Annotated in this window: 55 protein-coding genes and 1 pseudogene (1 of these 56 only partly in view); 20 read left to right on the top strand and 36 right to left on the bottom strand. The window is 55.8% G+C overall.

Annotation, left to right across the window (positions count from 1 at the left end):
• The 3 genes from VVR27_RS09800 to VVR27_RS09790 form a co-directional block, all read right to left on the bottom strand.
• A protein-coding gene (locus tag VVR27_RS09800) for an amino acid permease (protein WP_368548168.1) crosses the window boundary here: on the bottom strand, positions 1-1,438 show its 5' portion. Its footprint begins 47 nt before the window's first position; 1,438 of the gene's 1,485 nt are visible here — the first part of the coding sequence; the start codon lies at positions 1,436-1,438; its stop codon lies off the left edge, out of view.
• Positions 1,439-1,697: 259 nt separating this feature from the next.
• The gene (locus tag VVR27_RS09795) at positions 1,698-2,141 is read right to left on the bottom strand and encodes an OsmC family protein (protein ID WP_368548167.1); all 444 of its coding nucleotides are present in this window, start codon (positions 2,139-2,141) and stop codon (positions 1,698-1,700) included.
• 92 nt (positions 2,142-2,233) lie between these two features.
• On the bottom strand, positions 2,234-2,671 hold the full coding sequence (locus tag VVR27_RS09790) for an Lrp/AsnC family transcriptional regulator (RefSeq protein WP_251379148.1): 438 nt from the start codon (positions 2,669-2,671) through the stop codon (positions 2,234-2,236).
• Between the two features lie 81 nt (positions 2,672-2,752).
• Between VVR27_RS09790 and VVR27_RS09785 the strand changes: the two genes are divergently transcribed.
• Both VVR27_RS09785 and VVR27_RS09780 read left to right on the top strand, forming a co-directional pair.
• Positions 2,753-3,586 carry an AzlC family ABC transporter permease gene (locus tag VVR27_RS09785; protein WP_368548166.1) on the top strand — a complete coding sequence of 278 codons (834 nt, stop codon included), beginning with the start codon at positions 2,753-2,755 and terminating at the stop codon, positions 3,584-3,586.
• Positions 3,579-3,905: a branched-chain amino acid transporter permease gene (locus VVR27_RS09780; RefSeq protein ID WP_368548165.1), complete on the top strand. Its 327-nt coding sequence runs from the start codon at positions 3,579-3,581 to the stop codon at positions 3,903-3,905. The genes VVR27_RS09785 and VVR27_RS09780 overlap by 8 nt, the downstream gene beginning before the upstream one ends.
• Positions 3,906-3,967: 62 nt before the next feature.
• Here the strand turns inward: VVR27_RS09780 and tpx are convergent, their stop codons facing one another.
• On the bottom strand, positions 3,968-4,462 hold the full coding sequence (tpx, locus tag VVR27_RS09775; RefSeq protein WP_368548164.1) for a thiol peroxidase: 495 nt from the start codon (positions 4,460-4,462) through the stop codon (positions 3,968-3,970).
• A gap of 146 nt (positions 4,463-4,608) precedes the next feature.
• Here tpx and VVR27_RS09770 point away from each other — a divergent pair, with 146 nt between their 5' ends.
• Positions 4,609-5,682, top strand: coding sequence for a biotin/lipoate A/B protein ligase family protein (locus VVR27_RS09770; protein WP_368548163.1), 1,074 nt, complete (start codon positions 4,609-4,611; stop codon positions 5,680-5,682).
• A gap of 77 nt (positions 5,683-5,759) precedes the next feature.
• Here VVR27_RS09770 and VVR27_RS09765 read toward each other — a convergent pair whose 3' ends face one another.
• Both VVR27_RS09765 and VVR27_RS09760 read right to left on the bottom strand, forming a co-directional pair.
• Positions 5,760-6,707: a DMT family transporter gene (locus VVR27_RS09765; RefSeq protein ID WP_368548162.1), complete on the bottom strand. Its 948-nt coding sequence runs from the start codon at positions 6,705-6,707 to the stop codon at positions 5,760-5,762.
• A gap of 216 nt (positions 6,708-6,923) precedes the next feature.
• Entirely contained in the window at positions 6,924-7,064 is a 141-nt protein-coding gene (locus tag VVR27_RS09760) for a hypothetical protein (RefSeq protein ID WP_368548218.1), read from the bottom strand.
• A gap of 76 nt (positions 7,065-7,140) precedes the next feature.
• On the opposite strand from VVR27_RS09760, the gene VVR27_RS09755 reads away from it, so the two are divergent.
• The gene (locus VVR27_RS09755; protein ID WP_368548161.1) at positions 7,141-7,737 is read left to right on the top strand and encodes a TetR family transcriptional regulator C-terminal domain-containing protein; all 597 of its coding nucleotides are present in this window, start codon (positions 7,141-7,143) and stop codon (positions 7,735-7,737) included.
• 17 nt (positions 7,738-7,754) lie between these two features.
• Positions 7,755-8,435, top strand: a complete 681-nt coding sequence (locus VVR27_RS09750) for a TetR/AcrR family transcriptional regulator (protein WP_368548160.1) — start codon at positions 7,755-7,757, stop codon at positions 8,433-8,435.
• Positions 8,436-8,615: 180 nt separating this feature from the next.
• On the opposite strand, the gene VVR27_RS09745 is transcribed toward VVR27_RS09750, so the two are convergent.
• The 5 genes from VVR27_RS09745 to VVR27_RS09725 form a co-directional block, all read right to left on the bottom strand.
• Complete coding sequence (locus VVR27_RS09745) at positions 8,616-9,017, bottom strand: hypothetical protein (protein ID WP_368548159.1); 402 nt, start codon at positions 9,015-9,017, stop codon at positions 8,616-8,618.
• Positions 9,018-9,067: 50 nt separating this feature from the next.
• On the bottom strand, positions 9,068-9,598 hold the full coding sequence (locus tag VVR27_RS09740; RefSeq protein ID WP_368548158.1) for a hypothetical protein: 531 nt from the start codon (positions 9,596-9,598) through the stop codon (positions 9,068-9,070).
• Between the two features lie 5 nt (positions 9,599-9,603).
• Positions 9,604-11,142 carry a sodium/proline symporter gene (locus VVR27_RS09735; protein WP_368548157.1) on the bottom strand — a complete coding sequence of 513 codons (1,539 nt, stop codon included), beginning with the start codon at positions 11,140-11,142 and terminating at the stop codon, positions 9,604-9,606.
• A 457-nt stretch (positions 11,143-11,599) separates the two neighbouring features.
• Positions 11,600-12,904: an aspartate aminotransferase family protein gene (locus VVR27_RS09730; protein WP_368548156.1), complete on the bottom strand. Its 1,305-nt coding sequence runs from the start codon at positions 12,902-12,904 to the stop codon at positions 11,600-11,602.
• Between the two features lie 34 nt (positions 12,905-12,938).
• Positions 12,939-14,429 carry a CoA-acylating methylmalonate-semialdehyde dehydrogenase gene (locus VVR27_RS09725; RefSeq protein WP_368548155.1) on the bottom strand — a complete coding sequence of 497 codons (1,491 nt, stop codon included), beginning with the start codon at positions 14,427-14,429 and terminating at the stop codon, positions 12,939-12,941.
• A 260-nt stretch (positions 14,430-14,689) separates the two neighbouring features.
• On the opposite strand from VVR27_RS09725, the gene VVR27_RS09720 reads away from it, so the two are divergent.
• Positions 14,690-16,306: a PucR family transcriptional regulator gene (locus VVR27_RS09720; RefSeq protein WP_368548154.1), complete on the top strand. Its 1,617-nt coding sequence runs from the start codon at positions 14,690-14,692 to the stop codon at positions 16,304-16,306.
• 100 nt (positions 16,307-16,406) lie between these two features.
• On the opposite strand, the gene VVR27_RS09715 is transcribed toward VVR27_RS09720, so the two are convergent.
• The 5 genes from VVR27_RS09715 to VVR27_RS09695 form a co-directional block, all read right to left on the bottom strand.
• The gene (locus VVR27_RS09715; protein ID WP_368548153.1) at positions 16,407-16,844 is read right to left on the bottom strand and encodes a hypothetical protein; all 438 of its coding nucleotides are present in this window, start codon (positions 16,842-16,844) and stop codon (positions 16,407-16,409) included.
• Between the two features lie 54 nt (positions 16,845-16,898).
• The gene (locus VVR27_RS09710) at positions 16,899-18,011 is read right to left on the bottom strand and encodes a hypothetical protein (RefSeq protein WP_237202173.1); all 1,113 of its coding nucleotides are present in this window, start codon (positions 18,009-18,011) and stop codon (positions 16,899-16,901) included.
• Positions 18,008-18,835: a TIGR02391 family protein gene (locus VVR27_RS09705; RefSeq protein ID WP_237202174.1), complete on the bottom strand. Its 828-nt coding sequence runs from the start codon at positions 18,833-18,835 to the stop codon at positions 18,008-18,010. The genes VVR27_RS09710 and VVR27_RS09705 overlap by 4 nt, the downstream gene beginning before the upstream one ends.
• Positions 18,836-18,995: 160 nt before the next feature.
• Positions 18,996-19,544, bottom strand: coding sequence for a hypothetical protein (locus VVR27_RS09700; RefSeq protein ID WP_217497266.1), 549 nt, complete (start codon positions 19,542-19,544; stop codon positions 18,996-18,998).
• Positions 19,541-19,792, bottom strand: coding sequence for a hypothetical protein (locus VVR27_RS09695; protein WP_175294436.1), 252 nt, complete (start codon positions 19,790-19,792; stop codon positions 19,541-19,543). Before VVR27_RS09695 ends, VVR27_RS09700 begins: the two co-directional genes overlap by 4 nt.
• A 405-nt stretch (positions 19,793-20,197) precedes the next feature.
• On the opposite strand from VVR27_RS09695, the gene VVR27_RS09690 reads away from it, so the two are divergent.
• Positions 20,198-20,410, top strand: a complete 213-nt coding sequence (locus VVR27_RS09690) for a VOC family protein (protein ID WP_409349953.1) — start codon at positions 20,198-20,200, stop codon at positions 20,408-20,410.
• Between the two features lie 36 nt (positions 20,411-20,446).
• Here VVR27_RS09690 and VVR27_RS09685 read toward each other — a convergent pair.
• From VVR27_RS09685 to ychF, 3 genes and pseudogenes are all read right to left on the bottom strand, one after another.
• A pseudogene (locus VVR27_RS09685) lies at positions 20,447-20,698 on the bottom strand (DUF933 domain-containing protein); the annotation flags it as partial.
• A gap of 104 nt (positions 20,699-20,802) precedes the next feature.
• Positions 20,803-21,345 (bottom strand): hypothetical protein, encoded by a 543-nt coding sequence (locus VVR27_RS09680; RefSeq protein ID WP_368548151.1) that lies wholly within the window; start codon positions 21,343-21,345, stop codon positions 20,803-20,805.
• A gap of 2 nt (positions 21,346-21,347) precedes the next feature.
• Positions 21,348-22,451, bottom strand: a complete 1,104-nt coding sequence (gene ychF / locus VVR27_RS09675; RefSeq protein ID WP_368548150.1) for a redox-regulated ATPase YchF — start codon at positions 22,449-22,451, stop codon at positions 21,348-21,350.
• A 212-nt stretch (positions 22,452-22,663) separates the two neighbouring features.
• Between ychF and VVR27_RS09670 the strand changes: the two genes are divergently transcribed.
• The 4 genes from VVR27_RS09670 to VVR27_RS09655 are packed head-to-tail and all read left to right on the top strand — an operon-like array spanning position 22,664 to position 26,121.
• Positions 22,664-23,581, top strand: coding sequence for an ABC transporter ATP-binding protein (locus tag VVR27_RS09670; RefSeq protein ID WP_368548149.1), 918 nt, complete (start codon positions 22,664-22,666; stop codon positions 23,579-23,581).
• Positions 23,582-23,583: 2 nt separating this feature from the next.
• Entirely contained in the window at positions 23,584-24,348 is a 765-nt protein-coding gene (locus tag VVR27_RS09665; RefSeq protein WP_368548148.1) for an ABC transporter permease, read from the top strand.
• A gap of 45 nt (positions 24,349-24,393) precedes the next feature.
• Entirely contained in the window at positions 24,394-25,506 is a 1,113-nt protein-coding gene (locus VVR27_RS09660) for a sensor histidine kinase (RefSeq protein WP_368548147.1), read from the top strand.
• 3 nt (positions 25,507-25,509) lie between these two features.
• Positions 25,510-26,121 carry a response regulator transcription factor gene (locus VVR27_RS09655; RefSeq protein ID WP_346872083.1) on the top strand — a complete coding sequence of 204 codons (612 nt, stop codon included), beginning with the start codon at positions 25,510-25,512 and terminating at the stop codon, positions 26,119-26,121.
• An 18-nt stretch (positions 26,122-26,139) separates the two neighbouring features.
• Here VVR27_RS09655 and VVR27_RS09650 read toward each other — a convergent pair whose 3' ends face one another.
• Positions 26,140-26,466, bottom strand: a complete 327-nt coding sequence (locus tag VVR27_RS09650; RefSeq protein ID WP_368548146.1) for a multidrug efflux SMR transporter — start codon at positions 26,464-26,466, stop codon at positions 26,140-26,142.
• Positions 26,467-26,572: 106 nt separating this feature from the next.
• Between VVR27_RS09650 and VVR27_RS09645 the strand changes: the two genes are divergently transcribed.
• A complete protein-coding gene (locus tag VVR27_RS09645; RefSeq protein ID WP_368548145.1) occupies positions 26,573-27,940 on the top strand; it encodes a DNA recombination protein RmuC in 1,368 nt (455 codons plus the stop codon).
• 54 nt (positions 27,941-27,994) lie between these two features.
• On the opposite strand, the gene VVR27_RS09640 is transcribed toward VVR27_RS09645, so the two are convergent.
• Together VVR27_RS09640 and VVR27_RS09635 are read right to left on the bottom strand one after the other, a co-directional pair.
• Positions 27,995-29,086 (bottom strand): 4-hydroxy-3-methylbut-2-enyl diphosphate reductase, encoded by a 1,092-nt coding sequence (locus tag VVR27_RS09640; RefSeq protein WP_368548144.1) that lies wholly within the window; start codon positions 29,084-29,086, stop codon positions 27,995-27,997.
• Between the two features lie 20 nt (positions 29,087-29,106).
• The gene (locus VVR27_RS09635) at positions 29,107-30,321 is read right to left on the bottom strand and encodes a hypothetical protein (RefSeq protein ID WP_368548143.1); all 1,215 of its coding nucleotides are present in this window, start codon (positions 30,319-30,321) and stop codon (positions 29,107-29,109) included.
• A 127-nt stretch (positions 30,322-30,448) separates the two neighbouring features.
• Here VVR27_RS09635 and xseA point away from each other — a divergent pair, with 127 nt between their 5' ends.
• Both xseA and VVR27_RS09625 read left to right on the top strand, forming a co-directional pair.
• Positions 30,449-31,750, top strand: a complete 1,302-nt coding sequence (gene xseA / locus VVR27_RS09630) for an exodeoxyribonuclease VII large subunit (RefSeq protein WP_368548142.1) — start codon at positions 30,449-30,451, stop codon at positions 31,748-31,750.
• A 27-nt stretch (positions 31,751-31,777) separates the two neighbouring features.
• On the top strand, positions 31,778-32,017 hold the full coding sequence (locus tag VVR27_RS09625) for an exodeoxyribonuclease VII small subunit (RefSeq protein WP_251379685.1): 240 nt from the start codon (positions 31,778-31,780) through the stop codon (positions 32,015-32,017).
• 233 nt (positions 32,018-32,250) lie between these two features.
• On the opposite strand, the gene VVR27_RS09620 is transcribed toward VVR27_RS09625, so the two are convergent.
• The 3 genes from VVR27_RS09620 to VVR27_RS09610 are packed head-to-tail and all read right to left on the bottom strand — an operon-like array spanning position 32,251 to position 35,117.
• Positions 32,251-33,468: a pyridoxal phosphate-dependent aminotransferase gene (locus tag VVR27_RS09620; protein ID WP_368548141.1), complete on the bottom strand. Its 1,218-nt coding sequence runs from the start codon at positions 33,466-33,468 to the stop codon at positions 32,251-32,253.
• 10 nt (positions 33,469-33,478) lie between these two features.
• On the bottom strand, positions 33,479-34,615 hold the full coding sequence (locus VVR27_RS09615) for a glycine betaine ABC transporter substrate-binding protein (RefSeq protein ID WP_368548140.1): 1,137 nt from the start codon (positions 34,613-34,615) through the stop codon (positions 33,479-33,481).
• A gap of 25 nt (positions 34,616-34,640) precedes the next feature.
• Positions 34,641-35,117: an NUDIX hydrolase gene (locus VVR27_RS09610; RefSeq protein WP_368548139.1), complete on the bottom strand. Its 477-nt coding sequence runs from the start codon at positions 35,115-35,117 to the stop codon at positions 34,641-34,643.
• A gap of 92 nt (positions 35,118-35,209) precedes the next feature.
• On the opposite strand from VVR27_RS09610, the gene VVR27_RS09605 reads away from it, so the two are divergent.
• The gene (locus VVR27_RS09605; RefSeq protein WP_368548138.1) at positions 35,210-36,229 is read left to right on the top strand and encodes a mechanosensitive ion channel family protein; all 1,020 of its coding nucleotides are present in this window, start codon (positions 35,210-35,212) and stop codon (positions 36,227-36,229) included.
• 78 nt (positions 36,230-36,307) lie between these two features.
• On the opposite strand, the gene VVR27_RS09600 is transcribed toward VVR27_RS09605, so the two are convergent.
• From VVR27_RS09600 to galU, 5 genes are all read right to left on the bottom strand, one after another.
• Positions 36,308-37,207 carry a LysR substrate-binding domain-containing protein gene (locus VVR27_RS09600; protein ID WP_368548137.1) on the bottom strand — a complete coding sequence of 300 codons (900 nt, stop codon included), beginning with the start codon at positions 37,205-37,207 and terminating at the stop codon, positions 36,308-36,310.
• Positions 37,204-37,689, bottom strand: coding sequence for a hypothetical protein (locus VVR27_RS09595; protein WP_346872094.1), 486 nt, complete (start codon positions 37,687-37,689; stop codon positions 37,204-37,206). The genes VVR27_RS09600 and VVR27_RS09595 overlap by 4 nt, the downstream gene beginning before the upstream one ends.
• Positions 37,690-37,997: 308 nt before the next feature.
• Positions 37,998-39,602: a CHAD domain-containing protein gene (locus VVR27_RS09590; protein ID WP_368548136.1), complete on the bottom strand. Its 1,605-nt coding sequence runs from the start codon at positions 39,600-39,602 to the stop codon at positions 37,998-38,000.
• A 131-nt stretch (positions 39,603-39,733) separates the two neighbouring features.
• Entirely contained in the window at positions 39,734-40,603 is an 870-nt protein-coding gene (locus tag VVR27_RS09585; protein ID WP_368548135.1) for a hypothetical protein, read from the bottom strand.
• Positions 40,604-40,750: 147 nt separating this feature from the next.
• A complete protein-coding gene (gene galU / locus VVR27_RS09580) occupies positions 40,751-41,656 on the bottom strand; it encodes a UTP--glucose-1-phosphate uridylyltransferase GalU (protein WP_368548134.1) in 906 nt (301 codons plus the stop codon).
• A gap of 106 nt (positions 41,657-41,762) precedes the next feature.
• On the opposite strand from galU, the gene VVR27_RS09575 reads away from it, so the two are divergent.
• Together VVR27_RS09575 and VVR27_RS09570 are read left to right on the top strand one after the other, a co-directional pair.
• Positions 41,763-42,401, top strand: a complete 639-nt coding sequence (locus VVR27_RS09575; protein WP_368548133.1) for a 5-formyltetrahydrofolate cyclo-ligase — start codon at positions 41,763-41,765, stop codon at positions 42,399-42,401.
• Between the two features lie 41 nt (positions 42,402-42,442).
• Positions 42,443-42,625, top strand: a complete 183-nt coding sequence (locus VVR27_RS09570) for an FmdB family zinc ribbon protein (protein ID WP_251379189.1) — start codon at positions 42,443-42,445, stop codon at positions 42,623-42,625.
• A 39-nt stretch (positions 42,626-42,664) separates the two neighbouring features.
• On the opposite strand, the gene VVR27_RS09565 is transcribed toward VVR27_RS09570, so the two are convergent.
• From VVR27_RS09565 to VVR27_RS09545, 5 genes are all read right to left on the bottom strand, one after another.
• A complete protein-coding gene (locus tag VVR27_RS09565) occupies positions 42,665-42,892 on the bottom strand; it encodes a hypothetical protein (protein WP_251379190.1) in 228 nt (75 codons plus the stop codon).
• A complete protein-coding gene (locus tag VVR27_RS09560; protein WP_368548132.1) occupies positions 42,893-46,816 on the bottom strand; it encodes a DEAD/DEAH box helicase in 3,924 nt (1,307 codons plus the stop codon).
• 102 nt (positions 46,817-46,918) lie between these two features.
• A complete protein-coding gene (locus VVR27_RS09555) occupies positions 46,919-47,377 on the bottom strand; it encodes a cell shape determination protein CcmA (RefSeq protein WP_251379192.1) in 459 nt (152 codons plus the stop codon).
• Between the two features lie 4 nt (positions 47,378-47,381).
• Positions 47,382-48,137 (bottom strand): MurR/RpiR family transcriptional regulator, encoded by a 756-nt coding sequence (locus VVR27_RS09550; protein WP_368548131.1) that lies wholly within the window; start codon positions 48,135-48,137, stop codon positions 47,382-47,384.
• Between the two features lie 103 nt (positions 48,138-48,240).
• The gene (locus VVR27_RS09545) at positions 48,241-49,878 is read right to left on the bottom strand and encodes an alpha-glucoside-specific PTS transporter subunit IIBC (protein ID WP_368548130.1); all 1,638 of its coding nucleotides are present in this window, start codon (positions 49,876-49,878) and stop codon (positions 48,241-48,243) included.
• 282 nt (positions 49,879-50,160) lie between these two features.
• On the opposite strand from VVR27_RS09545, the gene VVR27_RS09540 reads away from it, so the two are divergent.
• Genes VVR27_RS09540 through VVR27_RS09530 form a run of 3 tightly spaced genes read left to right on the top strand, consistent with a single transcriptional unit; the run spans position 50,161 to position 54,494 of the window.
• Positions 50,161-51,000: an endonuclease/exonuclease/phosphatase family protein gene (locus VVR27_RS09540; protein ID WP_368548129.1), complete on the top strand. Its 840-nt coding sequence runs from the start codon at positions 50,161-50,163 to the stop codon at positions 50,998-51,000.
• A gap of 27 nt (positions 51,001-51,027) precedes the next feature.
• Positions 51,028-52,773 (top strand): alpha-glucosidase, encoded by a 1,746-nt coding sequence (locus VVR27_RS09535; protein WP_368548128.1) that lies wholly within the window; start codon positions 51,028-51,030, stop codon positions 52,771-52,773.
• Complete coding sequence (locus VVR27_RS09530; RefSeq protein WP_368548127.1) at positions 52,773-54,494, top strand: alpha-glucosidase; 1,722 nt, start codon at positions 52,773-52,775, stop codon at positions 54,492-54,494. Before VVR27_RS09535 ends, VVR27_RS09530 begins: the two co-directional genes overlap by 1 nt.
• 131 nt (positions 54,495-54,625) lie before the next feature.
• Here VVR27_RS09530 and VVR27_RS09525 read toward each other — a convergent pair whose 3' ends face one another.
• Positions 54,626-56,119 carry a GH25 family lysozyme gene (locus VVR27_RS09525; RefSeq protein WP_368548126.1) on the bottom strand — a complete coding sequence of 498 codons (1,494 nt, stop codon included), beginning with the start codon at positions 56,117-56,119 and terminating at the stop codon, positions 54,626-54,628.
• Between the last annotated feature and the right edge of the window lie 257 nt (positions 56,120-56,376).

The following is a 56,376-nucleotide window of genomic DNA, read 5'->3' as shown; positions in this document are numbered from 1 at the left end:
TGAGGGGGATGGTCTTTGAGCCGCTGACCATCTTGTGGACCAGGTAGACGCCAATGATGATGGGCACACCAATGTAGGCTGAGACAACCTCAAACCAGTGGCCCTCAAAGATGGCGTTGTAGTTCTGGCCGCCAATGACCAAGAGGCACATGAGCAGCGCAACGATGGGCCCAATGGGGAAGAGCGGTGCCTTGTAAGGTAGGTCTTTCACATCGAAGCCCTGGGCGACGTAGGCGCGTCGGAAGCGGTAGTGGCAGATAGCGATGCCCACCCAGGTAATGAACCCGGAGAGGCCTGAGATGTTAATCAGCCAGGTGTAAGCGGCACCCTGGCCTACGAGTGCGGTGACGAAGCCGAAGAGACCGATAGCTGCGGTCATGAGCAGGGCGGGCATGGGGATGCCGCGCTTGTTGACGCGCATGAAGATTTTGGGTGCTTTGCCCTCGACGGCCAGAGAGTAGAGCATACGCGATGAGACGTAGAGGCCTGAGTTACCGGCAGAGAGGATAGCGGTCAGAATGACCGCGTTCATGACGGAAGCTGCGAGCGCGATACCCAGGTTATCGAAGACCATGGTGAAGGGCGAGTAGGCGATGTCGGTTTCATCAGCGCGCAGGAGGTTGGGGCTGGTGTAAGGAATCAGGGTACCGATCACCGCGATAGCACCAATGTAGAAGAGCATGATGCGCCAGAAGACGCTCTTGAGGGCACGGGGGACGTCGCGGCGGGGGTTCTCTGACTCACCGGCAGCAACACCAATCATTTCGGTGCCTTGGAAGGAGAAGCCAGCGACCATGAAGATGGCCAGGATGGAGATGAAACCGCCCTTGAAGGGTGCTTCGCCGTCGGTCCAGTTACCAAAGCCCGCCTCGTGGTTGCCCAGGATTCCAAAAATCATGAGGATACCTGCAATGAGGAAGACGATGACGGTGAGCACCTTGATGGCAGCCAACCAGTATTCTGATTCGCCGTAAGCACGCGCTGAAAGAATGTTGATGCCCAAGATGATGAAGAGGAAGAGACCCGCCCAGATCCAGCCGGGGACGCCGGGGAGCCAGTAGGACATAATGACGCCGGCAGCGACCAGTTCTGCGGCAACGGTAATGGCCCAGTTGAACCAGTAGTTCCACCCCATAGCGAAGCCAAAGGACTCTGAGACGTAGCGGGAAGCGAAGGTCTGGAAGGAGCCTGCTACGGGCAGGTTGGCTGCCATTTCGCCCAGGGACTGCATGAGGAGCAGCACCATGATGCCGATGAGCGAGTAGGCGAGCAGAGCACCGCCGGGGCCAGCGGTTGCGATGGTGGAACCTGAAGCGACAAAGAGGCCGGTGCCAATAGCGCCGCCAATAGCAATCATGGAGAGGTGACGGCTGCGCAGGCCCCGCTTCAGCTCTTCTTTATTCTCACCAACCGGGGTGGGAACTGCATCAGTAGACATAAGGTGCGTGCTGCTTTCGGTAGTTAGGAGGCTGGAGGATTACATCCAGGACCCAAGAACTTACCCCAACAGTTTTGCTAATGGGGCATAAGACAAACTTTAGATTACCACCATAGCGTCCATTTGAACCCTAAACACCGCGTGATATCCAGCCTAGAGCGCAGAAAAGAGCCGCCCTGCACTCCAGCGAACATGGGGGCTGGAGCGCAGGGCGGCGCGGTTGAGACGAAGAGCGGGCTAGAAATGTACCCGGGTTGACCTAGGCGTTCTCGTTGATAAAAGTAACCTTGGTGGCGTGCTCGACAGTGCGGCTGACGGTGCAGTCCTTCTCGGCCGAGAGTTTAATCAGGCGATCCACCATCTTCTGCGCCTTCTCGCCCTCAGCACCGGCGGGGAAGGTTACATTGAAGCTCACCTGAATATCATCAAGCCGAACAGCGCCGTCCTCATTTTGCTTGATGGCAGAGGACAGCACCTCAAAAGTCTCGGGCTCCACCTTTCGGGAAGTCACCACATCGACGTCCACGGCGGAGCAACCAGCGATCGCGGCAAGCAGTAGCTCGACCGGGGTCAGCATCCCCTCCCCCTGGCCAAAATCCAAGGTAGCCCCGTTAGCGCCGGTGGCTCGGTAGTGCTTTTTACCGATGCGCTCAACGGGCACAGCGCGGTAGTTAGGGTCTTCAGTGCGGGCATTTTCTGCCATGGTGTTCTCCTTATACGAATGGAGTAAGAGGTCTTTTTATCAAAACGTGCGGCGCTAGCTACTTATTCCGTGCGCTGTCACAGCTAGGGCGGTTAGGGCGCTTTGAGTAGCTTCATAGTGATCCGCGAATCGATGCGGGAGATGTACTCGTGCTGAGAGGCGAGCGCACTGTACCAGCGCTCATAGGCTTCTGAGTCTTTCACGCGTACCTTGATGTAGTAGTCGGGCAGACCGAACATGCGGCGGAATTCGATGACAGCTGGATCGGCAAGGACGGTGCTCTCAAAGGCTTCTACGCTGGGCAGGTCGTTGCGTGAAAGATCTACGAAGACCAGCACCTCAAAGCCTTCATCGAGCAGGGCATGGTTGATGCGGGCAGTGTAGCCAGCAATAATTCCAGCTTCTTCTAGCCGACGCACCCGGCGCAGACAGGGGGCAGCTGTTAGCCCTACCCGAGCAGCAAGTTCCTGGTTGGTGAGCCGACCATTAGCGGTAAGCTCTTCAATAATTGCGCTATCAAGGTTATCCATGTGCTTAATATTGCTATGAGAGCTGTTTTTTAGCAATAAAAAGCAAACACTTTGCGGGGCTTTTTATCTAGACTTGTTCTTATGCACCAGGAAAGAACCACAACTACTTCACTGTCTCTTGTGACGACCAGCGAGGTCACCAGCCCTGCTACAGCGACCGGGGCGCTGCCCGTAATTTCTGGCGAGCATGTGCATACTTTGCCCGGTGAGAGCGGATTCCGCGAGGGCTTGCGCGTTGCCGGTTTCATGTGCCTTGGCTTTGTGGTGATGGGTATGGGTCTGGGTGTGCTGGTGTCATCCTACGGGTTAGCCTGGTGGGTTGCCCCCGTGCTGTCTGCCGTGGTTTTCGCCGGATCTGTTGAGTTCTTGCTGGTAGGTATGATCGCGGCCGCCGCTCCCCTATCGCTCATTGCATCCACCACCCTGATTATGAACGCCCGGCACCTGGTCTACGGCATCAGCTACCCGCTACAAAATGTGCGGGGCGGCTTCGCCAAGGCGCTAGCTGTTTACATGCTCTGCGATGAGGCCTACGCAGTGAACACGGGGCCGGGCTCTGAGAATTACCGCCAGGGTAGAATCCTGACCGTTTCGCTGCTCCTCTGGGTCAGCTGGTGGGGTGGCTCCACCCTGGGCTACTTCATAGGCGCAGCTTTCTTGAGCAACCTTGCAGGCGTGGACTTCGTTATGACTGGCATGTTCATCATTCTTTCCATCGACGCTTACCGCGCTGTCAAGGATCATGTCACCGCTTCGCTGGCTGCCGCGGCGTCCATCACCGCTATCATTCTCTACCCGCAGTCCATGCTGCTGATTGCCCTGCTAGCCCTGGTGTGCTTCTTGATTCTGCGCCATCTTGTGCAAGGCCGTCAGGACGCCTGCAAGAACTCTACCCAGGAGAGTCAGTATGCCTAATACCAGCTATATTCTGACGGCAATTTTTCTGGCTGCCGGCATCACCTTTACCCTGCGCCTAATTCCCTTCGGTATCAAGAGCGCGCTGAAAGGCAACGCACTGGTAGAGAATCTCTCGCAGTGGGTGCCTATGGGTGCAATTATTTGTCTGGGTTTTTACGTACTGGTTAGCATCGACTACTCCTCAGCCCACACCGCTATCCCCTATCTGGCCGGTTCAGTGGTCACTGCCGGTCTGCACCTGTGGCGCGGAAACCTGGCCCTGAGCCTGGTGGCTGGCACCGCGGTCTGCGTAATCCTTTCTAACTGGGTTTTCTAACAGCCTGCTTAAAGACATCTGGCCCCCGCTTGCTGTAGCGAGGGCCAGTTTTTTATGGAGCATTAGAGGACTGCGAGTGCTGCTTCGTAGTCAGGTTCGGTGGTGATTTCATCGACCAGCTGGGTGTAGATAACTTCACCAGCGGGGTTGAGGACGACCACGGAGCGTGCCAGGAGACCTGCTAGAGGGCCATCGGTCATGGTCACGCCGAAGTCTTCGCCGAAGCTATCGCGGAAAGCGGACGCTGAAACGACGTTCTCGATGCCTTCAGCGCCGCAGAAACGATCCAGTGCGAAGGGTAAGTCTTTGGACACGCAGAGCACGGCGGTGTTCTCAAGCTTGGCAGCTTTTTCATTGAACTTGCGCACTGATGCGGCGCACACACCGGTGTCAATCGAGGGGAAGATGTTGAGAACAAGGTTCTTGCCCTCAAAGTCTGCGCCGGTGGTGTTTTCGAGACCTGTGGTGACCAGGGTGAAGTTGGGGGCCTGTGAGCCGACGGCAGGCAGTTCGCCTACGGTCTGGACGTCGGTGCCTTGAAATTTAGTTGTAGCCATAGGTTTATTGTGTCTCTGATTACCTGCTTCTGGCAAGGTATTTGGCTCTACGCTTACTCTCACTGCTACCTGAGCCTCGCCCCTTGTAGGCGCTCATTGCTGGAGAATAAAATATGACTCACGCCAGAAGAAAGGGCAGAGTCATTATGTCAGAAAAGCAGAGCTACCACGGCGAGCGCAAGGTGGTGAACGGTAAGTTGGTGGTGGTCGATTTTGAGACCGATGGGGAGGTTCTCACCAGCGCTAAGGTTTCAGGTGATTTCTTTATTGAGCCGGAGGAGGCTTTCTTTGAACTTGCACCTGCCTTGGTAGGAGCGTCGGTGCATGAGGACACCGATGCCCTGGTCACCCGCATTAACTCAGCTCTTGCACAGTTTGGCGATGATTTATCTTTGCACGGCTTTACGGTAGAAGACATCGCTTTTATTGTGCGCCGTACTCTGGCTGGTGCCAAGGAATTTACAGACTACGACTGGACCATTCTGCGCCCCGGCGTTCTGCCCACTGCGATGAACGTTGCCCTGGATGAGTATCTACTTGAAGAGGTACTGTCTGGGCGGCGCGGTCCTATTGTGCGGTTCTGGGATTGGGAGGACCGTGCCACGGTGATTGGCTCCTTCCAGTCCTACACCAATGAGCTGTGGCCTGAAGGTGTGGCTGAGCACGATGTGCAGGTGGTACGCCGTATTTCTGGTGGCGGTGCCATGTTTATGGAGGGCGGCAACTGCGTCACCTATTCCATCTACGCACCCAAGGAGCTGGTGGCAGGGCTGTCCTATGAGAAGTCCTATGAGTTCTTGGATCAGTGGGTGCTGGCTGCACTGGCAGAGCTGGGTGTGAAAGCGTGGTACAAGCCCATTAACGACATCACCTCTGAAGCAGGCAAGATTGGCGGGGCTGCACAGAAACGCAACGCCCGCGGCCTGCTACACCATGTCACCATGAGCTATGACATTGACGCAGATAAGATGCTGGAAGTCCTGCGCATCGGGCAGGCAAAGATTGTGGATAAGGGCATCCGTTCCGCCAAGAAGCGAGTTGATCCCTTGCGCCGTCAGACAGGCGCCAGCCGTGAAGAAATCGTGCAGACCATGATTAATACTTTCACCGGCAGGTACGGTGCTAGCCTGGGTGAGCTCACCGACGCCGATATGGCTGCTGCTCAGAAACTGGTCGATGAAAAGTTCGCCACCGAAGAATGGACTCACCGCGTGCCCTAGTAGACCTTCAGCGTTTATCTCTGAGGAAGGGCTGCGGCGGCGTCCTTCAACCTGCTAGGAACTTCACCCACAGTAGGTTAGGTGAGGCGAATGAGTGCAACACCTGCCAGCATAACCGCGATACCGGCAGCCTGCAGCACGGTCACCGGGCGACGGGGAGCTTCGAAGATTCCGAACTTATCAACGATGAGTGAGGCAGTCACCATGCCGGTCAATGCGGCCATAATGGTAGAGCCTGCACCGAGAATGGGCACAAAAAGGGCGTTAAAGGTGACGAAGATGGCGCCTAGCGGGCCGCCTACCCACATCCAGAGCGGGTTGGCAGTTTTACCGTCTGGCACCCTCACCCTAAATTTGAGGCGGAGCGCTAAGGCAAGGAGCAGTAATACCAAGGTGCCTACGGTAAAAGACACGAGGGCAGCCTTCAGCCCGGAATCGATGAGGGTGCCCAGACGCGCGTTGATGGGTGACTGCATGGCCATGAGAAAACCCGAGAAAATAGCCAAAGCCTGCCACCCCAGCTGACTGCTAGGTGAGGTCACTCCCTGTTGTTGCGTACCACTAGCCGGTGCCTTGGCGCGGCGTCCTAGCAAAATAGCAGCGAACACACCGGTCAGAACCAGAGCGGCCCCGATACTTCTGAAGGGGGTCAGGGAAGTCTGAGGTGCGTAAAAGAGCCCGAACTGGTCAATGATAAGGCCCATGAGGATTTGCCCGGTGATGGGCAGGATGACGGATTGCACCCCGCCCAATTTGGGAAAGATAAAGATATTGGTGGTAAGACCGATGACGCCCAGCAGGCCACCAATCCAAATCCAAAAGGGTTGCCCACTCACGTCCTCCGGGGAAAACCAGAAGTAGCCCTCAACAACCGTGGAGAGAAAGAGCAGGAAGAGCGTACCACCGACGAAGGACGCCAAAGATGAGAGGAAAGGGGACCCTACAGACTCCCGCAACCTGGAATTAAAGGTGGTTTGAATGGGAAGCAGAGCCCCACCCAGAATCATGAGGGGCAGAGCAAACATGCGGTAGTCAACTTTCTAGGTCTAGAGGACGCTTAGCATTTTACTCTTCTTCGCTGAGCTTGATTTTCATTAGACTCACACCTCCCTAGGAGGGCTTCATGCCCCACCAGCACCGCCCCGATGTTGACTCTGCCGAGGGCCTAACCAGCGCCATCCTTGTGGACGAGGAGCGCCTGGTCGCCAACTGATCTGCACCTGGATAATATCGAGCAGTTCTTAGGTCTGCTGGTAGACGGTGGAACAACCGTTATCTGCATGGAGCATCACCGGGCTGTGGTAGCTCACTCCGATTATGTAATTGATAGTGACCCCGGTGCCAGGCATGACGGCAAAATCTTCCTGCCTTTTATAGCACACCAACGCTCTTATATTCACAGGAAAAAGAGAATTTTTATTAACACACAAAATGAAGTTTTTAGCGCATCATTAAGATGTGCCAAAACTCATTAACCATCAAGAACGTAAACAGCACATAGCTCAGGCGGTATGGGCTGTTCTGGCGCGCGAGGGCGTTCGTGGCGTTTCTGTCCGGACTGTGGCAGCAGAAGCCGGTATCTCAACAGGTTCCCTGCGCCATGTTTTTCCCATCCTGAACGATATGATGCTCTACTCCCTTGATTACAGCGGTCAAAAATTTTTGGCATCGCTCACCAGCCGGAAGGTCACCGGCCCCCTCATCGATCACCTTGAGGATTTGCTGTTCGGCTTTTTACCCACGAGCAACGAAAGCCGCATGTACTCTGAGGTGGTAGTTGGCATGCTGGCAGAAACATCTAACATCCCGGGTGCTGCGCGCATGCTTCAGCAGCAGGAAACCGAGCTGTCCTACACTTACAGTTTTATTCTGAGCCAGCTGAAAGCTCACGGGCGCATCAGATCAGATATCGACGTTCAGTACGAAACTGATACCCTTGTCTCGCTTTTGTTCGGGGTACATGTCTCCTACATGCTCTCTGACCAAACAGCCTCTGACCAGGAGCTGCAGACGCCACTTAAGATGCACCTCGCGTCCTTAAAGAACACTGACTAGAACCCAAGGAACCTCTCGTGCCTAAACTTATCGATCACACAGAACGTAAAGAGTTTCTCTCGGCAGCAGTGTGGAAGCTCCTTGATGAGCATGGAGTCAGTGCCATTTCAATCAGAAACGTAGCTGCTGAAGCGGGTATTTCGGCGGGTTCTTTGCGGCACTCTTTTAAAAGTCGGCTGGATTTACTCGAGTACGCGCTGCAACTTTTGACGGATCGTATTCAAGAGAACGTGAGAGCCCGGGCTAGAGACGGTCTCACTGTTGATGGTGCCGTGAGGATTCTAGAGTTTCAGATTCCTCTTATTCCTGCCACTGAAACCTACGCACGGGTGATGATGGTTATGATCGCCGAGATGAGATCCACCCCTGAGCTACGGAAAATCGCCCACCGCAGTCTTCAGCAGCTTCGCGTCACCTATCATGACATGTTCGCCTGGCTAGAACGCGCTGGGGAGCTCACACCGGGCACGGACGCTGCAGCGCAGGCTGATCAATTGCTGATTTTAGGCCAAGGTATCACCGCTAAAACAATTTTAGATGGGCGACGCTCTGAGCCGGTAGATTTGAGCCGGGCCTTTAGAACCCACCTTAATAAGGTTCTGGTTCATCCGGTGCCCTATCTAACCGAGGAAGAAATCACTGAGCTGACTAAAGAACTCGCCAGGTATCGCAGCACTTCTTCCTCGTCGGCCCATTGACGCGGAACGTAGCCGCAGATATAAAAACGCTGTCTTGGGCCTGATTGGGTCTGGGAGCGGAGTTTATTGTTCTGCCGGCATGTTCGCTTCTACTATGGCAGAAATACACAAATGAAAAACCGCCCCTACCAACGCTTAGCAGCGCGGGTAGGGGCGGGTTATTAAACCTCACACAAGGGCTTAGGAGAGGGCAGGACCTTCGTCCTCAGGTGCAGTTGCAGGGTCTGAAATGACGTCAGCGGGAGCGTCCTTGACTGCCTTCTCAGCAGCTTTTTCAGCCTTGTGCTCTGCTCGAGTTTCTTTGACCTCTTCGACCTTAGCCTTGGTCTTGTCAGCTGCAGTGGCAGCTGCTCCCTTGGTCTTGTCAGCTGCAGTGGCAGCTGCTTCCTTAGCCTTTTCAGCTACAACAGGAGCCTTTTCCTTGATGGTCTCTTCGGTAGCCTTGATGCCTTCTTGCACCTTGGGGTCATGCCAGACGTTGGTGGCCTGGGTCTTAATCTTTTCGTAGCTTTCGCGGCCTGCGCGAGCGCCTAGAACGTATCCGATGCCGATGCCAGCTACTAGTGCGATACGTGCTCTCATGATGTCCACCTTTACGGTTGCTGATAGTGCTGACTACATAATACGCCTACTTAGGGCACTGAGATAGGTGACACACCGGCCGTTGGTTTTGTGGCGGTTGCATAGCGCCCGGTAATCCCGTCAATCAGGAGGCGGTGACTTCGGGTTTCGGCATACCAGTTGGGCTTCCATACAGCCTCTTGAACGTGCTCAAGTAAAAACTCGAAGCTTGCAGCAAGCCTGTAGTGCTTAAGAAATTGTATATAGGCTGCCTCTTGCGCAATTTTCACCAGCTGCTGACGCTCTAAATCGTCCAGGGGTTCTTCTCGCACCAGGTCAGAATCTACTGGTTCGCTCGAGAGATTCCAATCATCCGAAGTCCAAGCTCTGCGGGTGCGGGGGTCTACCAGCACACGAATAAGCTGGCCATTGAGCCGGCGTGAAGGCCCTTTGGGTGACGATACCCTGAACACCACACCTGTAAGCCGGTAATAGCTGGGCTCAAGTGTTCGCGTCCAATCCTTTTCAGGGAAGACCTTTTGAGCTAGCTCAAGAGCTTCGTGGTAGGTCACCGACGCTTTAATAGCCTTCTGCTGTGTCACGGTCTTTACCTACCTTCCGGCATCTGGGTCGACAGGTCAATGTCTTCCTTGACATCCCGAGTTGAGCGGGTGCTAGTGACGCTAGCAGCGCTATCAATGGCGTCCAAAATATGCGCTGAGACTGGGTGTGATTTTTGGGTGAGAAGCGATCCAACAATCATTGCCACCGTTGAACAGACGATACCTATCAGCATGGGGTCCAGCCCAGTTACCGCCCCCAAGTCTCCAAGCTTCCACACAACAGAGACCGAGCTACCTACCAGCATGCTAGCAAGGGCACCCACCTTATTAGCTTTCCTCCACCAGACTGCGCATATATAAGCAGGGGCAAAGGCTGCACCGAGCACAGTTGCCGCGAAAGTAGCGAGGAAGAGGACGGACGGGGGCTGAAGCAACGCCATCGTCAGACCTCCCAGTGCCATCACTAATACGGTGATTCGCGAAACCTTCACCAGGGTATTTTCAGAGACCTCTTTGAGGAAGAAGCGCCCAACAAGGTCACGAGAAGCGATGGTTGAAGCCTGGAGTAGCAGGGCATCAGCGGTAGACATAATTGCGGCCATCACCGCAGCCATAACAATACCTACAGCGAAGCTCGGCAATACAGTTTTTGCAACCTCAAAAATAGCTTGTTCAGGGGCTGCCAGGTTAGGCACCACGATGAGGGCAAGAAGACCGACCAGGTAGGGAGCGGGGATAAAGAGTAAGTTGAAGGCGGTTGAATAAACGCCGGCCATGCGCGATACCGAAGGCTTTTTCATTGCCATATGGGATACAACAACATGGGGCCAGCCCATGTAACCAACCGAGAAGATCAGAAGGGCACCAATAATCAATCCCCACTGATTCTGATATTCAAGGTCAGCACCAAACATGGTGAGCAGGTTGGGGTTGATGGCTTCAATCTGCTGGTGGCCGGCGGTCAGGCCCCCTACTGCCTGCAAGGTGGCGATAAGAATCCAGACCATGCCAATCAACATGATGATGGCCTGGACGAAGTCGGTGTAGGCGACAGCAAGGTAGCCACCGAGGAAGGTGTAGGAGACAATCACCGCTACCGCGATGACAAGGGCAATATCGAAGCTTACACCGGTCACAGAGGCTAACCCGGCACCACCTGCGATGAACTGGCTCATCAGGTAGAGAAAGAGACCGCCCAGAGCCAAGATGGATGCAACCATTCTCACGGCTGAAGACTGGTAGCGATTTTCAAGGTACTCAATGGAGGAAATTGATCCCAGAATCTTGGTGAGCTTACGCATGCGTCGGCCGATAATAGAGAGGTTGAGGACGCCGCCGCCCAAATCACCCAGGGCGTACCACATACCAAAGTAACCCGATGAGTACCCGAGAGAGCCAGCTCCAGCGAACATATAGCCCGACATCGAGGAGGACTGCAAACGCAAGGCTGTCACTGCTGGGCCCAAGGAGCGTCCGGCAAGGAGGAAATCTTCTGAGTCATTACTAGACTTTTTCATCGCCCAGATTCCGATCAGAATCATAGCGAGAAAGTAGATGATGAGGAATGCTATTGCAATGTTCACAGCCTAATCCTCCTCATCTGCATTGGCCCAGTCTCGGGTCATAAAGTAGAACCCTGCGGTGTATATAATCCAGAACAGTGGAATAACGGTCATCACTAGGACGGTAAACCCTGGTAATCCAAACATTTCAAACCCTTTCCGTCTGAGCCTGTAGGCCACTTACGAAACAACCTCATATTTTTGAGGCATGGAACACATTGCTTTACTTACTAGTGTGGTGGACAAAACCTCATTGCTCAATTATCAAAACGTTCTCTTTAGACAGTAATAGATAACAGAGTGTTGCCGGCAGGAATCCTACCTCCGGAACGCTACTGAATTGAATCTACTTTAATAAAAATAAACACCCTAATCCCCCCTGCCCCGTTCTTCTCAAGAATGGGACAGGGGCAGAGTACGGTGGTAGATATTCAATACTCTATAGATGAGAATGGGGCTTTATTCCTTTGCTAAGGTATTAGTTTTTCTCGTCGAGTTCGGCAAGAGCGGCGTCATAAACATCCAAGCCCCGCACCAGTTCCTCCTCCGAAATCACCAGCGGTGGAGCAACGTGCACCCTGTTAAAGTGCACGAAGGGCCACACGCCGTTCTGCTTGCAGTAACCCGCAAAATCATTCATCGGAGCAGCATCGGCACCAGAGGCATTGAAGGGCACGAGAGGTTCCCTCGTTTCCCTATCTTTGACCAGTTCGATAGCCCAGAAGAGCCCCAGCCCACGAACCTCACCTACAATGTTGTATTTCTCTTTCATCGCCTCGAGCCGGGGACGCACCACCCTCTCGCCCAGGTCACGCACCCGATCAAGGATCTTGTCCTCATCAAAAATTTTGAGAGTCTCTAAACCTGGAGCACAAGCCAAAGGATGACCTGAATAGGTCAGCCCACCTGGGTAAGCTGTCGTAGACCAGGTCTTCTGAATTGCCTTGGAGATAATGACCCCACCCAGAGGAACGTAACCAGAGTTCACTCCCTTAGCGAAGGTGATCAGATCAGGCACAACCCCAAAGTTTTCAACCGCAAAAAGAGTGCCTGTGCGCCCGAAACCTGCCATGACCTCATCGGCAATATAGACGATGCCGTACTTGTCACACAGCGCGCGAACCCCTGGCAGGTAACCCTCAGGTGGTACCAGAATTCCATTGGTGCCTACCACGGTTTCCAAGATAATGGCTGCAATGGTCTGAGATCCCTCAAGGATAATCTGCTGCTCCAGATGAGCCAAAGCACGCTCACATTCCTGCCCCTCATCCTCGGACCAGAAAGCTGAACGGTAAGTGTAGGGACCAAAGAAATGCACCACCGAGGAATCCGAAGGTTCATTTGCCCAACGTCGCGGATCGCCTGTCAAAGAAATCGCGGTAGAGGTCGCTCCATGATAGGAGCGGTAGGCTGACATAACCTTTCGCCGCCCAGTGTAGCCCCGCGCCATGCGCACGGCGTTCTCGTTAGCTTCTGCTCCACCATTGGTGAAAAATACTGAACCGAAGCTCTCCCCCGCCCGCTCCACTAGCTCTTGAGCAAGTTGACTACGGGTGTCATTTTTGAAGGAAGGCTGGATGGTCACCAGTCGATCTGCCTGATCTTTGATTGATTGAATCAACCGCTGGTTGCCATGCCCTAGAGCTAGATTAACCAGTTGGGATGAAAAATCAAGGTAGTCTCGGCCCTGGTCATCGGTGAAGGTAGAGCCCTGACCAGAAACCACGTTGACAGGGTCAATGAGGTCCTGAGCTGACCAAGAGTGAAAGACGTTGCCGTCCATAAGTGTTACTCCTTATCTGTGCTAATGAGCAAAGTTAGTTGGTTGGGAAGCCCAGATTAATTTGGGACTCACTCGCCAGCGGCCACCTCTGCGTGACGACCTTACGGCGGGTATAGAAATTGAAAGCTTCTGGGCCGTAAATGTGGGTGTCACCAAACAAGGAGTCCTTCCACCCACCAAAGGAGAAGGCCCCGATAGGTACAGGGATGGGGACGTTAATGCCCACCATGCCAACCTCGATGTTGAACTCAAACTCTCTGGCGGTACGGCCATCACGAGTGAAGACAGCGGTACCGTTAGCGTACCGGTTAGAGTTGATCAGACTGACCGCCTCTTCAAACGAATCGGCACGCGAAACGACCAGCACAGGGCCAAAAATTTCTTCATCATAAACCGGCATCCCCGGCTTCACATGATCTATGAGGGTAGGCCCAACAAAGTAGCCCTCCGCCGGTAGGTCAGCCTCACGGCCATCAACCAGCACCGTGGCACCCGAATCATTAGCTCCAGCGATGAGCCCTTCGATACGTTCCTTGGCTTGGGCGGTAATCACAGGGCCCATCTCATTCTCAGGGTTGGTGCCTGGCCCAACCTTTAGTTCGCCCATGCGATCCTGGATTTTCTGCACCAGCTCATCAGCGATATCACCCACAGGAACGACCACAGAAATTGCCATACAGCGCTCCCCTGCTGAGCCAAACCCAGCCGAGATAGCGGCGTCCGCTGCCGCATCAAGATCAGCATCAGGCATAACCACCATATGGTTTTTAGCGCCGCCCAGCGCCTGGCAGCGCTTTCCCTGGGACGTGGCACGTTGGTAGATCGATTGAGCAATAGGGGTTGATCCAACGAAGCTAACAGCCTTAACTGCGGGGGCATCGATAATAGCTTCAACAGTGTCCTTGTCGCCGTGCACTACATTGAGCACCCCATCAGGCAGACCGGCCTCGTGGAAAGCCTTAACAATCCAGTTAGCAGATGAAGGGTCGCGTTCTGACGGTTTCAAAATCACGGTGTTACCAGCAGCAATTGCAGCGGTTACCATCCACAGAGGCACCATTGCAGGGAAATTAAAGGGGGTAATACAGGCAACCACTCCAACCGGCTGGCGTGTTTGATGCACGTTAATACCGCTTGCCGCCTGCTCTAAGAACTCGCCCTTCATGTGGTGCAAGAGGCCCGCACAAAATTCGACGTTCTCAAGCCCGCGCGCGATTTCACCCGCTGCGTCCGAAGGTACCTTACCGTGCTCCAAAGAAATTACTTCTGCCAATTCTTCCTGACGCGAAGTTATGATTTCACGGAGCTTGAAGAAAATAGCTGTACGCTTGGCTAGCCCTGTAGCCCTCCATCCGGGGAGGGCTGCTTCGGCGGTGGACACCGCTCTTTCTACAGTGCTGGCATCGGCGAGCGCGACTTCGCCAGTTTGCTCGCCCGTTGCGGGATTGAAAACGGGGCCAAAACGGTCGCTGCCGGAAGCTTCTTTGCCTCCGATGATGTGAGGAATTCTGGTGAGCGTGGTCATACCTTTTTCCTTGGGTATCTGGTTCAGTTGACGGTTAGCCAGTGGGGCTAGTTTCCATCGTTTCATTTCACCTGTACCGCAACTAGAGCTAAGTTGTTCAGTTTTCGCCCCGAAATTAAACAAACTGTCAACGCTGACTATGCCGAGTCATGCGCGTCCTTCAGAGGTTGCATACATAAAATTTCAACATGTACACCTTTTTTGATAACTGAACTAGTTCCCCCATGATGTAAACGCTCGGATACCTAAGGACGCAGCCTATGACCCTCAGCTCAGCTGAAGCAATCACTCTCAAAGACATACTGGCTCTGCCGGTACTAGTAGCTGCGGGTACCAGACTATTAAGCGAAGCAAGCCATCTCGATCAGCCAATACGGTGGGTCCACGTGGTTGACACCCCTCGCGGGGGTGAACTGATCGACGGCGGTGAACTTTTGCTCACCACCGGAGCTAGCCTAGGAAAAACCGCTCCAGAACGCTACAGAACCATTGATAAATGGGTGGACGCAGGAGCGGCCGCCCTGCTTATCGAAATAGGTGTTGTACTTGATGAATTACCGCAAGACATTCTTGAGCATTGTGCAGAGCGGGAGTTACCTCTGATTGTTACCGCGGGTGAGGTTCGTTTCTTAGAGGTCACCGAGGCAGTGCACTCTGCGGTTCTTTCGCGCCAGTTTCAGCAGGTTGAACAGCTACAACGTATTAATGAGTCCTTCTGGAGTCTCATGTATAACAGGGCTCAGGCCGAGCAACTGATTCTACATACGTCCCGTGAGCTTGCACTGCCAGTGGTCCTTGAGGACCTGGCCCACCGCGTCATTCTATACGCTGAGGGCCATGAGTTGCCCTCGCAGTTGTTGCAAGGGTGGGAGGGTAAATCACGACGCTGGGCATCTGATCACAGCGCAGCCGGTCTGATTGCTAACCCTGTTACCGTTCAAGACCCTGAAAATTCTGAGGTGAGCTGGAGTTTTATAGATATTCAAGGGCAGGGTATTCACTGGGGCAGGTTGTTTGTGCGGGGTGCAGTTTTGGACGATACCTTAACCTTGCACACGATGAGGCACGCGGCAATGGCGCTCACCATCGAAAGGCTGGGCGCTTCGAACCCTCATGCGTGGACTGACTTACGGGAACGTATGGGGCTAAAACGGGTGCTGAAAAACCGCTTTACAACCGTCGAGGGCCAAAAGGTTGTGTTGGAATCCAACGGTTTTCATACCGATGGGCGGGCCCTGTTAGCTTCTGAGCTTCGATCCGCCGAACGACTATCGCTAACATCCGTTCGTGACGTCCTGTTATCGATTAGTCCCGATGTTGAAGTGATGGTAGCTCACCACGAAAATAATAGTCACCGAGTGGTTTGCATTATTTCAGCAAACTCCCAAAAGTGGGAGGCTGCTGAGCTGGCAGAAGTTGCGAGGCAAGCTCTGGCAGGGCTTGGAACAGCTATCGAATTTCTGGTGGCTACCGGCCCTAGGGGGCCCATTGACTTAAGTTCTGCCCTGCACAGAATGAGCGCTCTGAACGCTCAGATTCCTGAGACCGGGGTTGCTTTGCGACGGGCTGACCGAAACCAGTTCGATGGTCTAGTGAACTACTTACATCAGGACGTGAGGGTGCAGGAGTTTGGCGAAACCACCCTGCAGCCTGTGCTGCTGCACGATGCTCGCAACGATTCTGATCTTATGGTGACGCTGAGTACCCTGCTCGAACACCCGACGTCCCGGTCAGCAGCGGCCCAGGAGCTTCACCTTTCACGCACAGCCCTCTATTCCCGGATAGCGACCATTGAGAGGCTTTTAGCGGTTGATCTCAACAAGGGCGAGGATTTCTTTGGGCTGAGTCTTGCGGTGCGCAGCTACTACGGAGCCTAGCAACAGTTTTGGGCGGGGATCGTTCCATGGGGTGTGTATTAGTTCTGCGCCGGTGGAACCAACGGCGCCCATCGTGAAGGGGGTTCTCGAGCAGACTAACCTAGCTGGCTGCACTCCGGGCAAGCACAATCATGAGAGGTTGGTTTGCGCCGCCCACAAACTCATCCCGACTCCAAGAGCTATATACCTTATCGATATAGAGACCCGCATTCTCTAGGTCTTGCCTGATCACTTCAAGCGAGCGGAATTGCAGGTGAGATTCAAGCTCTAAAATATCACCCGTATCTTCACATCTATTGACCTCCACCATGGTTACTATGCCATTACTATCCGGCTCACTCACGGTCGTCGTTTCATGAAGCACACCGGCAGAGGTCATGCGTTTCCTACCGGTCTTGTTCCACTTTTCCCAGGCTCTGGCCTCTGGGTTGCGGGTTTCAAAGGCGAGCACTCCCCCGAGGTTGAGGCCTTGGGCAATATCGCTCAGTGTTTGCTTCCAAGCTTGCCCGAGAATGTGCATGGCGACATTGCCGGTCATGAGGACTAGGTCTGCAGAGTTTGGCTTTATCTGGGAGGAGTAGCCCTATCTGACTTATGCGTTCACCTGGTCGATATAACCGATGAGGCTCGTTATCAGCATGAGAACCTGGATGCAGTTACGCTTGTTGAATTGGCGAGGGGAGACAGCATGGACACTGGCGTGGCGCGAGTAGTAGTGCGGCACCTTGTCACCTTTGTCCTTCCAGAACGCCTCGTGCGCGTTCCAAATCGGTAGCCACACGAACGCTTCGTGTACCCTCATATTATCGATTTCACCTGGGATATCATCGCCTCTCTTACGATTCGTGATGGCGCTACGTATTTCCCTGTCGGGGTAATAACGGTAGATAAGCGTGTCCAGCGTAACCGTGAACATAGCCTGAGCAGAACGAAAATGCCCAGCCCGCATCGCGCCGAGTCCGTCGAGGGCAAAGGTAAGCTCATCGCCGACCACCTGGTGGTCTGCCCCTTCCAACACCACAGCACAGTCCTCGATAATTGACTCGTAACATTCACCGAGCACCTGGCGTCGCCCTGCGCTGTCCTTCGCTCGCAACAGTCGAAGAGCCGTCCGTCCACGAGGCACGAGATAGAGAGGGATACCTTCCTTCTCGACGAGCTCGCGGACCTGGTTCACATGAATCTCGCCCACATGTTCTTTGAGGTTGGGAGGCAGAAGGGCACGGTTCAGGCCGTGGGATGCCTGCGAGTCGAAGAGTGACCCTAGAGACCTCCTCAGCCCTTCCAATATGCCTGTCTGATGCTCGGAGATTCGCTTGAGTATCTCCTGAGTTACGGGGCTGATAACCGGGGTATGTAGCGCTGGCAAGTCAAACAGCGGCATCGGGAAAGTAGGGATACTAGCGATAATTGGCGCAATCTGCTCCCGAAAAGGCTCATTGATCGGCGCAAGAACCTCGTAGATCATGGCACTGTAGTCGGGTATCGTCGATTGGATTTGATCCTGCAGGGGCACGAGGGCACTAGAAAGGCTATTGCCCATACTTGTTTGTAGAGACCGTGAGAACTCCGCTGGTATCTGGAAGCCGACAGTTTGTTTCTTCTGGTCGCTCGTGGCCAGCTCTGCAGGCTCCCGAGTTACTCCCTCGGATTTTGATACGTCGCCGTCATCAGGCTCGACCTCGCAGTCGTTTTCATCTTTCACGACGAACCTCCGCTGGACCTCGACACGCAATCGAGTCTTCGATGGATCATCGAGACCATTGTCAATACTTCGAGCAACTCCTCATCAGTAATCCTGCGGTTTATCCTCGGGTCATGCGCCATCGGATTCCGGTAAAGGCCGTTCAAGCCTTTTATGAGATTAGCGAACCCGGTCTGTTCATCCTTATCAGTTTGCGTCCGCAGAAAGTTGATTGCGAGCATCGGTATACCCGACTGGCCGAGCGCCAAAGCAGTATCGACAAGCGCAGCTCCGTCGCCCGAAGCACCGCTTAGGTCCCGGATTCGATCAAAGATGCTCTTGGTTGCCTCAAAACAGGCATGGAAGTGCGACTTCTTTAGCACCTCTAGCGAACAGTATCGGAGTACCTCAGAATGGCATTTACGGCGGTGAAGTTCATCGCGAATCGATGATGCGATGCGAGATGCCTCATCTAACGTCTGGGCAATTGGACCCTTAGCGACCCTGCCCTCATCATTGACTCGCATCCCGACAAATGCAAGGTGTTCGTTGAGCCTATCTTGTCGAAGAGTGAAGAGCTCCGGCTGCCTGCGATACCGTACCGGCTCCATTGCCGTGACGATAAAAGTAATTATGCGTTTCGAGCTTAGGTCCTTTTTCTGACGAGCAACGAAAGCTTCGGTTAGACGGTCACACTTGGTCGCAGTTGGATTCGGGTCCTCCATCCTCAAGTAAACGAGTAAATCGCCAATCTCGCGACCAGTCAACCCGTCGGAGGTGTCGGCAAGAACTTCGGCGATAGCCTTTAGTAACGGATAAGACCACATGGGCTCTAACTGCGCCACACTATCTCACCACCCACAGGTTGATGAGTAAGACCCCGCGAGACATCCGCTGACTTCCCACTTCTTATCTCTAGACTTTAAACGTTGAAACGGAACACTACCGCATTCCGTAGCTGAATATCGTCTGGCTTGATGTTCCGGGGCGGACAGATCGGCGCACTCAGCCGCTGTTCAGAGTCGGCTCCGTCACCGCCGACACACCGGTATCGCGCTTGAGGAGGACGTAGGGGAACGAGCGGCCCACTACCACCCATCCGTCATCCATCAGTGCCGAGGCCTTCCGTGTTCCGAGAACCAGACGATGCTCCCACTGCTTGTCCGAGTGCACGACATGGTGGTGCGCCACGCCGAATCCGACACTATGCCAGCCGTATCGCCCGGCGAGATTGAGCTCGTCAATCGCATCAAAGATGCCCACGGGCCCGATCAGGCGCTCACCCGGATCAAGGCTTCGCGCCGAAAGCTTCACTGGGGCGGCGAACCGCTTTTGCGCAGCCTGCTTGGAGATCCCCAGAGACTTGCCAATATCGACCCACGTCGCTCCCGACTCGCGTGCGGCGAGCACGCTCGACTGGAGGAGTTCGCGTGACTGCTCCTCGATCGCGTGAGCCACCGCAATCGCGGCGATGAAATCCTCCGGCTCCCGGGGCTCCGACACCGGAACAAGTGCCGCCATGACATCTTGCAGCCTCTCGGAGACGTTGTTCACCGTGGCTCGTCTTCCGGGAGGGTCTCCGAAGGTGTCCATTCGCCGCGGGCCACCCGGGGGCGCTTCCCCCACCATGCGAGGTACGAACCCACGCCGACACATCCGACGATGATGACGACCACCGCGACCTGCAGCCACCACACACCAGGAAGAAGATCGAACACCAGGAGGAGCCCGATGACGCTCGGGAGGAACAGGAGCGCGATGCCCCACGAGTAAGAGGGCGGATTTTTCTTGATCTCTGACATGTGTCAACCATAGGTTGACCCGCATAGATTGTCAACGACTAGTTGACGGCCTATTACGCCGAGAGTGTGGCCCTCAAGCCAGCTTCTACGTTGAAGTGGAACTCCACCGGCTTCTGAAACCGAATAGCCCTCGACTGCATAAGCACGCTCAGTCAGGTGTAAAAAGTAGGTCAGCAGAACAAGTCCAGGAGCCAACACAGCACCGCGTTGCTCGCTAAGGACCGGGGAGCAGTTTCACTCGAGTCTTCCGCGGATACGAGGCTCATAATCTGGTCACGCGACCGGCGCGTCCCTGTCAGCAGCCCTATCCCGATATGTGGCCGTCGCGCGGCATTCGTGGGAATATCGCGGACCTCGGCTTCCATAGACCGACCGTGCTCCGGGCCCAACGTATCGCTCGACGTGATGCCGAGCGAGCGGATTCTCCCGCCGCGCATACATCTCGACCTCTATGCCGCGGATCAAACTGCGGAGATCGCACGTCTGTCCCGTCTCGGTGCATGTGAGGTGCCTTGGGATGGCAGGACCGCCGATGCAGGTTACGTGATCATGGAGGATACGGAGGGTAACCGCTTCTGCGTCATCGATGCCTCGGGGTGGAGCGGATTCATGCGCTGACGACGAAGCGACGACCCTGTTTGTAGGCTGCTCACCTCACACATTAAAGCGGAACACTACCACATCGCCGTCCTGCATGACGTAGTCCTTACCTTCGATGCGGACCTTGGCCTTGGCCTTCACCTCAGCCTTGACGAAGCCGCGCTCGAAGTCAGTGTGGATAACACCGGCAGCCTGGGGCGCAGTGTCGCCCTTAGAGATAGTCCAAGCGCGGGTTTCCCTGGGGCCGGCGGTCAGGTAGGTCTGCAGACCCAGGGTGGAGAAGCCCACACGAGCCAGCTTGTCCAAACAGATAAGCGAATCCAGGCAGGCAAGAACGTGATTCAGCCGTTCCGGGGGTCGCTGGGGTCGACGCGCTCAGGACCCAGTGGTCGCCCAGGTGCGGCTGCGCGTCACCAAGGGGTACCCGTCCGAACCACGAACAGCAGGGCAGAGACACCGGCGAAGACCAGCAAGGTAATGCCCATCCAGGGCCCCACCAGACGGCTGGAGTCGGCCTCGCCCCCAACCCGAGGAACCAGCGCAGCGAGCCCAGCCGCCTCAATAATCCCCAGGCCAGCCAAGGACAGGTCATCGAGGAAGAATGCCAGGGGCACGAAGTGCAGAGCCACGACGAGAGCCACCCACCAGGCCATCCAGCGGCCCTTACCCCTGCGGTTCAGGAACAGGCAGCCGACCCCCGCCAGCAGCACCTCCAGGCCGACGACCAGCCCGAACCACGGGTACCTCCCCTCCAGCGCACTGCCTTCACCCCACCGGGCGAACACCCCGTAACCGAACAATCCTGCCAGCAGGAGGCCCATCACCGATCCGGCGCCGAGCCATGGTCGCCACGCCGGCGGCGGGTCCTCCTGACCCCAGCCGAACCAGACGAACGCCATCAGACCGAACCATGCGATGGTGAAGGCGTGGTCGCGAACGAAATCGGTGAACACGTCTACTTCTTCTTGCCAGAGGCGAGACCGCTGCGGAACTCGACCACGTCGCCATCCTGCATGACGTAATCCTTACCTTCGATGCGTACCTTGCCCTTAGCCTTCGCCTCAGCCATGGAGCCGGTGGCGTCCAGGTCGTCGAAGGAAACTACTTCTGCCTTAATAAAGCCACGCTCGAAGTCAGTGTGGATAACACCGGCAGCCTGGGGCGCAGTGTCGCCCTTAGAGATAGTCCAAGCGCGGGTTTCCTTAGGGCCGGCGGTCAGGTAGGTCTGCAGACCCAGGGTGGAGAAGCCCACACGAGCCAGCTTGTCCAGACCAGACTCGTCCTGACCGCTCATTTCCAGCATTTCGCGTGCTTCTTCTTCGTCCAGCTCCACCATGTCAGCCTCAAGCTTGGCATCCAGGAACACAGCCTCAGCAGGTGCAACCATGTCGCGCAGAGCCTGCTGCTTCTCTTCAGAAGCCAGCACCCCATCGTCCGCGTTGAAAACAAAGATGAAGGGCTTGGCGGTCAGCAGGTTCAGCTCCTTGAGCAGAGCCATATCGATTTTCGCCTCTTCTGCTTTGGAAATCAGAGTGTCACCCTGCTCCAAGACAGCCTGAGCCTTCTTGTATTCCTCAAGCTGGGTAGCATCGCCCTTCTTGATTTTCACTGCCTTCTCCAGGCGGGGAATAGCGTTTTCCAGGGTCTGCAGGTCAGCCAGCACCAGCTCGGTGTTAATGGTTTCCATGTCAGAAGCGGGGTCAACCTTGCCGTCCACGTGAATGACGTCCGGGTCATCGAAAGCACGCACTACCTGGGCGATAGCGTGAGCCTCGCGAATGTTTGCCAGGAACTGATTGCCCAGGCCTTCACCCTCGGATGCACCGCGCACGATACCCGCGATATCAACGAAGGAGACGGTTGCGGGCAGGATGCGCTCGGAGCCAAAAATCTCCGCCAGGCGAGCCAGGCGCTCATCGGGCAGGCTGACGACGCCCACGTTGGGCTCGATGGTAGCGAAGGGGTAGTTGGCTGCCAGAATGTTGTTCTTGGTCAGTGCGTTGAAGAGGGTCGACTTGCCGACGTTGGGTAGACCCACGATGCCAATTGTTAGAGCCACGGAAAAATAAACCTTTGTTTGGGGTGTTCTTAGTGCCCAGTTTACTAGGCATGGCGGTTTGCCTGTCCCTTTAGCAGGACGGTCGCGGGTGAGTTTGCTTGTACTTTAGAGCCCGCGCTGGTTTAACTCGGGCGGAGACCGTGACAAATGTCAGGGGCAGGTCGTGACATTTAGCCTGAGCCAAGGGCCTTATCAGGCGGGAAACTTGAGATATGAACACAGCAATTGAAATCCTCAGCGTGAACAAGACCTTCCGCACCCGCACCGCCACGGTGGAGGCCGTCAAAGATGTCAGTTTCTCGGTGCAAACCGGTGAGATTGTTGCCCTGCTGGGCGAGAACGGGGCGGGTAAGAGCACCCTCCTCGACATGCTGCTGGGGCTGACCGAGCCCACCAGCGGTACGGTCAAGCTGTGGGGCTCCTCCCCTAGTCAGGCTGTTGCAGACGGCCGGGTAAGCGCCGTCCTGCAAACAGGTGGCCTACTCACCGACCTCTCAGTCCGCGACCAGGTTGCCATGGTTGCAGCCACCTACCCCAGCCGTCCCGATGTAGATGCCGCGCTAGAAGCAGCTGGTATCAGCCACATTGCTCGCAGAAAAATCAGCAAGTGCTCCGGCGGCCAGCAGCAGAAGGTCAAGTTCGCCATCGCTCTGCTGGGCAACCCTGACCTGCTCTTCCTCGACGAGCCAACAGCCGGCATGGACGTTAACGCCCGCGAACAATTCTGGGAGTCCATGCGGGTTCAGGCTACGGCTGGCAAAACCATTCTCTTTGCCACCCACTACCTTGAAGAAGCCCAAGAGTTCGCCCAGCGCATCGTGGTGCTGGCAGGCGGGCAGCTCATTATGGACGGCACCCCGCAGACCATTCGGGATCACGCTGGCACCCGCGCTATCAGCTTCACCCTGGACGCCCCAACCCTGCATCTCCCCCAAGAACAAGCCCGTGACTGGGGAGTCAGCAACCACACGGTCAACCAAACGACGCACTCCCTGCACTGCCACAACGCCGAGGCTTTCACCCTGCACCTGCTGCAGAACCACAGCGTCACCAATCTGGAAATCATTGCACCCAGCCTTGCTGAAGCCTTCACCCAGCTCACCACCCACACCACCGGAGAAAAGATCTAACCATGCAGAGCCTCAGCTTTCTCTTCTACGACCTCAAGCACTCCCTCTTCAATATTTCCACCCTCTTCTACCTGATCATCATGCCTGCCGGGTTCTACCTGCTCTTTGGGGTGATGCAGGACTACGGTTCAGCCCCCTTCCGAGATGGCAACGCTACCGCCTACGTCATGATCGGCATGGCAGTCTACGGGGCTGTCACCGGTGCGGTGTCCTCATCAGGCACGGCGGTTATCGAAATAGAGTCCGGTTGGGGCCGCCAGCTGGCACTGACCCCCATGAGCCGCAGTGCTCTGCTGGCTAGCAAGGTGCTCAACGCTCTCGTCACCACTGCCCTGCCGGTTATCGCCGTCAATATCATTGCGCTGTTTACCACCGCAGAAATTCCGCCCGCTCAGCAGATGCTCAGCGCCCTAATAGCCATTGCGGCCTCATCTATCTTTGTCTTCTACGGTATAGCGGTGGCACGCCTGGTGAAGTCAGCCCGCGCTGTATCAGTAGCTAGTGGGTTGGTCGTATTCCTCGCGTTCTTTGGCACCACCTTTAGCCCCCTGCCGCTATCACTGATAGACTACGCCCGCTTCACCCCCATGTACGGCGTCACCCAGCTAGCCCGCTACCCCTTTACCGCCGGGGACACCATCACCACCGACACAGTTCAGTGGATGGTGACCGAACCGCTGCACTATGCACTGATCAATGTGGCGGCCTGGGGCATAATCTTTATCGGAGCCAGCATACTACTGCGCAAGCGGTCACTCGCCCGCTAGGCCAGCAAGTTTGAGGCTCACCGCAGCAAGCAGGAAGTAGATATTATGAGCACACAACCCACCATACTGCGGCACTTTGACTGGCTGGCCGCCGGGTTCGCCGGAATTTGGCTAGTATTTCTGCTCTTTCCAATCCAAAAGTTGCTGACTAACAACCAACTGAGCAACACAGAAAAAACGCTGGGCCTAGTTGCTGTGGTTATTTTTGCCCTGATCTACCTGGCCTCTTACGGCGCCCCCTGGGTTTTACCGGGCAAGAAAACCTGGCACCGGACGCTGCAATGGAGCCTGCTCCTGCTCATCCCGACTGCGGCGCTCACCTACGCATTGGGGCCCTGGTGGCTCTATTTCTTCACCTACTTTGTTGCCATGTGGGCCTTTCAAACCCCGCCGCGCATCGGGCTCACCGTCGGCACCCTCGTCACCGTCTTATCCACTCTTGTCATGGTGGTCGACTACCCACACATCTTCCAGCAAGGCGGGTACGGGTTTATTACCGGCGCTTTCTTCGTACTCGTCACGGCGGCGCTCTCAGCCGGCGGGGATGCCCGCGTCCAGCGCCGTGAGCAGCAGCAGCGCACCGAGCAAACCGAGCGTATCGCCAGCGATGTGCACGACATCTTGGGCCGCTCATTGACAGTTATTAACCTCAAAGCAGAGTTAGCTTCGGCACTGGTAGAAGCTGACCCCGCCAGAGCGCAGCGAGAAATCCAGGAAGTCTCAGAGCTGTCCCGCACAGCCCTGGCCGAGGTGCGGGCAACCGTCACCCGCTTGAAAATGCCCACCTTCGCTGGTGAGATTCTCGCATCAGCTCGTGCCCTTGAAACGGCAGGAGTTAAGGCTCACCTGCCCCGCGAACAGGAGGCCCAGGTGCCCGGCACCAACTCGGTGCTGTTTAGCTGGGCTCTGCGTGAAGGGGTCACCAACGTCATTCGCCACTCAGGGGCAGAAAACTGCTGGGTCAAGGTTGAAGCCGACCGGTTAGAAATTCTAGATGACGGTGATACGCCCCAGGGTCATGGGCTGGTTAAGGGTAACGGCTTAACTGGCCTGGAGCAAAGGGTCAAAGATTCTGGTGGTGACCTGCTGTTTGAAACCGGGGGTGCTACCCGTCTGCTTGTTACGATGAACGGAGATACTTCCCCTCTAGGAGCCTGACGCGTGAGCCCCATCAAGATTCTGCTAGCCGATGACCAGCAACTGGTCCGGGACGCCCTAGGGGCCCTGCTTTCCCTGCAGGCAGATATTGAGGTGGCAGGCTCCTGCGGACGCGGGGACCAAGTGCTAGACCTGGCCCGCCAAACCCAGCCGGACGTCGTCTTGCTCGATATCGATATGCCGGGCATGGACGGTATCAGTGTAGCTCAGCAGCTGAAGGAGCAGCGTTTTCCCTGCCGTAGCCTCATCGTTACCACCTTTGGCAGGCCGGGCTACCTGGCAAGGGCGCTTGAAGCGGGTGCCAGCGGTTTCGTGGTTAAAGATACCCCGGCGAGCCAGCTGGCAGAAGGCATCCGCAAGATTCATGCGGGGCTGCGGGTCGTTGACCCGCAGCTAGCAGCCGAGAGCTTCGCGGTAGGCCCCAGCCCGCTCACCGACCGCGAGAAGCAGGTTCTACAGGCAGCCAAGGACGGCGCGTCAATCGTGACTCTGGCGGCACAACTGCATCTATCCCAAGGCACAGTGCGCAACCATCTTTCCAGTTCCATAGCCAAGCTGAACGCCGAAAACCGCTACGATGCAGCCCATCGGGCTGAAGAAAACGGCTGGCTCTAAACAGGTGAGGGCTTAGCCCTAGTGGGCAGAGGCCCCACCCAAATTAAGCACCAGCACTCCAGCCACGATCAGCGAGATGCCCAGAACCTTAACCAGGGTGATGGGTTCGCCCAGGAAGACAGCCCCAACCGCCACGATGGCCGCTGTGCCCAACCCGCTCCAGAGAGCATAAGCCACGCCCACCGGGATATTCCGTACCGCTAGCGAAAGCATAAAGAAAGCAACACCGTACATCGCCAGGCAGCCTAGGGTGGCCCAGAGACGGGTGAACCCCTCAGTGAACTTGAGCAAAGAGGTCGCCGCAATCTCAGAAGCAATGGCGATCGACAGGAAAATATAGGCCATAGTCACCAGTGTAAGGCTGATTGGTTACGTACAGGTGACCACGTTTGAGGTGCAGCGCTACTAGATTCAGAGAGCCGCCATAGGTGGTGCAGAGTAAAGTTGAGGCATGGCTACATCAACGGTTCTTCTTGCAGTTCTTCTTGCCCTGGTGCTCGGTGCCCTTGCAGGGTTTCTCTGGGGACGCGCGGGCTCGGGCAGCGCGGATGCTCTGAAGGAAAAGAATGCCCAGCTGACCGCTGATCTAGCAGCGTCCTTGCAAGCCGAAAAGCACCTGAACGCCCGAGTGCAGAGCCTGGAAACCAAGGCTGAGGCTGATGCCGATGTTCTGCTAGCGCTTGCCCCGCTCAAAACCCAGCTGGCCACCATGGAACGGTCAGTGCGCACCATGGAGTCAGAGCGCGCTCACCAGTATGGGGGGCTGGCTCAGGCAATTGCGGAGTCCAACAGAACTCAGGCCCAGCTACGGGATCTAACCGGGACGCTCTCGACCGCCCTGAGATCTACCAGTGCTCGGGGCACCTGGGGTGAAGCCCAACTCAAACGCGTGGTCGAGGCTGCCGGCATGGCACCTCACGTCACCTACAGTGAGCAAACCAGCGCCAGTTTTGAAGATGCCCACGGGGCGGTGCGTGGCGTCCGCCCCGATATGGTCATCAACTTACCCGGCGGCAAGACCATCATTCTGGATGCCAAGGCGCCGCTGGGTGCCTACCTGGACGCTCAGGAGTCTGAGGGCCCTGCCCAAAAGGCTGACCTGGACCGGCACGCCAAAGCGGTACGCGCCCACGTAGATGCGTTGGCCTCCAAACAGTACTGGGCTGCTTTCGACGCTACACCTGAGCTGGTGCTCTGCTTTATTCCTGCCGAGTCTGCCCTGGCTGCGGCGCTAGCCCACGATGGGCAGCTGCTGGACTATGCCGCAACTAAAAATATTGCCCTGGTGGCGCCGGTTTCCTTGCTGGCAGCTCTCAAGGCTATTGCCTTCTCGTGGCGCCAGGAATCCCTCACCGATAATGCCCGGGAGCTCTTCGTGCTCTCTCAGCAGCTCTATGAGCGGCTGGGCACCGCCGGTTCTCATCTGGGGGCTATGGGGCGCTCGCTGACCCGCGCCGTGGATTCCTACAACGGTCTAGTGGGTTCCCTAGAAACCAGGGTCTTCGTGACAGCCCGTAAGATTGCAGAGCTTAACAAGGCTCCGGTACAGGAGAGCCTCTTCCCCTCCCCCAACGAATCAGCGGTCAAGCCGCTGACCTCCCCAGAGTTTTTAGGTACGGCCTCTGAGACGGGTACAACAGCAGATAGCGGCTCTCGCTCTGACCATCCCGCATCTGAGACCACAGCGGACAACACAGGGCATGACCCCAGCACACCTGGCCTCGATACACCTGCTCCTGAATCCTATGACTCCTGGCTGGATGACTTTCTGACGGTACAAGAGCCAGAACCGAATGAAGATGCCGACTGGAGCCGATAAAAAAATGACCCTTCAACTATTCACGGTTGAAGGGTCACTTTTGATGCTCAGACTTTAGCGGTTGGGCTTTTCGCCGCGTCCGCCCAGGCGCATGGCGGGGGCGCCAGTGTCGTTCTTAAGAGCTGAGCGCAGTTCCTTGGGCAGGGAGAAGAGGATGTCTTCCTTAGCGGTCTCGATAGATTCCACGTCCTCATAGCCGTAGTCAGCCAGTAGGCGCAGCACGTCCTGCACCAGAACCTCGGGGACTGATGCACCGGAGGTAACACCCACGGTGGTGACGCCCTCAAACCAGGTTTCATCAACCTCATTGGCGTAATCCACCAGGTAAGAGGCTTTAGCGCCGTATTCTAGGGCAACCTCCATAAGACGTACCGAGTTCGATGAGTTGGTTGAACCAACTACAATGACCAGCTCAGCCTGTGGTGCGATTTCTTTGATGGCGCCCTGGCGGTTAGAAGTTGCGTAGCAGATGTCGTCGCTGGGCGGATCCTGCAGGGTGGGGAAACGTTCCTTGAGACGCGCAACGGTCTCCAGGGTTTCGTCCACGGACAGGGTGGTCTGTGAAATCCAGACGATCTTTTCGGGGTCGCGTACGGTTACCTTGTCCACTTCATCCGGTGAGTTGACGATCTGAACGTGATCGGGGGCCTCACCCGCGGTGCCCTCAACCTCTTCGTGGCCTTCGTGACCGATAAGAAGGATGTCATAGTCCTGCTTGGCAAAGCGCACGGCCTCACGGTGCACCTTGGAGACCAGCGGGCAGGTGGCATCGATGGTGTTGAGCTGGCGGTCTTCTGACTCGGCGATAACAGCCGGTGAGACGCCGTGGGCTGAGAAGACGGTGACCGAGCCTTCGGGAACTTCATCTACCTCATCCACAAAGATAGCCCCCTGAGCTTCGAGGGTCTCTACCACGTGGCGGTTGTGCACAATTTGCTTGCGCACATAGACCGGGGCACCGTAGTGGTCCAGGGCTTTTTCGACGGCGATGACGGCACGGTCAACACCGGCGCAGTAGCCGCGGGGGGCTGCCAGCAGTACTTTTTTGGTGCCGGTAGGTGCGGCGGCTTCAATTACTTCGCGGGGCTTGCGCATACGGGGCACGGTGGGCAGGCCGAGTTCAATGGTCTTCTCTGCTGTGGACATGCTCTCTATCCTACGTGGTCTTAGCGGGTGTGTGCTGTGGTGGCTCTCGCAGTGGCGCGCAGTATCGCTGAGAGAATAGCCATCAGGGTAAGGGCTAGGGTCGCGATGAGGGCGTATCCGGCCAGGCGGTAATGCAGGTCTGCGTAGGACGCCGTGAGTTTTTCAGCGATGCTTTGCAGGAAGAGTACTGCGGTGGGGCTGGCCGGCAGGCTAATGCCTGAGGTGAGGGAAAGCCCGCCACCCACAAGACCTGCCAGCCAGAGCAGCGCTGCGGCCGAGAGACTGGCAAAAGCCAGGTGTGAAAAGCGGTTACCGGGCCAGAGCAAAAAGCTGAGTGCCGCTATCACCGCAGCTGCTGCGAGCAGGAGCTGCCACGAATCAGAAAACCTGATGAGGGTGTTGATAGCACTATTGATGGGGTAGCTGCCCTGTCCGTTATCTAGGGGAACGGTGCGTCCGGGTAGGGTGCTGGTATCGAGGGTGAACCCCAGCGAATTATTCACTGCATCATCAGCCTGATCATAAATTGCTGAAAGATCAAGCACCGCTGGGCGGCTTTCACCTGAGAAGTTATAGGCGTGAGTGTCACTGATGACTTCTAGCCAGAGGGTTTGAAAGTTCTCTGAGGTGATTGCCCCGGTCGTTGCATCGCTGACGATGGTGTGGGTGCGATCGAAGAGCCAATTCTGCACGTCCCCGTACCAGGTGGTGCTATTGCCGTCGCCCAGATAGGTGGCGATGGCGTCGGAGCTCATAATATCGTCGGTCACTGAGGTTCCCAGCGCCTGCTGAAAATCGGGGTCAGTGGCCAGGGAACTGGTCAGTTCGATGAAGTTTTGGGTGTCTACGAGCGTGGTATCAGCCCAGTAGGCCAGGGCTGAGGTGAGCCCTGTCAGCAGTGCCAGGGGCATGAGCAGAATGCAGATAAAGCGCCGGGTCAGATTTAGCGCCGGCTTGCGGGCAGGCAGAGCGCGGTAGGACGCTGGAAAGGAGCGTCGCTGGGCCGGCTGGTAGGCGGGCTGCCGGTAACTGCCACCGGGTGCAGGCTGATTGTGCTGATAAGGGTGAGGCTGCGGCGGCTGATAGGACGGTACAGGGTAGAGCGCTGCTTGCTGCGCTTCTTGATCCGCGAGGTAGCGCCTATTATCGGCGGCAATCTGGGGGTTCGTCCAGCTCCCGTCCCCGTAATCGGGGAGTTTCTGCGTGGGGTCTGCGCCCCGGTTCTCTGTGCCCATGCTGAGCATACTAGCGTCTTCAGCTGGGTTTTACCTCAGGGTACCGACGTGAGCTTACCAGCACTTTTTACCCCGGCAGGCTCTAAGGGCACCTAAAATGTCAGCGAGGGGTGCTAGAAATAGAAGCATGAATGATTTTGCTGAACCCACCCTAGCGCAGCTTCAGGCTTTGCAGGAACAGCCCCAGCAACCGAGGCAGTTGGCCCCCACGGCCGGGCAGACTAGCCCTGAAAACCCCTGGCCGCTGCATCTGCTGTCCAACAAAATGCACGACTATATCGCCCGCTGCGTGCCCACCTGGGTGGAGGGGCAAGTCATTGAGCTTAACAACCGCGGGCGGGTTTCTTATGTAACCTTGCGCGATGTTGATCAGGAAGTTTCGGTCTCGGTCACCGTGTGGGGTTCTGAGATGGCTAAGGTTGCCGGCCACATTGATCGCGGCTCCCGGGTGGTGCTGCAGCTCAAACCCGACTACTGGGTAAAAACCGGGCGGCTGTCAATGCAGGGTTCCAACATCAAGCCGGTAGGTGTTGGGTCCATGCTGGAACGCATAGAGCAGTTGCGTGCCAAGCTCCAAGCTGAAGGGCTCTTCGATGCCCGCCGTAAAAAGCCTCTGCCGCTGCTCCCCCACCGTATCGGTTTGATTACGGGTAGAGATTCGGACGCTCTCAAGGATGTTGTGCGCAACACCAGTCTGCGCTGGCCCGCCGTCCAGTTTGAGATTCGTGAGGTTGCGGTGCAGGGGGTCAATGCGGTCTCTCAGGTTACCGCTGCCCTGGCTGAACTCGATGCCCTCCCGCAGGTCGATATCATTGTGATTGCTCGCGGCGGAGGCTCTTTCGAAGATCTTTTGCCCTTCTCTGAAGAGGCTATGGTACGGGCTGTTGCTGCGGCGCAGACCCCAGTGGTCTCAGCGATCGGGCACGAGGCTGACTCACCGCTCATGGACCATGTAGCTGACCTGCGTGCGTCTACCCCAACGGACGCTGGCAAACGCATCGTGCCCGATGTTGCTGAGGAGCGTCTGATGTTCACCCAAATCCGCGCCCAGTTAGAGCGGTCAGTCACCCAGTGGGTGGAACGTGAGCGCTTTGGGTTAGCCCAGCTCCGCAGCCGCCCGGTATTGGTTGACCCTGCTTCTGCCCTGCTGGCAAGAGCTGAAGACTTAGAAAGGCTGCGTACCCGCGCCCGGGCTGCGGTAAGCCAGCGGGTGGTGCGTTCCCGCGATGAGGTAGCCCAGCTGCGCGCTCGCGTCACCGCTCTTTCACCTCAGCAAACTTTAGAGCGAGGGTATGTGCTCATGCAGACCGAAACCGGGCAATTAGTGCGGGACGCTACTTTGCTTTCCCCCGGCGATACCGTAAAGGTGCGCGCGGCAACCGGATCCCTGGATGCCACTATCACCCACATTCACCCTAACCACCACTAATATTTCCCAGAACGAGAGAAGAAGATGATGAGCAAAGATATCGAATTCACCACCAGCCTCAACGCGACCCCCGTAGATCAGCTGACCTACGAGCAGGCACGCGAAGAACTATTGCAGACGGTGAGCCGTATGGAATCTGGCGCCACCAACCTGGAAGAGAGCATCGCCCTGTGGGAACGCGGGGAGAAGCTGGCGCAACGTTGCGAGGCTTGGCTGGACGGCGCCCAGGCAAAATTGGATGCTGCTCGCAAGGACGCCGCCCAGTAGACCTATCGGGTGCAGAACTGGAAAGAAGTTCTGTGGAATGAGCCGCCAAAGAACACAGATAGCCATGCTCGCGTTGGCGGGCACCTTCGCAGCTGACAGGCTTTGGGTCTGGCATGAATTGCAAAGAGGAGAGGAATTGCGAGCTTGCGAGCCGTTTCCTCTCCTCCTTGCAAGAGGGTCAGTCAGCGAGAAGGTGCCTGCCTGCTACCCCTCCTTCGCCTGTTGCGCTTCCCTTACTGCTGCTTATAGTCGCTGAGGAAGTTGCCTAGACGTTCCAGCGCGTCCTTGAGGGTGCGGGTGTCGGGAAGGAAGACCAGGCGGAAGTGATCCGGCTTGTCCCAGTTGAAGGCGGTGCCGTGGGAGAGCAGAATTTTTTGTTCGCGCAGTAGATCAAGCATGAACTTTTCGTCACTGGTGATGTTGAACTTGTCGGTGTCAATCTTGGGGAAGAGGTAGAGAGCCCCTTCTGCCTGGTTGACGGTGATGCCGTCCATGTCGTTGAGCATCTTGTAGGAAAGGTCGCGCTGCTCCTTGAGGCGGCCGCCGGGCAGGATCAGGTCATTGATGGACTGGTAGCCACCGAGCGCTGTTTGCACGGCGTGTTGGGCGGGCACGTTGGCGCAGAGGCGCATATTGGCGAGGAGGTTGATGCCTTCGATGTAGGGGGCGGCGGCTAGTTTGGGGCCAGAGATGGCGACCCAGCCGGCGCGGTAGCCTGCTACGCGGTAGGCCTTAGAAAGCCCTGAGAAGGTGAGGCAGAGGACGTCCTCACCGGCGAGTGATGAAATGTGCACCATTTCAGCGCCATCATAGGTGATTTTTTCGTAGATTTCATCGGCGAAAATCACCAGCTGGTGTTCTTTGGCCAGGTCTACGATGCGCTGCAGGGTCTCGCGGGAGTAGACGGCGCCAGTGGGGTTATTGGGGTTAATGACAACGATGCCGCGGGTCTTAGAGGTGATTTTGGAGGTGATGTCCTCGATGTCCGGGGCCCAGTTGTTTTCTTCATCGCAGTGGTAGTGCACGGGGGTGCCGCCTGCCAGCTGGGTTGAAGCGGTCCACAGGGGGTAGTCCGGTGAGGGCACCAGGATCTCGTCGCCGTGATCCAGCATGGCCTGCAGAGTCATGGGGATGAGTTCGGAGACACCATTGCCCAGGTAGATATCATCAGTGGTGATGTTCATAATGCCTTCGTTCTGGTAGTACTGAACGATGGCGGTGCGTGCTGAGTAGAGCCCGCGGGAGTCTGAGTAGCCCTGGGTTTCGGGCAGATGCTCGATGATGTCCATCATGATAGTTTCGGGAGCTTCAAAGCCGAAGGGTGCTGGGTTGCCGATATTGAGTTTGAGAATGCGTTGACCGCGTGCCTCCATGCGCTGGGCTTCTTCGAGGATAGGGCCGCGAATATCGTACAGAACGTTTGCCAGTTTTTTTGATTGCTTGAACTCCATATGCCCCAGATTACTCCTTTACGCTCTCGAGCCAGAAATTTGCGGCGTCTGTTTCTGAAATGGGGTTTTCGCCGGTGGTGAGGGTTTCGAGGCGCTCGAGTGAGGGGGTGTCGAGTTGAGCGGAGACTCTGTTGACGATGTTCTGGGCTTCTTCTGGTATTTCGCCGGCTCGAGTGAGGGGGATGATGTTCTGGGCGAGTTGGGTGCCCTGGGGGTCGTCAAGCAGGGTGAGGTTGTTGCGTTTAATGTCTGAGTTGGTGCTGTAGAGGTAGGCGACCTGGGCTTGGGCAGTGATGAGTTGCCAGGTGCGTGAGCTTCGATCGTCGTTTTCTATGGTTTTACCGGGTGTGCAACCGTAGTAGGTGTCTAAGGACGCGGCGCCGGCGGGGTTACTGGTGAAGGTGGGTTGCACGGTGAAGGCTAACTCCTTGCAGTGCTCTCCTAAATCCTCCATGTTTCTGATGCCGTATTTTTGGGCGGTCGCTGAGGTGATGGCGTAACCGTAGCGGTTGGTGGCAACCGATGAATCGAGCATCTCGACCGTTTCGGGCAGTGATTTTTGCACATAGCTGATGATATCGCTACCGCTCAGTCCCCGGACGTTGAGGGGCGGCGCAGTGGGGCTGGGTGAGGTAGAGGGGGTAGGCCCAGCCAGAGTCTCAGTTGGTTGGGGGCTGGCGCTAGTCGGTGATCCGCTGGGGGCGATGCGGGCGCTTTCTCGGCTCTCTTCGAGTTCGGTGGGGCTGATTTTGCCGTTATCTGTGAGGTAGAGCAGCAGGTCACCGGAGAGATCAGGGACGATGTGAATACGGTCCTCTGCTGGTTCGGTGGCACTGGGGTCGGCGGTAGCAGGTGAGTTGGTATCGATTCCCATGGAGTCGAAGAGCTCTTCCCGGGTTGCACCTGTTTCTGTTACTTCGACACTGTAGCCAGCCTGCTCCAGAGCAGCTGCGTAAAGGTAGGCAGCGTGGCGGGTTTCTGGGGTGATACCGGTCCCGATGCGGATGGTGGCGCTGGTGGGGGTCGCAGTATGTTCAGCACTTTGCTCGGAAGGGCTGGAAACGCAACTTGTTAGTGCGAGGCAGGTGAGCGCCAGCGTCGTGGCTAGAGATCTGCGGCGGTGAGTAGTGAATAAAGCGGTTATCATGAGTGGCCTTCTCTTCTCTAGGTCTCTAAGGCTGGTGAGTTGCACGGTAGTGGGCTGCCATCGATTCCAGGGTCGCGAAGCCCATCATCTTTGCGGCTTCTTCTACGGCGCTGTAGCAGAAGTGCTGATTGAGTTCGCCGAGCGGCACCCAGGCAGCTAGGTCGGTGGAGCCGCCCACCTCGGAGGTCAACTCGCCCCCTATGACCTCGGCTCGGTAAACGGTGCGCAGGGCGCAAAAAGGCCGCGTTGAACCGTTTTCCGGCTCGAAGTAACCAGCATGCACTCCCAGCAGTTGCTTCAGTTCAATAATGTAGCCAGTTTCTTCAAAAACCTCGCGTACGGCAGTGTCTGAAGGTTGTTCACCCGGCTCCATGCCGCCACCGGGCAGCGTCCAGCCCGGTTTCATACCGGGAATGTGAGGAACCCACCGGGACAGAAGTAGGCATCCATCGCGGATTACCACGGCATAGGCTGCAGGTCTGGTATCCATGACAAGTGGCATAGGGCTGGCTCCTTTCCTTCTCATCCAGTGTAACTTCCAGAGGCTCTCACCTTTGCCGATCTTTTCAGGGAGAGGCAGTAAGCTCGTGAGTCATGAGTATTTCACTGATTTCATTGATGACGCTTTCCTTGAGTGAGGGCGCCCAGAGCGCAAGTGATTTTCTTCTGCATCTAGCCAGCATTGATTTCTGGTTGGGTGCTCCTTTGCGCATCATCATGATTGTGTTGATTGGGCTGATTTTGCATGCCATGGTGCGGCTGGTCATTCGTAAGGTCACCAGTTCGATTGCCCGGGGCACCCAGTCACGCGTGGTAGCGGCTTCCCCCAAAAAGAGGCAGGGCAACAGGTGGAAGACTGACACCACCCTCTCGAGTGCCCGCCAGTCCCAGCGCGCGAAGACCGTCGGTTCAGTGCTGAGGTCAGTGGCTTCTATCGTCATTTGGACAGTCATGACCGTCATGATTATCGCTGAATTGGGTTTCAATATCGCCCCGGTGATTGCGTCTGCCGGTGTGGTGGGTGTTGCCCTGTCCTTCGGCGCTCAGTCTCTGGTCAAGGATTTCTTGTCGGGCATCTTTATTGTCGCCGAGGACCAGCTAGGTATTGGAGACTGGGTGGACTTGGGTGAAGCCTCCGGTGAAGTAGAGGCCGTGGGCCTTCGAACCACTCAGGTGCGCGACCTGGAAGGTACCCTCTGGCACGTCCGTAACGGTGAAATTCTGAGGGTGGGCAACTCATCCCAGGGCTGGGCACGAACCGTGGTGGACCTGCCCATCCCCTACGATGCTGATATTGACGAGATGGCAGATTTCCTGGTTGAGGCTACCTCTGAGGCTCTACAGAAGCCCGGCATTAAGGGCAATGTGACCGGTAAGCCCGAGTACCTGGGGGTGCAGAGCATTACCGGCGAATCCGTGACGCTACGCCTGCTGGTCAAAACTGCTCCAGCTGCCCAGTTCTCGGTGGGGCGCAAACTGCGTGAAGAGCTCAAGAAGGCGATGGACGCCCGCGGTATCCGCATGCCGCATACCAACCAGTCCGTCATTCTGACCAAGGAACAGTCAGCACCTCCCAAGAAAAATCTCCCCTTCCCCGCCAGCGAAGAAGCATAAAAAAATCAACTCGTCAGGTAAAAAACTACGCCAGCGGGGTTCAGGAAGGGTCAAAAACTCCTACCTCTACACCACGCTTTACTTCTTCTTGTGGCCTGCCGCCCCACCTTTTTGGGACTGGTATTGGCGTAGGTTACCGTTTTTGCGGGCGTTGCGTTTTTTGCGGTCTTCAAGTTCGCGGCGTTTGTTGGCGGCTTGGCGTTTTTGTTTAGCTTCTTCTTTTTGGCGGCGCTGTTTTTCAAGGGCTACCTCTTTGCTGTCGCTCCCGCGGTTAGAAGCTGCGGTGCGTCCGCGGGTGATGCCTACGAAGTCTTGCAGAAGGGCTTCGCGGTCATCTTCGCGTAGTTGCCGTTTCCAGCAGAGGAGGACGGGGCGTTCATCAGCGCCTTTGAGGGGGCGGTGAGTGAGATCTTTGCGGTGGTAGAAGCGGGCTACAGAGAGAGGGGCAATCATCAGCCCGACCCCGGCTGCTATGAGCTCTACGGCGTCCTTACGGTTACGCATGTGGGGTAGCTGGCGGGGGTTAGCTGCACGGTAGTCTGCGGAGATTTCTGCCCACTCGGGCACCTCATCAGGCGCTTGTAGGAGGAATTCTTCGGAAAGCTCGGCAAGAGGTACTTCATCCAGTACGGTGAGTAGGTGCTCCTTGGGCATAAGGACGACCAGTTGCTCGCGGTAAAGCTCGATGGCGTGGTACTTTTTCTTGTCGCGGGCCTCTGGCTCATCTTCAGCACGCACAATAACCATATCTGCGAAGGCGTCTAGAGCATCTAAGCCGTGGGCTTCTGCCAGCGCAACCTCAGTGAGGGGGGCTATCGCGCTGTAGCGTTGTTGCCAGCGGTTGAACCATTTGCCGGGCATAATTCCCGGCACGAAACCAATGCAGAGGCCAGGGACTTTGCCCACGCGCTCGTAGCGGGCAGTTTCCTCGTCGATGAGGAGGTGTGGATGGTTAAGGATAGCTTCGCTCAGAGTCACAGCTTTTCCACTTTCTTGAGAGCTTCAGCAGTTTGCTTCCGCTGGGTGAGGCGATAGAGGACGATGATTGCGCCCAAGAGGGCTATGAGGGTAAGGGCAATGAAGGGGTTTTCAAGCCATGCCCACACTACTGCCATACCAACCGTCCCATAGATAACGCCCCAGATGAGGGTGCCGAGAAGCATGGCCGGTATCCAGCGAAGAAGAGGCATTTGGGTGAAGCCGGTGGTGATGATAACAGCTGTTTGAAACCCTACCGTGAAAAAACAGGCGGGTACGGCCAAGACTCCCCAGCGGTTTACAAAACCTCTAGCTTGCACATAGACGGGATGGCGCATCAAGCGTGCGATTTTCTGGGAGTGATGCCCGCCTGTAGCAGCTAGTCTCCCCAAAGAATAGATAGTGGATGTGCGAATGACACCAACGGCCCAGAAGAATCCGATAGCGGCACTCCAGTGCAAGGTGTCCAGCCATTCTCTCATTTGCTCAAGTTTACCGGCTTGCAGGCCACTCTAGGGCAAGACGTTAGACAGGACACCTTAGGAGCACTACCCCGCCATTATTAGGTCATCCTTAGTTAATTATCAGGCAAACCAAAATTAGTAGCTCAGAACGCTAGTCAAAGGCAGCTTAATTAGGTTATATTTTTATTACCAAATAGTTGCTGAGCTTGTGGGAAGCAACGTAGCTAGAAGGTGTCGAAGATTTTTCTTCTTCCTGTGTGTGATGCAAGGCGGAGGTACCTTAGGTACCTCCGCCTTACTCTTTATGACGCCTTCAGGGTAGCCAGCTACTTCAAGGTGAGCTGCTTCAACTCCATCATCGCAGCAGAAACTTTCTCTTGCAGTTCGCCCCGTACCACATCTGCCTGACCATCGCTGTAGCCCTGCAGATAGAGATAGGAAGGCTTCTCGCTTTCCTGAGCCTGCGGAGCGTCGCCAGAAAGCCAAGCGGTAAAGGTCATTTCATCGGTGAGACGGCCCAGATGCCCCTGCAGCTCTTTAGCCATAGACAGTATGTTGATCTGGTCCTCAGTGAGGGGTAAGCCAGCGTCCTGGAAGGATTCTAAGGTGTAGCGCGCGGCCTTAACCATCTTTCGGATATCGTGCCAGGACGCATCGGTCTCAACCCCGACCTCTCCCCCAGGGTGACTTTCATAGGTTTTCAAGACGCCCTTACGCAGACGCTTAGCCACCTTATTGAGATAGTTTTCGCTGTTAAGGGGCAGATCAGCACTCAACGTCACATCAGCAATCAGTGCCTCTAGTTCTCTCTGCACCGCCAGTCTGCGGGTTGAAGCACTGTAGGTGAGAGCTTCTTGAGTCCCCACCAGTATTTGTTCTTGAGCGCGGCTCATCAGATGAGAGAGATCCCCGGCAGTAGGAGTCCCCCGCTCAGCCAGCATGTCAGCCAGCAACTCACCATTGCGATTGGTCTCGTACACCTCGGCATAATACTTCAGTTCGCGGGCAAGCTCAGCCAGGTGCTCATCTACCTCGAGGCTTTTAGTGTAAGGGCGCACCATGTACTTAATGGTGCTGCGCAGCTGCCTGGCAGCAATACGACCGCGGTGGGTTGCGTCCTGCACACCGGCTTTCAGCAGAAGATCAGCTTGTACCAGCGCTAGGCTTTGATTGGCAAGGACGGTGGTGAGCACCTGCGCAGAACTTGGCAGGGTGAACTGATCAGCCGCGCGTCCCGTACGTTTTTTCCGTGGAGCTTGCGCAGAGGGCTGAGGGTCAGCTTTATCGCCCTTGAGTCTGCGCTCAAAATCAGCGTCCTGCCCCAGTGCCCGAGCAATTTTTGCACTCGATTGCGAAGGTACCGCCCCAGCCGCAATTAGCACTGTCTCCACCTCTAAGAAGACCTTTTGCGCTAGCTCTTCACTCTCTTCAGCTGCACCCAGCAGCTCAACTTCCCACTCACACCAGGTTCTTTGTATTCCTGTGGAATAGTCAACCGCTCTCACACTATCTTCACAAATCTCGGCAAGATTCCCGGTGCCTGCAAGAGACAAAACGGTACGCTTACGATCAGTCGTCAAAGAAACTCTGGGCATAAGAGTCTCATCTAGAATGGCAGCCCGAACAAAATCGGTCACCGGATCAGGCACTCCTAGCGCATCGTCCGTGAGCTCAAAGCCCACTTCATGGCGCCCACCCGCTGCGTCGAATTTAATGTGCCATCCCTGGTCATATCCCCCGGTACGGCGGCGAACAGCTATTTTATGGCGCCCCAGACTCTGCGTTTCGGTATCGAAATAGGTGGCATCCAGATGTTCGCTGACAGTTGGGGCTGCCACCAATTCCTTCATGGACCAGCTCAGCTGAGGCATGGTGGCTCCAGCGTCTGGCATCTCGTATTTACGCTCAATCTCAAGATGGTGGGACACCATAGGATATAACCCTTCGCAGTGGGAGGTAGACATGTTCATCACGCCAGGAAGCAAGCATGATACGCCTTAAGAGTACTCAGCGCCCCGGCTCTCTTCCAAGAGACAGGGCGCTGAGTGAAAAATGAATTGTTTTAGGCACGACGCCGGCGCAATACATCGTCGAGGTCAAAGTTAGCTGCTTGAGCCAGAGTCTTACTACGGCTCTTAGGTGCAGTGTTACGCTGGAGTGGCTCAGGAGTCACCGCGTGGACTACTGCGGCATCCAAATAGGTGGGGCGCGGTACCTCTACGGGCTGCCAACCACTATGGGGCAGTTCGTCATCCAGACGCAAGCGTGTGGGCATCTCGCCCGAAGCCGTTAGGGGCAGAGGCTCAATAGGGGCCCTGCGTGGCACATGCTGAGTGCGCGCTGCCCGCAGAGCTTTTACAGCGTGGTTAACCGGGAGAGCTTGCCTGCTTCGTTCAGTGACCTGCGGAGCATGCTTAAGTTCCGCTGAAACATCACGGCTGGACTCTGACCCCCGCGCACCGTGGATTTCAGAACGGTGAAGAGCGGATAAGCTACGTGACCTATTGCGATCTTGCACAGCCCAAAAACGGAGAAGCCCCAGCATCAACGCCGAAAACGCCAGCAAAGATGCAGGAACCCACCAACTGACCGAGCCAAAAGCTGCCACGAGAGCCATTGTTGCGGCACCCAAAAACAAGAAAGCTGCCCCACCAAATATAGCCAGACGGACGTGCTTGCCCACCGACACTAGCGGCGAGGGGACATTAGGGGTTGAAGAGGCAGGTTCAGGTTCCCCCAACGGCTGGAGGCTACCGCCTGCATCCTGGTGCTTAATTGCCTCCAGAACGGCGTCTTCTAGAACGTCTTCAGCATAGATTTCTGCACCGAACGGAGCTCGAGATTGAGCTTTGGAATTGCGGCCCGTGATGATATAAAGACCCAGAAGAATGCATAGAGTGACAATAACACCCGAAGTACTCAAAAGTGCCACGGTTTGCCCCTCTCTATAGCTGAAATCTATCTAACCCATTGTACCGCAGATGCATGGGGGGATATTTCTTGTACCAGATATAGAAATGGTGCCTCTCACCCTCTTTAGAAAGCCAGACGCACCATTATCTATATGCTGTAGTGAAATTTAGATTTCAGCAGCAAATTCCTTAATCCACTGGCGCAGATCTTCGCCAAGGTCATCATTCTCAGCAGCCAAAATAACGTTAGCCTTTAAATAGGAGAGCTTGTCACCGGTGTCAAAACGGCGGCCCTTAAAGACGACACCGTAGACGCCTTCACCTTCACCCTGCCCCTGAGCCAGGGTCTGCAGAGCATCGGTCAGCTGAATCTCGTCTCCACGGCCAGGCTCGGTCTTTTCCAGTACTTCGAAGACCTTGGGTGAGAGGACGTAGCGCCCGATAATTGCCAGGTTTGAAGGAGCCTCTTCACGAGCAGGCTTCTCTACAAGACCGGTTACCTTAACGAAACCGTCTTCACCGGCCACCTCTTCAACAGCTGCACAACCGTACGCTGAAATCTGCTCTTCAGGGACCTCCATCAACGCTACGACAGACCCACCGGTCTTCTGCTGCACAGCCACCATGGTGGAAAGGAGATCTTCCTTCTCGTCGATGAGGTCATCGCCCAGAAGCACGGCGAAAGGCTCCTTACCTACGTGCACCTTAGCGCGCAGAACAGCGTGACCTAGCCCTTTGGGATCGCCCTGACGAACGTAATGAATTTCGCCCAAATCGTTTGAATCCTCGACGCTCTTCAACAGGGCGTCCTTACCCTGATCTGAGAGTTGTTGCTCAAGACCGGGCACGCGATCAAAATGGTCCTCAAGAGCACGCTTGTTGCGACCGGTGATCATCAGAATGTCATCGAGGCCTGCGCGAACAGCTTCCTCAACAACATACTGGATAGCGGGACGGTCAACCACAGGCAACATTTCTTTGGGAGTAGCCTTGGTAGCGGGAAGGAAACGAGTGCCGAGACCAGCAGCAGGAATTACTGCTTTGGTTACGGTGAATGATTTTTCTTCAGTCATACCGTTCAGAATACCTAACAATGTCAAACAATAGTTCGTGTAACCGGGCACAGTCTGTAGATTTATGACTGAAGTGTTTACAGTATAGAAAGGTTAAGACCGGACAATGTCCCCTATACACACCACAAACCTCTCAGAAGAGACGGCACAGAATAAGCAGCTTTTAAGGTTTCATATACGAAGGATGCGTCAGAGGTTCCCTGCTTCGCAAAAGACACTTCAGGGTTTCACCCGATCAATAGAGAATGAGGTAGGTTCTTCTTCTCACCTCACCATTGCGGCTTTCTTGCCGTTATTATCAGAACCCCCCATCAAAAAAGCTCTGGGGCAACTTATCGCGCGTGGCCACACCATTCTGGTTCCCAGAATCCTCCCCCGTCACCAGCTGTCGTGGGTGCGGTGGACGCCGGGTGCAGCTACGTCTACTCATGCTTTGGGCATAGAAGAGCCCCTGGGTGAGGAGCTGACCTCCTCCGCTTTTCTTGAAGCAGACTTACGTCTCGTCCCAGCTCTTGCCTATGACGTGACCGGCAGGCGTCTGGGTCAAGGCGGGGGCTACTACGACCGTCTCTTAGAAGAGCTGGACCACCGCACCCGTAGCCGCTCCACGGTGGGCGTAGCCTTCGAACGCGAAATTCTCACCCAGGTTCCAGCGGACCATTGGGACGCCAGCCTAAGCTACGTCCTCACTGAAAGCGGGGTTCACCGCTTAGGGAAAGTTGGCTTCAGTGAGCCGGTAGAATAACTCTTTGATTGATACAGACACCACCATTGCAAGGAGCACCCGTGCCCGTTTACGTTTACCAATGCAAAAACTGTGACCATGTTTTTGAACAGCATCAATCCTTCGCTGAGGATGCCCTTCGTACCTGCCCTAAATGCAAGCAGGAAACCCTTCGCAAGAAGTTCGGTCAGGTGGGTGTAGTTTTTAAAGGCTCAGGTTTCTACGCCAATGACAAGGGAAAATAGGGCGTAGAAAACCCGATTCGCGCCCCCTGCCCACCAGCTTCAGACCCGATTCTGGTAGTGCGGGGGGCGTTGCTCTTTAAGCCAGGCATCTCGCTCATCCCTAGAGTTACTCTCCTCGCCCTGAGCGTTAGTGGGGGCTAAGCCGACCATTTTGGGCTCCGCACCGGTGAAGGATGAACCACCGGTAGCACGCCGGTTACCGCGCCTGCGGCGGGGTGTAGCTGAGTAGCGGTCGCTGCCAGCTTCTGTGTGATCCGGCGTAACCATCTATTTGCCCTCGTGTTCTACACCCACGTAGCGGCTCATACGCTTAACTACTGCCTCTGGGTTGGTAAAGACTTCTATGGTCCAACCGGTCATATGGTTCCAGCCGGTGCGAGCAAGTAGCTCGGGCAGTAATCGGGTTCGTTCGCGGACGCTCATCTTTGCATAGGCGTCGGTGCCATCTGAGATGACGGCGAGGGGAACCCGGCGCCTGGTCACCTCCCCGTTCTGTTTGCGAGCGCGGGGGCTAGCAACCGCTCCAGCCACCAGGGACTCGTTATCGCCGGTCAGCACTAAGGACATCACATTATTGTCCACTTCGTGGAGTGTAACCCCCTGGGCACCTAGCCTGCGCACGAGGTCGCTCAGTAGCCAGTCCCCCATGTCGATGGCATCGAGGTCATCGTGTCGTAAGAATTCGTTGACCGGTAGTTTATCGGTAATGGGTGCGGTGAGTGCTTGCGCTGCCTTTGCATCCCTGTCTTTACGATAGGCCAGTAGCAGGCGGTAGATATCGAAGGCTCCTTGCTCAAGGCGCTGGGGGTCCAGGTCTTCGGGGGTTAGGCAGGTTAGCATTCGGGTAAGGTGCCTAGCTCTGGTCAGGGCGAGCACAAATTTTTGACGCCCGCCGCGTTCTGAGAGGGCTCCAAAATGGTGGGATGCTCCGCGGGAAGTCTTGCCAGCACCGAGAGCAAAAATAATGACGTCTCGTTCTATATCTACAGCTCGGGTGAGATCAACAACTCTGAAAGGTTCTTCTCCGGGAGCAAAAAAGCTCGCGAACTGGGGGTACTGAATCAGTAAGTCCCGCACTGCTGCAGCGATACGTTGGGCATGGCGCGGGGTAGCTGTCACTACCGCCAGGCTTTGCTGAGGGGTGCGGTAGGCGTGCTCAATCACCAGCTCTGCAGCTCGTTGAACTTCTGGGCTGGGTGAATCGAGGTTGGCGTTATCCGAGATTTTACCCTCGGTTTTCACTACCTCAATGGTGAGGGCTTGGGCGCCATCGGTAATATCTTCGCCCCAGGGGTAGCTGATGAGCTTATTTTCATAGAAATGCTCATTGAGGTAGGCGAAGAGAGCACGGTCAAGGGCTTTGTTCACCATAGCCAGCGATCGGGAGGGCAAGGTTTGAGAGAGCGCATCGAAAGTGCTCACCATGCTCTGTTGCTTAGGTGCTGGCAGGTTGCGAGTCACCGCTGAGACCATGAAGGGAGTGGGGAAACCGCTGTGCGGGTCACCGAGCGCTATAACCTGTTCAGCACGGGTGAGAGCGGGCAGGTTAGCAGCCAAAGGGGTTGATTCAGCGTCCAAGAGAATCACTGCGTCAAATCGCATGGTGGTGGGGACGCTGCGAGATAGCGCAAAGGGGCTGGTCAGCCAGAGAGGTAGCAGGCTGGTCGCCATAGCCCCAGCTTGTTCTAGCAGTTGCATCAGCTCGAACCGGTGACTGCGTAATTGACTGCGCAGGTAGGCTGCCCCGTGTTCGTCGCTCTCAATACGCTGCTTCCACAGCTTAGCCAGGTTGGAGTGCAGCCTGGCGCTGCCCGATGATACGAAGGAATAGTCGGCGCGGCGGAAGGTCGTTTCGAGCTCTCGCAGAGTCGCGCCATCGAGAATCTCAATCTCGTGCGACTGAAGCATCATTTCAAGGGCTGTCTGCCACCAGGCTAATTCGAGTTCGGCAGCCAGTGCATCTTCTGGCACTTGACGCTCATAGATGTCTCTGAGCAGCTCGGTAAGCCCTGCGTCTTGAAGCTCGGCGAGAAGATCAACCCGTTCAGGCAGGGTATGTAGCAGTTTCTCTTCATTGATAAGAGCCGAAAGACGGTTCTCTAAAACGCTAAGCTCAGTCTTGTTGAAGTCCGTGCCCTGAGGCGAATCTTCGAGAACAATCGCTAGCCCGACAAATTCTTCCTGAAGGCGTAGGTAGGCGGCCTGAAGCTCCCCCAGGTTGTTGGGGACGGTGGGCACTCGCTGGTCGGTGACCCAGCGCATCCATTCCTCGCGCTGGCTCTGGACCACAAATAATTGCTCGTGGACATCTCCAATACTGACGCCGGGGAGGATGTATTCTTTGGCAACCTTACGCAGGCGAGAACGTTGCATACTCGACATATCAACGCCGTGTTCACGCCGCCAGGAGCCGGTGGCTGTTGCTGCGATGAGGTCGGTCACGGGGCGGTCGAAAATATCGGGGCGGAAACGGGTGAGGGTATCAGCGATGCGTTCAAAGAGATCGAGCTGAGCATTCCATTGCTCCATGGTGGCACCCTCTTGGATGCCCGCTTCATCGGCCATTAAACGCATTTTAGCGCGCAGGCTCGCTAAAGATTCGCTCAGGTTCTGAGCGAGCTCATGAGCGGCAGCAGTCTCATCGGTGTTGACCAGCTTGGCGCGGTGCCAGGCTGATGTACGAGTTGAAGGGTCAAAACCACCCAGCTGCGCAAGACGCTGTAGCTTCTGTGCCGTGGCGCTGCGCTGAGTTAGGGCGTCCATGGTAGAGCGGTCCAAACGAACGTGGGTTGAAGGAGCCGGGTGCTGGGCGGTGAGCGCGGCCAGGGTTTGCAGCGTCTCATAGACAGAGCAGCCCCAACGGGACTCGGTAAACCGTAGAGACTGGGTGTGGCCCCTTAGTTTAGCCCGGGTTTCTTCTAGCTCAGTGAAGGTTTTGCTGAGATTAGGCACGGCACTGTTTTCGTTGCGGATAACCGCCTGAATAAACTCGTTGCGGTTGGCTTCGTCGTCCTTTTCAGAGAGTACGTCAAAGCAGAGATCATCAAGCCCAGCTTGCTCAACTAGCTCCCTCACATCAGCCAGGGTCGAACGCTTTTCGCCCACCATCAACACTGATTTACCCTCGTTCATCAACGAAGCTGCGACGTTGATAGCGGTGCGCAACTGATCTGTGCCCGGTGCGCAGGTTACGGTGAAAGAGTGCCCGAGGTAGGCCAGGTCAATGACCTCCTGCTGGGCTGAGTCCGCATCGAAAATGAGCAGGTCACTGCTCAAATCACGCGTATCGACCGGTTCACGCGTGTTCTGAATGGGCGCGACAAAAGGTTTTTCTAGGGGGTTCAGCTTGAGCCGCGCTACCTCTCTCACCAGATCTGTATGCGCGGTTGCAGGTAGCTCGCCCGTGCTCTCTTTAAGGTCAGCGAAGGTAGAAATGAAGTAGTTGGACCGGATTGTCATACCCGGCACTCCAGCGGTGCTGATACGCATCCGTTCGATCACAGGCTCAGGATCAAGCTTTCGCATGGAGTTAGCCAGCTGCGCTACATCCATGGTGCCTAAATCAACACCGTACTCTTTTTTAATCTGGCGCACCATCGCCGGGTTAAGCTGAGCCGCGCCGGTTAATTTGACCTCAAAGTCATCACCGTTGGGGTGCGGAGTGATTGACAGAGGCGCCATGAGAATGGGAGCGATAAAACGTTTTTCGGACACCATGCCATCTTCACGCACATCGTGGGAGAGCCAGGACGCTGTGCCGGCCACAAAATACCCAGCATCCAGACCGTGCTCCACACTGAGCTCAAATATTTTAGTGCGCAGTGCCCGGGCAGCTACCATTCCAGCTTCGCGTTTTTCTTTATTCCGCAGAATCGTGGAGAGGCGGGTTTTGCGCCCCATGAACATCTGGGCGACACCGGATGAGTTGGCATCGGTCAGGTCAATATGGACGTAGTCAACTTCGTTGAAGTCCAGCATGGCATCGGGCCCGGTATAGATTTCCATCTGCTCAGCCCACGCTTCAAGCCCAGCACGTACCTCGGCGTCGTCATCTGAGCTGTGTGGGTGATCTAAAAGGTGAGGAGCGACCTCTTGGGGCTGTTCGGCTGCAACCGGACCATGAGACCAGGGGGAAATCTTCTGGGTTGCCTGATCAGCTGGGATGGTGGATGGTGCCTGCGGCTCGTTCACTGAGATTCTCTAGCTTTCAACGCGTCTTCTGCTTTGTTTACCATGATAGTTGCTAGGTGCCCTGCGCAGTAACCGGGCCGGGCAACCGGTGGCGCCGGTTGCTTAGCGGTTCAGGGCCATGTTGATATTTCCAACCACCGTGAGAAGGCTGAGCAAACCAATCAGCGTCATACCGCCCAGTAGTACCCAGCGTAGACGCGGCGCGAAAGGTTCTCCCCCGGCGTCCCACAGCACTCTCGCATAGAAGAAGCTCAGCAAGAAACCAAGGATGTTGCCCACCAAGAGTTGCTGGGCCACGGCGAAGATACCGAAGGTTTTCTCGGTCACTTCGTTCTCACTTTCAGCGCCCTTGAGTAGCCCCGCCATAATCAGAGACATGCATGCCCCCAAGAAGGTAAGGGCAATTTCTGGTTGATTTAGCATCTCTTGCAAACCCGCCCCGCTAATAGAGGACGCAGAATACTGGTAGAAGAAGAAGACAAAGGGGCTAATGAGCCAGTACCAGTAGAGGAAGGTGCGCATCTTGTTGAGATCGCGCAGGGCATAGAGGATAGCGTTCATCGGGTTAATTACTTTCGAGAAACTGAATATACTGGCGCACCGTGTAATCAAGGAGCACGGAAAGCGCCACAAAAGAATGGAAGGGGTCTCGGTGAAACTTGGTCACGGTGGGGGTGGCTATATAGTGCAGAGAGATATCTGCTGCCGAGGAGATGGTGTTGACCCCCGGTGCAGTAATGGCAATGATGGGAATTTTGCGTGCTGCCAGGGTTTTGACCGTATCAAGAGCGCTTGCGGTTTCACCGGATAGAGACACAATAATCATGAGGTCATCGGGGGTGATGGCGCCGGTGCTACCCCTAAATTCACTACTGGCGGGAATCACGTGAGTGAATTTTCCGCAGGCCAGCATTGATTTAGAAAACTCAGAGATAGCATTGCGCTGAGCGAAGCCGGTGCCGTAGCAGTATATGGTGCGGGCTCGGTATAACATTTGAGAGACCGCGTCAAAGTCTGCGCTCTGCAGCCCCTCATAGGTTTTAAGGATGTCCTCGCGCCCGCTTTTAAGGAAATCAGCGTTAGGTTCATAGGTTGAACTCAAAGAACTCTTGACAAAGAACTTAAGCTCGGCGAAACCACTAAACCCCAGTTTTTTGGTCAAGCGAATGATACTGGAGGTCGAAGTGAAAGTTTTATGAGCCAGTACGCTAATCGTTGAGTCAGCAACAAACTGCTCGTTATTGAGCATGAACGCGAGGATTTCGCGTTCAGTTTCACTCAGCCGGTTGTGATGAGTGTTAACTAATTCTTGTAAATCCACAAAGGGCTCCTGCCTTCTCACTCGTTTGCTATCTCTAGCGTACATGTGTTGAAGCTCAGGAGCCCTTTTGGCGTTCAGCTACCTAGCTAACGCCAGAGCGGGGTTACTTGTCCTCGTTGACCAGATCTTCGAACTTATCGCGAACCTGGGGGACGTCCATACCAACGATGACCTGCAGGGCCTTACCCTTGTTGACCAGGCCTAGAGCTCCGGAGGACTTGAAGTCAGCTTCGGTGCCTACCAGTGAAGGATCTGCAACCGAGACACGAAGACGGGTTGCGCAGTTGTTCACGCTGGTGATGTTCTCAGCGCCACCGAGGTGGGCCAGGAACTCAGTCGCACGCTGTGAGTAAGGATCGTTGTAGGTTGCGGTAGCTGCTGCGGGTGCTGCTGCTAGGGAGCCGTCCTTGTTCAGGGTTCCAGCCTTCTTGGCCTCCTTGTATTCAGCCTTGGTGTACAGCTTGGTCTCTTCGCCTTCAATTTCGCGACCGGGAGTGTTGAAGTTGAATTTGAGGATTAGGAAGCGGAAGACCACGAAGTAGATCAGGGTGAAGCACAAACCGATAGCAATCTGGGTGAGAACCATACCGGAGTGGTTGGGCCACATGGGGATCCAGTTCTGGAAGAGGAAGTCAATCAGACCGCCGCCCATGTTACCGACAACGCCGAAGCCGTACATGGTAGCTGCCATGGTAGCTGCCAGAACTGCGTGAACTGCGAACAGCGGGGGTGCCAGGAAGAGGAAGGTGAACTCTAGAGGCTCGGTGATACCAATCAGGATTGCGGTGAGACAGACAGGAATCAGCAGAGCAAGGGTTTCCTTGCGCTTTTCCTTGCGTGCGGTGGTGTAGAAAGCAGCTGCGATACCGATGGGACCGAAGACCTTTGAGTTACCGTGCAGAGCGAAGCCACCACCGGGGAAGAGTTCCTTGACGGGGGTCTGGCTAGCTGCAAAGGTGTCCAGGTTAGCAACCCAGTACTTGGTGATGCCATCCGGAACCACAGCGGGACCAAAGACGAAGGGGGTGTAGATGAAGTGGTGCAGACCGGTGGGAATCAGGATGCGCTCAAGGAAGGTGTAGAGCCATACGCCGAAGACGCCGGAGCCCATGAAGAAGCCCTGCATGGACTCAATACCGGTCTGGATAGGAGGCCATACCAGGCAGAAGAGAAGAGCGACGGGCATCATCAGGAAGAAGCCGAGGGCGTAAACAAACTGGGTGCCCTGGAAGATGCCCAGGAAGTCGGGCAGCTTGGTACCGAAGTAGCGGTTGTGCAGCCATACCACGATGGCTGAGATGATGATGGCACCGAAGATACCCGTGTCAAGGGTCTTGATACCTGCAATCATCTTCAGACCGGTACCGGCAGCACCTTCTGAAAGGTCAACATCAAAGTTCACACCGAAGTTTGAGCCCCAGATGCTGAGGATGGCGCCAACGAAGTAGCTGAAGGTCAGGTAGACCATACCGGCTTCAAGCACAGCGCGTGCCGGAGCGGTCTTTGCCAGTGCAATGGGCAGACCCAGCACGAAGAGCAGTTCCATTTGGTTGAAGACGGTCCAAGCGCCTGATTCCCAAACAGACCAGAAGTTGTACCAGCCGGTACCCTCAGCAGCAATGCTGCCCAGGAGTTGCTCGTTCTTGCAGATGATCGCGATACCAACGGCAAGACCGGCAAAAGCAAAGATGAGGACGGGGGCGAGCATCGCCGAGCCGAACCTCTGAATCTTCTCCATCATCGGTAGAGATCCCTTTCATGTTGTGAGGCGCTGCGTCTGACTCTTGCGAGGGTGTGTAGCTAGCGCCCGTGTAATAACTCAAAACCTAATATAACCAGCGTTTAACATCTTTTGAGAGGCACAACTCACACTTGGTATTAATTTCAGAGATTGGAACCTTTTACAGCAGCAGGTAAAAGTTCCCCTCCCCTTCAAGCATTCTTTGCATACGGCGAGGGAACACCTGTTTATATGATGGTAGGTAACCTACCCTCTTATTCCGACTTTAAGGTGAGACCATTTATGAAACTCCTGACGCTGAACGTGCACAGCTGGCTAGAGATTCACCAAATTCCCAAGATTTACGAGTTAGCTCACTTCATCGTCTCTGAATCTGTAGATGTTGTTGCTTTACAAGAAGTCAACCAGTTTAGGCACTCCCCACTCGCTGGAGAACCAGAGCGTTTCCTCGGCGGCAATGAACGCCCGATACGGCAGGACAACTTCGCCCTTATACTCAACCAGTTCATTGCAGAACTCACCGGCCACAGCTACTACTGGGGATGGGCTGAAGCACACATCGGTTTCGACCGCTACGACGAAGGGGTTGCGGTACTCGCCAAAATGCCTGTCGCCCGTATCGAGATGGTCAACCTCGCGCCGTCCTACAGCTACACCGACGTGCCACGACGCGTTGCCCTTGCAGTGCAGCTGGGAGAAGAGCATCAGGGCGCCTGGGTGGTATCCACCCACATGTCCTGGTGGCAGCGGGAAGGTGTGCGCTACTTTGAGAAGGAGTTCAGGCAGCTTGATGCGCAGATTCACCAGCTTGCCTGCGGTGCCCCCATCTTGCTGGCAGGTGACTTCAACAGCCCCGCAGAGGTACGTGGCGAGGGTTATGACCTGATGACCTCTATGGGCTGGATTGATACTTTTACCACCGCCCAAAAAGTCACCGGCGAGGCAACCGTGCACAAACCTATCGCGGGTTGGGATGCCCTGGTTGCGGCCCAGCAACGCATTGATTTCGTCTTTAGTTCAACCGACCTAAACGTGGCTGAGCACAGCGTCATCTTCCCCGACAACGATCCCACAGTGGCGATTTCTGACCACTCTGGCCTCTACCTCGATATCAACCTCTAACACCTCACCCCTGATTAGGAGCTCACCGTGACCGAACAACTAGACCAGCCCATAGCAGAAACCCAGTGGTGGCAGGAGCCGGTGGTTTACCAGATCTACCCTCGTAGCTTTAACGACAGCAACGGCGACGGGATCGGAGACCTACCCGGTATCACCGAAAAAATCCCCTACCTGGCTAAGCTGGGCGTAGACGTCATCTGGCTCTCCCCCATCTACAAGTCACCCAACGACGATAACGGCTATGACATCTCGGACTACCGGGACATCATGGACGAATTCGGCACCATGGAAGACTTCGACACCCTGCTAGAAACCGCCCACGGCGCCGGCATCAAAATCATGATGGACCTGGTGGTCAACCATTCCTCTGACGAGCACGAGTGGTTCCAGCAGGCTAAGACCAGCCGCGATAACAAGTACCGCGACTACTACATTTGGAAGGACGCCGCCGGTTTCACCGAAGACGGCTCCCCCATCCCTCCCAACAACTGGGTAGCAGCCTTCTCGCCCTCCGTCTGGGAATGGGAACCGATCACCGAGCAGTTCTACCTGCACCTCTTCTCGATCAAGCAGCCCGATCTCAACTGGGAGAACCCCGCCCTGCGTGAAGAGGTTTACGAACTCATGCGATTCTGGCTGGATAAGGGTGTCGATGGCTTCCGTATGGATGTCATCAACCTGATTTCTAAAGACCTTACCTACCCCGATGACCCCGCTGTAGCGGCTGGCGCCAAGACCGACTCATTGGGCATGGCAGCCAACGGCCCTCGCGTCCACGAGTTCCTGCATGAAATGCACGAGCAGGTGCTGGCTCACTACCCCATCATCACCGTGGGCGAAACCCCGCACGTCACCACCGCAGATGGCCTGCTCTACACCGGCTTTGACCGCGGTGAACTGCAAACCCTCTTCCAGTTCGAGCATATGGGTGTAGATGCCAACCCGGACGCCAAACTGGGCAAGTGGAATGACACCCGCTTCAAGCTGGTTGACCTCAAGCGCATTCTCTCCAAGTGGCAGGACGATCTTTCAGGCAAGGCGTGGAACGCACTGTACTGGAACAACCACGATCAGCCCCGTGCTGTCTCCCGTTTTGGCAACGATGCCCCCGAGCACCGCGTCCGCTCCGCCAAGATGCTAGGCACCGTTCTGCACTTCATGCAGGGCACCCCCTACATCTACCAGGGCGAAGAGTTGGGCATGACCAACGTATTCTTTGATGACATCAAAGACTACAATGACATCGAAATTCACGATTCCTATGCCAAGCTGGTGGGATCAGGTGCTGTGGCGCATGAGGACATGCTGCGCTACATCTCCGCTTCAGGCCGCGACAATGCTCGCACTCCCGTGCAGTGGAGCGCTGAAAAGAACGCCGGTTTCACCGCAGATAAACCCTGGCTCAAGCTCAACCCGCGTTACACAGAAATCAACGCTGAAGAAGCCCTGGCAGATGAAGATTCGGTCTTCTATCACTACCAGGAGCTCATCAAGCTGCGCCACGCAAACCCTGTGATGATCAACGGAACCTACCGTCTGTTGGACGCTGAAGATGAGCAAGTCTATGCTTACCTGCGCGAAGGCACCGGCAGTAGCGCAGGCCAGACCCTGCTCCTCATCGCTAACTTTACTGACCAGCAGATTGAGCGCTCCTACGTACAGCCGGACGGCGAGCAGACCCTCTTAACCAGCAACTACACCGATGACGAAGGTGAAACCTTGCGCCCCTACGAGGCAAAGGTCTACCTCTACACTCAGAAGGAAGAAAACTAATGGCAGATCATTCAGGTAAACAGTGGTGGAAGGAAGCGGTGGTCTACCAGATTTGGCCGCGTTCCTTTAAGGACTCCGACGGCGACGGTCTGGGCGATATCCCCGGTATTACCGAGAAGCTCCCCTACCTAGCGGAGCTGGGCATTAACGTCATTTGGCTGTCTCCGGTCTTTGCGTCGCCCAATGACGATATGGGCTATGACATCTCGGACTACCGGGCGATTATGCCAGAGTTCGGCACCATGGCTGATTTCGATACGATGCTGGAAACCGCCCACAGTCTGGGAATTAAGATTCTGATGGATCTGGTGGTCAACCACTCCTCGGATGAGCACGCCTGGTTCGAGGCGTCCCGTGCCAGCCGCGATAATGACTACCGCGACTACTACATCTGGCGCGATTCTTCAGGTCACGATGAGGCAGGCAACCCCCTACCCCCCAATAACTGGGTTTCTGAGTTCAGCGGCCCCGCCTGGGCGTATGACGAGCATACTGACCAGTGGTACCTTCACATGTTTAGCAAGAAGCAACCGGATCTTAACTGGGAAAACCCCAAGGTCCGTCAGGAAATCTTCGATATTGTCACCTTCTGGCTCGATAAGGGTGTGGACGGCTTCCGCCTAGATGCCATCAACATCATCTCCAAACCTGAAGGGTTGCCTGATGACCCCGCTGTAATCCCCGGCAAGCAGACCTCTTCAATTCCTTTCGTCATCGAAAACGGTACCCGGGTGCACGAATGGATGCATGAGCTCAACGCTCAGACCTTCGCTAAGTATGATGTGATGACCGTGGGCGAAATGAGCGCCACTGCCCCGGAGGAAGCTATCCAGTTCTCAGGTTTCACGTCAGATGAGCTGCACATGATCTTCCACTTTGAGCATATGACGGTGGATTCTGATCCCGATGCTGGCATGGGTAAGTGGTCCCGCAAGCCTGTTGACCTGGTTGAACTCAAAACCATTTTGAATGAGTGGCAGACCAAGCTATCAGGTAAGGCCTGGGGCTCTCTTTACTGGAATAACCACGACCAGCCGCGCGCTATCAGCCGCTTCGGCAATGATTCACCAGAGTATCGGGAGCTTTCGGGCAAGATGCTGGCAACCGTACTTCACTTTATGCAGGGCACCCCCTACATTTACCAAGGTGAAGAGTTCGGCATGACCAACGTGCAGTTTAACGCTATCGAGGACTACAAGGACCTTGATTCCCTCAACATGTACGAGGGCATGGTGCGCCAGTACGGCACCCTGACCCACGAGCAGGCTTTGGAGCTAATTTATGCCAAGGGCCGTGATAATGCCAGGACGCCGGTGCAGTGGGACGCCAGCGACAACGGCGGTTTCACGGACGCTGGAGTGCAGCCCTGGATTGGGATAAACCCTAACTTCACCGAGATCAACGCTGCTGAGGCGGTAGACCGTGAGGGCTCACTGTGGAACTTCTACCGTCAGCTGATTGGTTTGCGCCGCGGTGAACTGCAACATCTCATGGTCTACGGCGATTTTCTACCCTTGGGCGAAGATGATGCTCAGGTCTACGCCTACGAGCGCACTGGCGAGGGCGAGAAGCTTCTGGTGATTGCCAACTTTACTGATCAGGAGCTAACCCGCGACTTCGGTCTCGGAGAAGGCCTTTCACCGGTGGTCTCTAACTACGCAGATGATGCCGGCACCACCCTGCGCCCCTACGAAGCTAAGGTCTATCGCCTAGCCAACTAACGGCGTCGTGCACCCCTGCAGATACAAGTAAACCCCTGCCGGTCTTCCATGTTGAAGACCGGCAGGGGTTTACTTGTATCTGCTGATAGAAGCACTGCGGCGGGAGGACAGCCATCGTCGTTAGACTTTTCCTAAGGTCTGTAGGTAAAGCGATACATGAAGGCTGCCATCGCCTCACGGGTAACTGGCGTCTGGGGGCGGAAGGTACCATCGTCCCAGCCCCTGGTAATACCGGTAGATGCCAGCCAGGTAATTTCGCGATTAAAGGTATCGCCACGCTGAACATCGAGGAAAGGGGAAGCACTTACCACAGCCGGCTCACCCGCCAGACGGTAAAAGAAAGCAGCCATGGCCTCACGACTAATAGACTCGTCAGGCCGGAAAGTGCCGTCATCCCAACCTCTCGTAATCCCCTGGTCAGCTAACCAGCTAATTTCCTTGTAGAAATGATGACTCGTAAGAACATCAGAAAAACGTGATCTAGCAGGTGGAGAGTAGTTAGGTTCACCAGCCATACGATACATGAAGGCCGCCATGGCCTCTCGTGTGATTGAGGTCATCGGGCGGTATGTACCGTCTTCCCAGCCTCTAGAAATACCGTTAGAAGACAGCCAGTTCACTTCACCGTAAAAGACATGATGCGGTGGCACATCAATGAAATCTTTACCGGTCACCAAGGGCCTGGTGCTACCCACGGGGCGGTAGTTAGCATTGGCGGCGAACCCCCGTAAATCGCTCATCGTGCCATTGAAAATATTGGAATCTCCGGCAAAAGGGCCAGCATCAGAATACTGCCAGATATCTTGTTCAACCCAGCCATTTGGCATAGCTCCAGGCTGGTGGGAATAGCTTGCCAAATGCAAGGGCATGAAATTGAAGGCATCTGTATTACCCGTGCAGTTTCGCCACCAGTGAGTAGTGGTGTAGATAGCCGGGTAACGGCCGGTAATACCACGGTAGGTTTCTGTGAAATCAGTAATCCATCGGTTCATCTGCGCCGGGGACATGTTGAAGCACATATTACCCAGCTGCGGATAGGGGTTATATTCGATGTCGAGCAGGCCAGGCAGCGTCCTACCATCTGGGCTCCACCCACCACCGTTCGCAATGAAGAATCGAGCCTGCTCAGCACCGCTGGTCAGGGACGGAATGGCGAAGTGATAAGCCCCGCGCAGCATCCCCACCCTATCCGCACCAAGATACTGTGAGGAAAAATCATCAGAGGTGTAGTAGCTACCCTCGCTCGCCTTAACGTAGGCAAAACGCGCACCCTTAGCATACTCGTTGACCCAGTTAACGTTGGGCTGCCAACCTGAGACATCCATACCCAGCACTCCTGGTGCTGGCGGAAGATCGCTCTGAACTGCGTCCACCAAACCGTTTTGCTCCACACCAGCTCCTTCCTGCTCAGCGTTCTTGAAAACATGCCCCATCTGAGCACCTGGATTATCCCCACCGGTTACCGGCAAAGGGGTCTCTTTCTGCTGTATCGAACGGGACTCCATGCCCACATCCGAAAGCTCAGCAGGCACGGCATGTGCCGGGACGAGATAGGACGCCGACGCTAAAGCCAGCAAGGCGACAGTAGGGCGCACTCCACGCCTCAAAAGGGATGGTACAAACATGAAAATCAGCCTTAACGTGGGGGAAAGAACGCTGTGTCCATCAAAAGGGGGACAACACAACACGTTAAACCTAACCACACGCAGGTTTAATTGTCACTAGCTGACCAAAAAATTCACAAAAAAGGGCCGTCACGCCTCAGAGGCGTGACGGCCCTTTGTCTCCTCAACGAATTCGCTGCGCTCACAGCTCTAACGGCTCACCGCTTCGCTATGCTCGCCGAATAATCTGATTTTCTATTCCGCCTGGGGGCGGACAA

This window comes from Rothia sp. LK2492, assembly GCF_040946345.1.
GTDB classification, from domain to species: domain Bacteria; phylum Actinomycetota; class Actinomycetes; order Actinomycetales; family Micrococcaceae; genus Rothia; species Rothia endophytica.
This window is presented reverse-complemented; position numbering and strand designations above follow the sequence as displayed.

What these genes read in the sequence shown, in the direction of transcription:
- VVR27_RS09610 (WP_368548139.1), bottom strand. Translation starts at nt 35,117, where the DNA reads ATGCCACTTGTCATGGATACCAGACCTGCAGCCTATGCCGTGGTAATC.
- VVR27_RS09720 (WP_368548154.1), top strand. Translation starts at nt 14,690, where the DNA reads ATGACCCTCAGCTCAGCTGAAGCAATCACTCTCAAAGACATACTGGCT.
- xseA (WP_368548142.1), top strand. Translation starts at nt 30,449, where the DNA reads ATGAATGATTTTGCTGAACCCACCCTAGCGCAGCTTCAGGCTTTGCAG.
- VVR27_RS09660 (WP_368548147.1), top strand. Translation starts at nt 24,394, where the DNA reads ATGAGCACACAACCCACCATACTGCGGCACTTTGACTGGCTGGCCGCC.
- VVR27_RS09765 (WP_368548162.1), bottom strand. Translation starts at nt 6,707, where the DNA reads ATGTTTGCTCTGCCCCTCATGATTCTGGGTGGGGCTCTGCTTCCCATT.
- galU (WP_368548134.1), bottom strand. Translation starts at nt 41,656, where the DNA reads ATGACTGAAGAAAAATCATTCACCGTAACCAAAGCAGTAATTCCTGCT.
- VVR27_RS09715 (WP_368548153.1), bottom strand. Translation starts at nt 16,844, where the DNA reads ATGACCGGCAATGTCGCCATGCACATTCTCGGGCAAGCTTGGAAGCAA.
- VVR27_RS09615 (WP_368548140.1), bottom strand. Translation starts at nt 34,615, where the DNA reads ATGATAACCGCTTTATTCACTACTCACCGCCGCAGATCTCTAGCCACG.
- VVR27_RS09565 (WP_251379190.1), bottom strand. Translation starts at nt 42,892, where the DNA reads ATGGTTACGCCGGATCACACAGAAGCTGGCAGCGACCGCTACTCAGCT.
- VVR27_RS09795 (WP_368548167.1), bottom strand. Translation starts at nt 2,141, where the DNA reads ATGGCAGAAAATGCCCGCACTGAAGACCCTAACTACCGCGCTGTGCCC.
- VVR27_RS09690 (WP_409349953.1), top strand. Translation starts at nt 20,198, where the DNA reads ATGCCGAGCGAGCGGATTCTCCCGCCGCGCATACATCTCGACCTCTAT.
- VVR27_RS09635 (WP_368548143.1), bottom strand. Translation starts at nt 30,321, where the DNA reads ATGGGCACAGAGAACCGGGGCGCAGACCCCACGCAGAAACTCCCCGAT.
- VVR27_RS09745 (WP_368548159.1), bottom strand. Translation starts at nt 9,017, where the DNA reads ATGAGAGCACGTATCGCACTAGTAGCTGGCATCGGCATCGGATACGTT.
- VVR27_RS09770 (WP_368548163.1), top strand. Translation starts at nt 4,609, where the DNA reads ATGTCAGAAAAGCAGAGCTACCACGGCGAGCGCAAGGTGGTGAACGGT.
- VVR27_RS09575 (WP_368548133.1), top strand. Translation starts at nt 41,763, where the DNA reads ATGTCCCCTATACACACCACAAACCTCTCAGAAGAGACGGCACAGAAT.
- VVR27_RS09620 (WP_368548141.1), bottom strand. Translation starts at nt 33,468, where the DNA reads ATGGAGTTCAAGCAATCAAAAAAACTGGCAAACGTTCTGTACGATATT.
- VVR27_RS09730 (WP_368548156.1), bottom strand. Translation starts at nt 12,904, where the DNA reads ATGGACGGCAACGTCTTTCACTCTTGGTCAGCTCAGGACCTCATTGAC.
- VVR27_RS09790 (WP_251379148.1), bottom strand. Translation starts at nt 2,671, where the DNA reads ATGGATAACCTTGATAGCGCAATTATTGAAGAGCTTACCGCTAATGGT.
- VVR27_RS09590 (WP_368548136.1), bottom strand. Translation starts at nt 39,602, where the DNA reads ATGGTGTCCCACCATCTTGAGATTGAGCGTAAATACGAGATGCCAGAC.
- VVR27_RS09780 (WP_368548165.1), top strand. Translation starts at nt 3,579, where the DNA reads ATGCCTAATACCAGCTATATTCTGACGGCAATTTTTCTGGCTGCCGGC.
- VVR27_RS09665 (WP_368548148.1), top strand. Translation starts at nt 23,584, where the DNA reads ATGCAGAGCCTCAGCTTTCTCTTCTACGACCTCAAGCACTCCCTCTTC.
- VVR27_RS09555 (WP_251379192.1), bottom strand. Translation starts at nt 47,377, where the DNA reads ATGAACGCTATCCTCTATGCCCTGCGCGATCTCAACAAGATGCGCACC.
- VVR27_RS09605 (WP_368548138.1), top strand. Translation starts at nt 35,210, where the DNA reads ATGAGTATTTCACTGATTTCATTGATGACGCTTTCCTTGAGTGAGGGC.
- VVR27_RS09670 (WP_368548149.1), top strand. Translation starts at nt 22,664, where the DNA reads ATGAACACAGCAATTGAAATCCTCAGCGTGAACAAGACCTTCCGCACC.
- VVR27_RS09695 (WP_175294436.1), bottom strand. Translation starts at nt 19,792, where the DNA reads ATGTCAGAGATCAAGAAAAATCCGCCCTCTTACTCGTGGGGCATCGCG.
- VVR27_RS09650 (WP_368548146.1), bottom strand. Translation starts at nt 26,466, where the DNA reads ATGGCCTATATTTTCCTGTCGATCGCCATTGCTTCTGAGATTGCGGCG.
- tpx (WP_368548164.1), bottom strand. Translation starts at nt 4,462, where the DNA reads ATGGCTACAACTAAATTTCAAGGCACCGACGTCCAGACCGTAGGCGAA.
- VVR27_RS09540 (WP_368548129.1), top strand. Translation starts at nt 50,161, where the DNA reads ATGAAACTCCTGACGCTGAACGTGCACAGCTGGCTAGAGATTCACCAA.
- VVR27_RS09595 (WP_346872094.1), bottom strand. Translation starts at nt 37,689, where the DNA reads ATGAGAGAATGGCTGGACACCTTGCACTGGAGTGCCGCTATCGGATTC.
- VVR27_RS09625 (WP_251379685.1), top strand. Translation starts at nt 31,778, where the DNA reads ATGAGCAAAGATATCGAATTCACCACCAGCCTCAACGCGACCCCCGTA.
- VVR27_RS09530 (WP_368548127.1), top strand. Translation starts at nt 52,773, where the DNA reads ATGGCAGATCATTCAGGTAAACAGTGGTGGAAGGAAGCGGTGGTCTAC.
- VVR27_RS09785 (WP_368548166.1), top strand. Translation starts at nt 2,753, where the DNA reads ATGCACCAGGAAAGAACCACAACTACTTCACTGTCTCTTGTGACGACC.
- VVR27_RS09645 (WP_368548145.1), top strand. Translation starts at nt 26,573, where the DNA reads ATGGCTACATCAACGGTTCTTCTTGCAGTTCTTCTTGCCCTGGTGCTC.
- VVR27_RS09545 (WP_368548130.1), bottom strand. Translation starts at nt 49,878, where the DNA reads ATGATGGAGAAGATTCAGAGGTTCGGCTCGGCGATGCTCGCCCCCGTC.
- VVR27_RS09525 (WP_368548126.1), bottom strand. Translation starts at nt 56,119, where the DNA reads ATGTTTGTACCATCCCTTTTGAGGCGTGGAGTGCGCCCTACTGTCGCC.
- VVR27_RS09725 (WP_368548155.1), bottom strand. Translation starts at nt 14,429, where the DNA reads ATGACCACGCTCACCAGAATTCCTCACATCATCGGAGGCAAAGAAGCT.
- VVR27_RS09640 (WP_368548144.1), bottom strand. Translation starts at nt 29,086, where the DNA reads ATGTCCACAGCAGAGAAGACCATTGAACTCGGCCTGCCCACCGTGCCC.